The following is a 57,671-nucleotide window of genomic DNA, read 5'->3' as shown; positions in this document are numbered from 1 at the left end:
TAAGCAGGAAAAAGTTGGCGTATTTTCTCGAATAAAAAACTCTATCGGTAATGGGGCAAAGGCGGTTGTAGGATGGGTGCGAACACGTTATAGCTCAGCCAAGGAATATATGAATGAAAATTATCCTAAAACTGCTAAAGTTATAGGAGGTATAGCAAGAGGAATTGACTATACAATAAGTATTTTAGGAGGAAAAACTGCATGTAGGGCATTTTTGATTGCAAGTGCAGGGTTATTATTCGCTAGTGGAGTTGGTACTATACCAGCTGCAATTATGTTAGGTGTTGCAACAGCTGCAGTTGGAGTAAGCGTAGCTATAGAAACTGGTAGGCTACGTAAAATTAATAATCTTAAAGATGAAGTTGCATTAACAGAAGAGTATATAGATACTAATGAACAATTAAAAAAGATTACAAAAAGTAACTATAATGTAGAAAAATTTTTCCAAGAAAAAGATGCTAAAATTCAAGAAACGCTTGATGCTAAAAATGCAGCAGAAAAACCAAAACCTAGCTTATTCACAAGAATGCAAAATGCCGTTCCTAAACCACTCCGAGTTGCTGCTAAGACAGTAAGAGATAATTTAGGAGAGGCTGGCACTTATGTAGGAATTAGTGCTCTTACGGGCAACGTATTTGGTATTATTACTTCAACTGTTTATTTTGTTTTTGGTAATAGTACAACACTACCAGATAGATTGGCATATGAAAAATTAAAAGGTAAAATACGTGATGATATAGACCAAGATTCAAAGGAAATACCTCTATATAAAAATAAATATGAATTACAGAGTTTATTAAAACAGCAATATGTAGAACGTGATACTAGGGAAGTCTTGGTTAATAGTAAGGAATTTAATCAAGCTGCACAAGAAGGTAATCAAAAAGCTATGGATGCTATATACGAAAAAACCTACAGTGATATAGATAAAAATTATCAGTTAGAACCAAAACCTGGCATATTTAAAAGTATAGTAAATTATTTCAAAGATATTATAAACGTTAACGTAAAAGGGGCTCAACCAGACGAGTCATTAGATCATTATACAGATAGAAAATATGACCATGCTCCAAAAATCCACCCTATAAATAGACATTCTATGGATTCAAATAAAAATCTTGATAAAGCAAAGCAACAGCAATCATCACAAGACATTTCTAAAGAATTAATAGATGAAGCAAAAAAACTTTCTCCTTCAAAAATTTCTGATCCATCTAGTCATTCTATAACTCCTAAAAAAGATGAACATCGAGCACTTTAGATTGTGTGGAAATATATGTAAAAACAGTTTAAGTTTGATACAAGGAATGAGAAGTAAAGCCTACTAATTGCCTTTTAGAAGGAAGTTACCTTAAATGGCTACTACCCAACTATGAAATTGATTTATATTAACAATTGCTCAAATCCTTAGCTAATTTTTAAATTTACCGTAATATATGATTTCTTTGCTTTTCTTGATTCAGGATAGTATGTAAATTTGTTTTAGAACCTTCTTTAATAATATCTTTGATTATACCTACAGTATTGTTAGCCTCTTGACGATTATCATATAAAAGTAATACTGCATCAGCTATACCCTCACTAGCACTCTTGCTTACTTCCTTACTTGTCACATAATTTGCTATTTTGTACAGCATGTTCTTTCTAAGAAATTTATCTTGCCAATTAATAGCTGGAATATAGGCTAGTAAATTATTAAAGGTGTCATAAACACTTTTTTTGGCTTTTTGATAGTGGCTAGCTAACGTTTCAAGTTTTTTATACATGTCCTCAGAAACATCTTCTTTAATCTTATGAGTCAATTTTGCTCCATTTCCTACTAATATCTTCATTATATTATTTCTTTTGTAAGAAACAGAAATATCCAAAGGCGTTTCTCCATATTTATTTAGAGCATTTACATCAGCACCTTTAGTTAGTAGCGAGGGTATTGCTCCTACTTTATTTCTAATAACAGCAAAATGTAAAGGTGTGTAGTTATATATATCTACAGCATTTACATTACCATTCCTAGTTACTAGTAATTCTACCATCTCCTTATTTTCGGCAAGATGTAAAGAAGTTCTGCGATATTCTTCCAGAGCATTTACATTACTATTGTTATTTAACAATAGTTCTGCAGCTTTTATAAAACCTTTCTCAGCAGCAAGATGTAAAGAGGTCTTTTTATTATTATCCTTAATATTTACGTCAACACCATTATCTAACAAAATTTCTATTACATTTATCTTGTTATTTAAAGCAGCATAATGTAAAGCAGTTCTTCCGTAGTAATCTACCAAGTTTAAATTAATACCTTTCTTTAATAACAATTCCATCAACTCTATATAACCTTTAATAGCAGCAAGATGTAAAACTGTCTTAGATTCATCATCTAAAACATTTATATTAACCCCATTATCGATTATCTTTTTTATCTCTTCTATTTTATTATCCTTTGCAGCTTTATGTAATAGTGGTTCATTTTTATATGGAAATATTGAATTAGAGAGCATAATTTTATTTATATAAGTATAATTATTAATTTTTTATAGAAAATATGATAATACATAAGTTGCACCTATCTATTCACTTTTAAAGTTCTTGATTCTTGCAAGTACTGCTCTAAATAGGTTTTCTGCTTTTCTTTACCTAAAATTGTGCTTAAATTTTCTTTTTGAAGAATAGCTTGAATTGTTGTGGAATGATTATCAGAGGCTTGACGAACCCTATATATATTTTGGGCTGTATTAGCAATATCTTGGCTAGCACTTTCACTAACGTAAGGACTAGTAAGATAATCTGCTATTTTACCTAGAACGTTCATTCCTAAAAAATAGCCCTGCTTAGTAATAGCAGCTGGTACTAATATCAGTAATTTATTAAAAGCATCATAAGCACTTTTAAAAGCTTGGTCTTTTTTATATTCTATAGCTGATTCTTCAAGTTCTTTACTAAAATCCTTGCTCATACCTTCAAAAATCATTTGCTTAATTTCAGGAGTTAATTCTGCGCCATTTTGAACTAATATTTTCATGATATTTTCTTTTTTATATGAAGCCGCGATATATAAAGGCGTTCTGCCATAGCTATCTATACAATTCACATGGGCATCTTTATTTAGCAATAATTTTATTAGCTTTATAAAATTCTTCTTAGCAGCAATATGTAGAGGAGTTTTTTGATCTTTATTTAAAACATTTGCATTAGCATTACTATTTAATAATAATTCTACTGCTTTTATATTATTTTTACTAACAGCAATATGCAATGGAGATTCTTTATATATATTTATAATGTTTACATCAGCCCCTTTACTTACCAGTAATTTCATGGCTTCTGGATCATTATTTCCAGCTACAATATGTAAAATTGTCTCTTTATCTATATTTATGGCATTTACATTAGCACCGTGATCTAACAGGAATTCCATAGCTTTTACATTTTGATTTATAGCAGCATAATGTAAAGGCACTCTTCCGTTTTTATCTTGGGCATTTATATCAGCCCCTTTACTTACCAAGAATTTTACTGCACCTATCTGATTATTAATAAGAGCATAATGTAAAAGTGTCTTGCCATCTTTGGCTTTAGCATTTACATCACCACCTCTACTTAGAAATAATTTTATTTTTTTTATACCAGCTTTTTTAGCAGCTATATCTAAAGATGCTTCTTTATATATACGTATTGAAGGATGAGGCATAATTTTCCTTTTAGTTAACTATCTATTAATTTCTCTCATATCTGATTCTTCGATATATTTTTGAAGATACGTCATGTGGGCACCCTTAGTTAGGATAGTGCGTAAATTTGCTTTAGCCCCTGGTTGAATGATATCTTTTATAGTACATACAGCCTTATTAGATGCTTGACGATTATCGTATACAGCTAATATTGCCTCAGCAAGATCTTTACTTACACTTTGGCTTATTTCTTCACTTGTCATATAATTTGCTATTTTATCAATAACATTCTTTCTCCAAAGTGTATTTCTCCAAGTATTAGCGGGAATAAAGGCTAGTAAACTATTAAAGACATTATATGCTTCTTTTCCTGTTGTATATTCTAGATCCACTTCTTGAAGCTCTTTATATAAATCTTCAGAAACTTTTTGCTTAACTTTAGTAATTAATTCTTCTCCCTTTGCAACTAACATATTTATTATCTCCTTTCGGTTGTGTGAATAATATTGAAAAGCAAATTTTAAAGATAAATTTATATACTTAGCTCTAGCATTTAAATTCACCTCTTTATCTATTAATAATCTTAAACCTTCCCTATGGTTTTCTCTAATTGCTATATGTAAAGGCGTATCATTAATATCTCTAGCATCTATTTTAGCGCCTTTATCTAATAATAATTCAACATTTTCTATATCACCTCTCGAAGTAGAATAATGCAAAGCTGTCTTGCCTTCTTTATCTATAGCATTTACATTAGCTCCATTATCTATTAACAGTTCAATATTTTTTACATCACCATTCCAAGCAGCATAATGCAAAGCTGTCTTACCATCTTTATCTATGGCATGTATGTTAGCACCTTCACTCAATAAAAACTGTACTGCTTTTTTGTTGTTAGAGCGAATAGCATAATGTAAGGGAACCATTCCATTTTCACCTGCAACAGTTAGGTCAAATTCTTTTTTAAATAAAAGCCTCATCCCTTCTATATTTTTATACAGAATACAATAATGAAAAGGCGTTCTACCGCTATCATCTCTAATATCTATACTTGCACCTTTATTTAACAGCAATTTTATTACTTCTATATTATTTGTTCTCTTATCTCTTCTAACAGCTTGAATAGCCCAGTGTACAGCAGTTTTCCCATCTTGACATTTAGCATCGATACTAGCACTATTATCTAATAGTAATTCTATCATTGGTAGGTGTCCCAAATAGGATGCTATATGTAAAACTGGCATCCCATTCCCTATTCCTTCATTGACACTCGCACCTTTATTTATAAATTCTTTTACCTCTTCTATATTATTATTTCTTACTGCTTGCCTGAAAGAATCACTTTGAGTTACGTATACTTCACTATTTTGCATAATTATCCCTTTAATGAATTATCTACTCATTTCTCTTACACTTGATTCTTTTATATATTTTTCAAGATGCGTCATTTGAGTATCATAACTCATGATTGTAGGTAAATTTGCTTTTACACCCTCTTTCAGAATTTTTTGTATGGCAGTTGAAGAATGAGGAGCTATTTGACGATTATTATATATAAGTAATGCTGCTTGGCTGAGGTCATGACTAGTGCTTGCGCTTACTTCCTCACTAGTTATATAATTTACTACCTTGGAAATAATTTTTTCTAAAAATATAGCAGATGACCTTCTATTAAGAGTTTTTTCTAAAATTATATCTTGCAACTTATCAAAGGCTGGCATAAAGGCTAGTAATTTACTAAATGTATTATAATCACTTTCTGTACTTTTTTTATCTTTGGTTGTTAAACCTTCAAGTTCTTTACAGAAATCTTTACCCATATTATCAGACACATATTTTTTAATTTCTTCCGTAAATTCTGCCCCTTTTGTAATTAACACCTTTATTAAATCCTTTCTTTTCAGGGCAATAGCATAATATAAAGGCTCCATTTCATATCTATCTAAACTATCTAGAGTAGCGCCTTTATCTGCCAGATATTTTACAGCTTCTAAACTATAGTCAATTAAGTTGAGAATGGCATAGAGAAGCCATAATCAATAGCATCGCTAAGGTTATTAAAATTAGTAATGATAGGTTTGATTTTAGCTTTTAAATGAGCCCAATATTTTTCAATTGGGTTGAGATCAGGAGAGTAAGGTGGTAAGAATAAAAGTTTACAGCCTATATCTTCTATTAAATTCCTAGTTCTAGCTGACTTATGGAACGTTGCATTATCAAGTATTACAACTTGACCAAATCTTAGTTCGGGCACCAAACACTGACTAACCCACTCGTTAAAAACTTCTGTATTACATGTGCCCTTGAAACACATTGGCGCAATAATTTTCTTCCCAACCTTACCTGCAATAAAGCTTTCTCAATCATGTTTTTTACCTGAGATATCACCATAAACTTTACTTCCTCTGAGACTGTATCCCCAAGAATAGTACAAATAGCTATCAATTCCACTCTCATCAATATAAACTATATCTTCCGCTTTATAGTTTGCGATAGCTGCCAAAAATAATTGCCGTTTTGCTTCATCCCGTTCACGATAGAGTGTGGTCTTTTTTTTCGTGTGATCCCCAAAGTCTTGAATGCCAAACAGATAGCAGCTGTAGACACATTAAAAACCTTTGCAAAATCAGATAATAGCCAATTGCTGTTTTTAGACACCTCGTTTAATAATTTGATTGGATCAAGCTTCTTCCATGGCTTAGCTGCTCGTGTGGCTGCTAAATTCCCGGATTTCGATCTCGATAACCATCTATAAATTGTTCTTTCACCTATGCCAAAAATTCTTGCAGCTTCTTCTCTGGTATAACCTTTATTAACATAGTGAATTACTTTTTTACGTAAATCTAAGGAATATGCCATTGCTTCTACTGTTTTGGGTTTATGAGCTTTTTAATATATCATATATCATGTCTTTATCAACTTAATTTACTATATTATCTTTATTACTGGTTGATGATCATACTAGAAAACTACTTTTTCAAACTATTAAAAATACTATATTACTTGAAGATGATTTTAATAAGTTTCAGATTTTATCTGCGAAGGTAAATAATATTTTAGAAATAATAGACCAGGAAAATAAAGATTTTAAATTGATATATAATATTATAAAACAGCAATGTATGTATGCCATAGATGCGTTAGATTATTTACACGAAGAACTACAAGAAATAAATGAGAAGTATGAGCAATTAAAGAAAAATATTTCTGATGAAAGACCTAAGCTATATATAGATAATGAATTACCTTATAATAAAAATGGTCATAATAAAATACAATCTATAATTGCTTCACGGGAAACATCAAAAGAAAAATTTAGACAGAGTATGTAAATAATTACTAGGGTTCTTAGCACCCTAGTATTTTGCTTTTTTAGTTAGTACAAACAATTTACTATCAATTTTAGTGCCAAAGTTAGTGTTAGATAGTGACACGGAGGTAGTATTGCCTTCAGCATCAGTAATGTCTAATTTTTTTAATGTAAAAGGATAGTCATTAAAAATAAGAGTTAGTTCTCCATCCTTAGATTTATTAGCTTTCGTGAGTTTAATACGTATAAGCCCTTTCGATTTATCTACCATTTTGACTTTAATATCTGAAGAGAAAAATGAAATATTTTTACGGGTTAAAAAACTAGCTAGATTATCATGAGCAGTACTATGACTTAATTGATCTAACTCATAATCATAATAAGATATTAAAGAGCCATTAATGGTCATTACAATAGGTACAGGAGGATTATACTGAATTCTTAATTTACCTGGTCGAGATAGAAAAAATTTACCATTTGAAATTTCTCCATTTGGTGATACCTGATGAAAATCAGCAACAAGCGTAGTTAAAGAATTTAGATATAATGCTGCTCTTTTTAGAATGTCATTATTTTGAGTAAAGGTAATACCATTAGTTTGATTTGCTGCTAAAGATACTGGTATATAGAATATATAAGACGATATAATATAAGTAAAAATTAATATAAATCTATTCATAGTTTGGTTCTGCATTAATATGTTTTATAAATAAGAAAGTTAAATATAACGTCGCTAAAATAATATGTATATCTTGGTTATATTTATTTGAATCATGATCAAAAATTGATTGTGTTAATAACAATTCTTTATTTGATGGTATCATTATAAATAATTTTTGTTCATAAATAGCACATTGTATTAATTTATCTATATTTTCTAGTAAAGAGATAGATTTTTTTCTTTTTAGGAATGATACAATTTTATCATCTAAATAAAAAGCTTTTTTATTTCTGTTATTGCTTGCAACAATTTTAGCTATTTCATCTATGGTATTTAGTAAGCCGTTAGGGTCAATTTTTTTAATTTCTTCTATATCGCTAGAGTATAATTCTGAGGTTCCACTATAACCATATTTAGAAAGTTTTTGTTCTTTTGCAAGCAATTGAGTTAGCCAGTTAGGTACACTGCTCGTAAATAGATGGTGCCCTTTTATAGAAATTCCTTTAGGAAAGTTAACTGCAATGAGTAAACCTATAAATGTTGGAGTACTAGGTTTAAATCTTGAATCAGGGTCTTGTATTAAAAGAGAGGTTTCTACAATTTCTATTCTAGCATCAGGATAATTAGCAATAATACTACCATTTGAAAATGAAATTTGATCATGAGATGGAAGTATCAGAGCATTATAGAATATTTCATTTTGTATAGAGTTTTGAGTACTGTAAAAAAAATCTCCCATATATTCATAAATAGGTAGGAGAATTTTTTCTTTAATAGAAACTCTGGTTCTAAGCAAAGATACAAATAAATAAAGACTGATAAAAAATAATATTAATAATTCTAACGTTAAAGGATGAGGAAAGGACCAAATTACTAATTTAGAAGGAAAAATTATTTGTATCCATTTTGGTAATCCATACCACCAAATAGTATAAGAAGCCATGGTGTGGTCAAACCACGAAGCTATTATATTGTAGTAATTACGCAATGGAGTAAATATAATTATTAAAGTAATAATAAACGATATTACTGCTATATTTAAAGCATTATATAACAGTCTATTATAAAGTTTTAAATTTTTGGGAAAAATATTCCTTAAAGTAGGGTTCCAAATGTTCTTTATAATAGTTTGGAAAATCCTTTTCATAATCTGCTTCTACTGAAAATGCTTGCATTTGTTCTGATTTAAGTGGATCCAAATTTTGTTTTAGTAATTTCTTTATAAAACCGATCATACTATACTCTTACAATTATATAATAAATCTACTAAATAAACTAATATATTGCAAATATGAGAGGATATTTAGTAAAAATATCACTGTATTTTACATTTGCAAGTAGTTATTTAGACACTACTAAGCTATTTACCTATATTTATATATTATTATTTAAAAACTCATAAATTCTTTAAGTACTTGTGCTACTTTTTCTAATTCTTCTTTTTTACCAATACTTAAGCGTATGCAGTGATTTAAGGCATATCTTTCAAGGCTTCTTACCATAATACCATTACTTTTTAGATAATTATCTGCTTGTTCTGCATTTTTTTTAGGATCAAGTGGAAATTCAACTAAGACAAAATTAGCTACGCTAGGATGTACCTTTAAACCAATGGATTGTAATTGTTCTGTGATCCATGATAAATAAGTGGCGTTATGGTTAAAACTTGCTTCTATATGCGCTAAATCTTTGAGGGCGGCAATCCCAGATTCAGCAGCGCTGTTAGAAATACTATAAGGATTTTTCATGGTATTTAGAGTTTCTATAATAGAATTATCGCAATAGGCCCATCCTAAACGTAGTCCTGCTAATCCATAAATTTTTGAAAAACTACGTAACATTATAGTGTTAGTAGGATTTTGTTTTACTAATTCAATAGCATCACTAAAATCCTCTTTTTCAACATATTCACTATAGGCATTATCTATTATTAGTAAAACATTCTCGGGTAGATTTTTACGCAAATAGAGCATTTCTTCAGTGGTTAAATAACTGCCTGTTGGATTATTAGGATTAGCAATTATGACTATTTTGGTATTTTGAGTAGTGTAAGACAAGATAGAGTTAACATCTGTTTTAAGATTTATTTCAGGAGCTGTAATGGGTATAGCACCAACTTTTAATGCTACAATTGGATATAATAAAAAACCATATTGACTATACAATACCTCATCTCCAGGACCGGCAAAACATTTTACTATTAATTCTAATAATTCGGTAATTCCGGCTCCGCATATTACATATTCTGCTACTAAGCCATGAGCTTTTGCTATGGCATTGCGTAGTGTAGAAGAGAGATTATCAGGATATAGATGTATTTGAGCGCTACTTTTTGTATATGCTTCTATAGCTTGAACACTTGGACCAAGAGGGGATTCATTAGAGTATAATCTAATGATTTCAGGATCATATAACTTCAGTTCTGTAATTCCAAGTAAATAATGAGAAATAACAGGAGTTAGTTCTTTGTATAATTTGATTCCCATGAATTAGTTTTCTCCTAAACTATTGATATATAATATATGTTATTAACCAAGGGTTAATTAATAGTGAAAATAAAAATATATTATGGAGATATATTTAGCTAATAATTTAACATAAATTTTATTCTATATGAATTAAAGATAATTTTGGAAAAAAATAATAAAAGAATATATAGTTGTTTTACCAGATTTTTAGTATGGTGTGGTATATATCACTATAAGTAGTTAGCTTTAGAGATGTAAAATATAGTATTATGAAAAATACTAGCAAATTATTAACTTGGTAAGTTTCGACTCTTCGCTTGAACTAAAAAGTTATTTTGCTAGTTTTCATTTATCAAAGGTATATAGCAGATGGATCAATATTCTATGGAAAGTGAAGTCCAAGATTTATACTTAAAATGGTGTAACTATTTACGTGATGAAAGAGTATATTCTCGTCATACCTTAAAAGCTTATAGTAATGATCTTGTGTGTTTTTTAGTTTTTTTGAATACACATTTTAATAGTGTTATCACGATAGAAAATTTACAAGCTATTACTGTATCAGATGTAAGGTCATTTTTAGCTATGCGTAGAAAAGACAATCATTCAACTAGCTCATTAGCCAGAAATTTGGCTTCAATACGTAGTTTTTTTAAGTATTTATATAAGAACAAGTTATTAGACAATGAAATTATGTTTAATATGCGTACTCCTAAAAGGTCTGCTCCCTTACCAAGAGCATTGACTCAAGATCAAATGAAAAATATTTTAAATTTTGTGGGAGAGGATGATGGTACCTGGATTATTAAGCGAGATTTAGCATTGTTAATATTAATTTATGGGTGCGGACTGCGCATTGCAGAGGCTTTATCTGTTACTAAAAAACAATTATATAACGATAATTTGATTATTAAAGGAAAACGTGAGCGTGAAAGAATTATACCAATGCTCAGTATTGTAAAAGAATCCATAGAGGAGTATTTAAAATTTTGTCCCTATCAAATTGAGGAGGAAGATAAAATTTTTAGAGGATTACAGGGAAAAACTTTAAATCCTGGAGTATTTCAAAGATATATAAGGCAAGTTAGGAATCAAATGAATTTACCAGAAAATATGACACCTCATAGTTTCAGGCATAGTTTTGCTTCTCATCTTTTGGCTAAAGGTGCAGACCTAAAATCAATTCAAGAACTACTTGGGCACAGCAGCCTTTCGACAACGCAGCGTTATACCAGTGTTGATTCAGAGCGTCTTATGACACTTTATAATAAGTTTCATCCCCGAGCATTAAAAAATTGAGTAAGTACTCGTATTATCAATAATAAACAAAAAAGTAGGGGACACTTTTGCTACTATTATTCTGGAAAACATTATTAGAAATCCTAGGTGTACGGTTTCAGTAGTTGATGGTTAGGATTAATTCTAAAATTATTAGCATTTTGTGTGTAACAAGTCAAGATCATTTCAAAAGGCGTTTTTCTAGCAATAGAAGAAAGCCTTTTAGCATAATTATAAGCCATAACAAAAGCTTGTAGATGACTATCTAACTCTTCTCTACTAGTATAATGATACTTCTTAGTAGTAGCTTCTTTTATAGTCCTATTCATTCTTTCTACTTGACCATTGGTACTTGGACTATAAGGCCTTGTTGTGCGATGCCTGATACCGTAATCTTTACATTTTAGATCAAATCTATGTCTTGCTTTAGGAGCTCTGTACCTGGCTAAACCATTGTAAGCAAATTGAACACCATTATCAGTTAATATGGTATGTATCTTAAAGGGACAGCTACTTACCAAGTTATCAAGAAAATTAACTGTAGTATCGCCATTGCTATTATTATGCAGCTCAACATAAGCAAATTTACTCACTCTACATATTGCCACAAATATGTAAAATTTTCCCTCACCAATTCTTACTTCTGTGATATCAAGATGCATAAATCCTATTTCATAAGCCTTAAATTTCTTCTTCTCTTTGATATTATCTTCTTTGGGTAAACAAGATAAACCGTACCGTTTAAGGCATCGGTAAAGATTTGAACGAGTTAAATAAGGTATTTCTTTAATAAGTGCATCAAAGCAATCATCCAAAGGTAATTGCGTAGACTTACGAAAAGCAATAATCAAAGCTTCATCTTCGGGCTTCAAAATAGTAGTTGCTTTTTTAGGAGCATTAGAGCGATCTTCTACTCCTTCTTCTTTTCTTTGACGCCATTTTATCACAGTTTTAGGGTTAATATTATATTGTTCACTTAATTCTTTGATCGTAGCTTGCGATCGCTGTAATTCTTTTCTAATTGCGTGCGTAGTCGTGGCGCAGCCATGTAATATTTGTCCCACAATTCCTCCAAATTAATTATATCCCTAGCTCTTATTATATACTCTTTTTTTCTTCCATCAACCCTTGAAATTGTACATCTAGGGAGAGGTCTTGGAAAGCTTTGCTTTCCAAGGGTGAGGGTTTAATAGATCTAATTATTTAATATACCCCCTCATCCGCTTAAAAACTGAAGTTTTTCACGACTTCTTCAAATAGGGAGAAGTTAAATATATTATATTCTTGGCTATTATGCACACATACTTACTTAAACATGAACTGATCCAAAATTAGGTGCTAAGAACCCTAGTAACATAAATTTTATTATGACTTAGCTTTTTTCTTTTTGGTAGTAGTAGTTTTTTTAGAAGATATTTTCTTTTCAGGATGTTTTTCTTGATATGTATCCACGATATCAACTGTTTCTTGCAAAGTTAATTCATCCAAATTTATATTTTTAGGTAATGATATGTTCACTTTACCTAATTTTATATATAACCCATATCTTCCCTCATATACTGCTAACTCTTGATTTAGTACAGGATGCATTCCTAAAACTTTTACAGGTTCAATCTTTTTTGAACCTTTTTCTGCAATTAAAGATACTGCTCGATTAATACCTATTGTTAATATATCATCACTAGCAGGTATGCTAGTATACGATTTATTATAAAAAAGATAAGGTCCAAATCTACCTATACCAGCTTTAACAACCTGTCCAGTTTCTGGATGTATTCCCACTTCTCTTGGCAAATTTAATAAGGCTTTTGCCTGTTCTAAACTCAATTCTTGCGGATCAATAGACTTAGGTAAAGAAATACGTTTAGGTTTTTTATTTTCCTCGTCAGCTTCCCCTAGTTGTATATAATACCCATATGGCCCTTGACGTAAAGTTATATCTAAACCGGTATCTTCATCTATTCCTAATTTATTAATATCAGCAACTATAGGCGTATCCTGTTCATCACTATCACCTATTTTTCGAGTATATTTACACTCAGGATAATTTGAACAGGCAATAAATGCTCCAAATTTACCTAGTTTTAAAGCAAGAGTACCATTTGTACATGAAGGACATTCTTTATTCTTATCACTATTTGGAAATAAATACGGTTCTAACAAAATAGAAATTTTCTCTAATATTTGCCCAATGTCATATTGCTTTACTTCTGTAACATTCGCTTCAAAGTCATACCAGAAATTTTTCAAAAATAATTTCCACTCTAAGTCACCTGCTGATATATGATCTAGTTCATTTTCTAATTTAGCAGTAAAATCATACTCCACATATCTCTGAAAGAAACTTATTAAAAATGTAGTAACTAGTCTTCCTCGTTCATCAGGTATAAATCTCTTTTTATCTAAGTGTATATAATTACGATCTTGTAACAAGGAAATTGTAGGAGCATAAGTGGAAGGACGACCTATACCCAATTCTTCTAATTTTTTTATCAAACTTGCTTCACTAAAGCGCGGTGGAGGTTCAGTAAAATGTTGCCTCGGTAATACTTCCGATAATTTTAATTTATCACCTATATCTAATTTAGGTAATATTTTATTTTCCTCTTCTTCATTATTATTCGAATCACTATCCAATATTTCACGATATAGACGATAAAATCCATCAAATTTTAACGTAGATCCTGTAGCTTTTAAAATTGTCTCATTGTCATCAGTTTTAATAATTACAGATAACACATTTAAAATAGCACTTTCCATCTGACAAGCTACTGTACGTTTCCAAATCAGTTCATAAAGTTCAAACGAATTTTTATCTAAATATTTTTTAGCTTGCAGCGGATCTAAATTAACATTGGTCGGCCTAATGGCTTCATGTGCTTCTTGAGCATTTTTTACTTTGCTCTTATAAATACGAGGTGATGAAGGAAGATACTCTTTCCCAAAACTCTTATTAATCAACTGTCTAATACTATTCGTTGCTTCTTGAGCAAGCTGTACCCCATCTGTTCTCATATAGGTAATGAGTCCAACAGTTTCTCCTTCAATACTTACTCCTTCGTAAAGCTTTTGAGCAAGACGCATCGTGTAATCAGGGCTAAACCCTAGCTTTCTTGATGCCTCTTGTTGCAAAGATGATGTAATAAATGGAGGAAGAGGATTTCTCTTAACTTGCTTTTCTTCAATATTATCAACATGATATAATTTCTTCTGTAAGAATTGTACTATTTTTTGTGCCTCCTTCTCACTTGAGAGTGCAAATTTATCTAGCTTTTCTCCATTCAAATGAGTAAGTGTTGACGTAAAGAGCTCATCTTGTTTGTTTAATAAATTAACTTTTATATCCCAATATTCTCTGGTAATAAAAGTTTCTATTTCTACTTCGCGATCACAAATTAATCGAAGTGCTACGGATTGCACTCTCCCTGCTGAACGACTACCCGGTAATTTTCTCCATAATACTGGAGATAACGTAAATCCAACAAGGTAATCCAGGGCCCTTCTAGCTTGTTGAGCATTAACCAAATCCATATCGATATCACGCGGATGTTGCATTGCCTCTAATACTGCTTTTTTAGTAATCTCATTAAATACTACTCTTTTTACTGGAATATTTTTTTTAATAGCTTTGAGATCTTTTAAAGCTTCAACGATATGCCATGATATAGATTCTCCTTCACGATCAGGATCTGTTGCTAAAAAAATTTGTTCTGCTTTCTTAGAAGCATCTATTATAGGCTTTATATGTTTTCTAGATTTATCATTAACTTCATAAATCATAGTAAAATTTTCTTCTGGTATCACAGAACCATTCTTTGAAGGTAAATCCCGAATATGACCATAAGAAGCTACCACTTGATAATCTTTACCTAAATATTTATTAATAGTTTTAGCCTTAGCAGGGGATTCTACTATTACCAATTTCATCTATTTTCTTCCTTTTTCAATATATACTGACTATATATAACAAATTAAATTTGTTAAATAATACTTAATTAACAATAAATACTTAGTTAATCATCTATTTATTATGTCTAATACTATAATTATTGATACGTCTTTTAGCATGTTGAACAAATATAGTAAATAAATTATTAAAACTTTAAAGAAATTTTGTTACCTTTAATGCGCTCTACTTTACCTGCTAATTCTAGAATAACTGTAAGTATAGTTTGGGGCGCAAAATTTAACATCTTTACTATATCATTTATATCTATTGGGCTAGCATTTAGCAAGCTTTTGACTTCTATACGCGCTTTAAGTAGTTCATTTTCATCAATATTGTAACATGCTGCATGAAAAGATGCAGGATTTGATTCTCTTATATAGCTCACATTAATATGATCTGTAAAATTTATTTCCTCTATAATATCTTTTGCAGATTCTACTAGCTTTGCTCCTTGTTTTATTAAATGATTGGTACCTTTACAGCGTGGGTCTAAGGGAAAACCTGGGACAGCAAACACTTCACGATTTTGTTCAAGAGCCATTCTAGCAGTAATTAGAGAGCCAGACCCAAAACTTGCTTCCACCACAACCACCCCATGCGACAAACCAGAAATAATTCTATTACGTTGTGGAAAGTTTTGTCCGCGTGGTACAGAGCCATATGGTAACTCTGCTACAATTGCTCCTTTTTGTGCTATTTGAGAATATAATTCTTTATTTTCCGGGGGATAAATATTATCTATTCCTCCTGCAATAACAGCTATTGTAGTATAGTTTTCTAAAGCACCATTATGAGCTGCTGTATCAATTCCTCTTGCTAAACCAGATACAGTAATAATCTTTTGTTCAGCTAAATCCTTGGCAAGAGTATAGGCAAAATTACGTCCATTAGCAGAAGCATTACGTGAGCCAACTACAGCTATTATTTTATTATTAAAAAGATTAATATCTCCGAGTATGGTTAACACAGGTGGAAAATCATCTATAGTAAGTAATTGACTAGGATATGATGTATTTTTATAACATATAATTTGTCCTCCAATTTTCCTAACATTTTCTAATTCTTCTTCAGCTTTAGAAATGCTACAGATCTTAATTGGAGTAGTTTTTCCCCCTCGTTTTGATAATTCTGGGATTGCTAAAATTGCATTTTTAACACTACCATATAATTCTACTAAAGATATAAAACTTTTTGGACCAATGTTTTCACTACGTATTAGCCTTAGATGATTAATAATCTCTTCCTCTATAGAAGCTTCTTTCTTAGATTGATCATTGAATATTAATTGCACTTATACACCTTACTATTTATTACCACTTTTATTATGGGACGATATTTTATAAAGATTGCGTATTTACATTTTACTAAGAGATTGGTCAAGACTTAAATTCTATTAAATTGAATTTATATGACATATAAATAACATATTAATGATATATATCTTTTTTCCCACAACGCTTATTTTTCTTTTTCAAATTATAGTGAAAATTGAAAACGTCTGTAAAAGATAAGCCTTTTATGCTATAATAAATCTCTAAACTTTAATATTTTGTGTACATAATTAATAAAATATAAATATTAATATTAATATTAATTTATTATTTATCAATGTATGTTTTTATAATAAAAAGGAGTCCTTTATGACTGATTCTACAGCCAATAATGACAATTTTAACAACACAGAAGCAAATATTTCAGCAGAAAAAAATAATGTTTTAAAAAGCAAGACTATACAAGCAATAAATAAGATTCTTCATCTAAAAATGGTTTTGGGTAATTTAAATACTTTGACAAATTCCATGACAAAATCTGAAAATATAGATTATAATATATTTAAAGATTTAAATGATTTTAGCTCCCATGAATTAAATAAGTTTAATTCAATATCCTTAACTATGACATCACTAGAATCAATAAAATTACTTGAAAATATTATAACTAATATTTTACCTATTTTTGCAACCCATGTAATACCACATGCTGAAGAGAATTTTCAGTCTATAATGCTTTCTGCAATAAGTATAAAAACAATATTCGCAGACTTTATCAATAATATTTTGGATAAAGCTCAACCAAATGAAATTGCTTCATTAGAAAATGATATAGAAAAAATTGAAGATGTTTTTAGCGATGTTAAAAACAAAATTTTAGAGCTAAAATCCCAGCCACTGGAAGAATCTACTCTTATGGTGGTAAAGACTTTCCTAACAGCAATCGAAGAAAATAATAAAGATACTACTGAAAATCCTTCACCAGAGCCTACTAGCACTGAGACACTGTCTGTTATAGATACAGCACCAGAAGCTGAACAAAGTGATACAATAACTCCTCAAGATCCTATGCAATTTACCGGCCATGTTGAAATAAAAATTACTCCGCCTCCTATGCCAACTGCTAAAATTGAGATAACTGCACCTCCTATGCCAGAACCTACTCCAGTTGAAATACAAGCTCCTGTAGAAGCTACTACAGCTGAAACACCAGCTCCTGTAGAGATTACGCCAGAGACCGCACAAGTTGAAGAGCATACTCTTCATGTAACGGAGCAGAATATCACTCCTTCAGTACCTATGACTGGTGAAAGTTCAAATCAACATATAGAATTTTAACACACTATATTTTATTGTTATGCAGAAGAAAATTTTCTGCATAACATTTGTAATTTTTTTTAAAATAAAAGAAAATTATTTTATGTTAATTGAAAATAATAATAACCAAAATAGCTTGCGCCACCTAGTATAACAGTACGTATAAAAGATATCCTCAATAACCCACACAAAGTAGTAATAATAGCACCACCTACTGGTACAAAACTAATACACAACAATAAGTAAGAAGCTATATTAAAGTATTTTTTAATTTTTTCATAAAGCTCACCACGGCTAATTACATATTCCGTCTGCTCACAATATCTTAATACATATCCAAATACCCAATTTAAACTTATAGCTACTATACTACCCAATACTGCAAATAATAGCATTAATTTATCTGAATAATTTCCAAACACCTTCATAACATAGAAAACAAAGCTATTATGCATGGTAATAAGCAATCCTCCCATAAGGCTATCAGTAAATAAATAACTATATGCTTCTATTTTATCCATACAAAAACCATAAAATTTCTATTATTATATAATTAATAAATTAAGCTATAGTAAATTAAGTTGTATTTGGGACGAGGAGCGATAAGCGAACCCTACAAATAGTAGGAGAGCTTTGAGTTAACCGCGTCCTGGATTCAAATCAATTTACTATAGTAACTTGTTACTATAACATTATAACAATATTTATCCAATATTAATCTGACTTATATGTACCTAACTTGCCTTATAGTTTATAGTAAAAACATTTGAATTTGCATATGGCGTCGATCAATGTTTACCTAGCAATTAGTCCTACTCTCGGACAAAAAAGTGAAATAATGAGCAAGAAATGATGTCATACCCGTGAAAACGGGTATCTCATGAGCCTGAAACACTACTAGTTAGCGCTTTTTCGGTAATGACATAAAAGATATATCTTATATTATAGCTTCTCTTACAATTTTTTGTCTGAGAGTAGAGCTAACTGTAGGTTTGTATCTTCGCTCTATTTGAGCTAAGTAATCAATATTCAACTATCTTTTACTATATGTGTTTATACTCGTTGCAAAAAGCTTGGTTAAGTAATATTATTACGATTATTTTGAGTACCCAAACTGTGTGTGTTGAATATAAATTTTTTTGAATTATTTGCAAGGTTTCGTTTAGATATATACATCAGTTTAGTAGATTCCATTAATAATAATCCTCCAAACGGTAGTAAAGATTTTTGTCCTGTATTTTCAATTATAGAATGAAATGGTAATAATGTGGAGTAAAAATTAGGTACACCAAATAGGGCTGAACTAGTATGGGTAGGGACAAACATATGGTCGTATAGTAAATTATATAATTGTCCTATACTAAATGATTTACAAGTTTTAAAGAAATCTTTTTCTACATATGATAATATGCTAAATTTGTTAGGTACTATAATAAGTAATTTTCCACCTGGAGAAAGAATTCGCCATACTTCTTTCATAAGAAGATGAATATTGGTGGAATATTCCAAATAATGTACAAGTATAATTCTATTAATAGAATTATTAGCCAAAGGTAGAACATCTTCTTCGATAGCACAGTCTATAAAATTAGCATTAGGATCAATTATATATTCTTTTAAAGTATTAGAATATGTATCAGGATAAAAGGGACTGGCTGAAATAATATCATTGTTAAGAAAATTTTTAAGATAAATTGCAGTATATCCTATACCTAAAATTTTTTCGTTTTTAATATTATGCCAGAAAGTAGAAATTGCATTACTAATACAGTTATAGTTTTTTTGTCCTGTATCGCCAGAATAAAAATCCTTAAGACGTAAAATAATATTTTTATTATGATTCAAAATATAACCTATTGATGGTTAAAATATTATTATATAGTAAATTGATTTGAACTTGCGGACGCGGTTAACTCAAAGTTCTCCTACTATCTCTAGGCTTCGCTCTATCTGCCTTAGTCTCAAATACAACTTAACTTACTATATCCCTAAGTCCGTGTATAAACACAACTTAACGTTTCTTAGGGGAATTAGATAAAGATTTTTCTTTTCTTTCCTCTAAAATTTTTCTAGCTTGTTTACCAAGTTGATTATCCATATCATGGTCTGAAAAAACGTTTGCAATCGTAAATTTAAGTTTATGCATTATTTTTTGTACCACTAAACTCTTTTTTAGTTTTTCAGCCTTTTGTTTTAAAATGATTAATGCAAATTTTATATAATCTGCATTATCTAGGCGGATTGTTGTAAAATTTTCTGTTTCGCTTATTTGTTCTGGGGTAATATTACTGCCTTTGAAATTTGCCATGTCAACGTTTGCTTCATGAAAACTGGCGTTTTTTACGTTACTTCCACTAAAATTACTATTTACTAAGATACAATTATTAAATTCCATACCTTCTAGCTGAGATCTAGAAAAATTGGCATTAGTCAAATTAGTACCACTAGCTTTTACAGGAACATAAGCAGATAACCCTAAATTTATCCTATCAACATGCTTTTTTGATAAGTCAGTGTTTGATACGTTAATACCTTCAATGTTAACCTTTCCACTGCGAGCTAAATTTATTAAATATTCAAAACTTTTTCTATTAACTTTTGTGCCATTAAACGAACATTGGTCAAACATAATATAGTTTGTACTTAGATCTATAGAGGTTAAATCTAAATTATGGAAGTGATAATTTGCCAATATTTTATTTTCATCCTCAGAATTTATCATATTCTGTATGAGTTTTATAGCTTCATCTTGGGATAATAGGTTAAGATTCTCTGTTTTATCTTCAGACTCTTTAGCGATACCAGATAAATCTTCTATAGGGTTATTGGATAACTTTGTAAAGTTATCATCTGGAGTAGACATGTTAACTACCTTATTTATTTTTTAACAATCCTAATGGATTCCTTTATTATATATATAAATTGTATAAAAGTAAAATAGTCCATCTATATATTTATGTATTGATATTACATGGTAAACATAATATAGATTTGAATTTTATTAATTTTTAGAGTTACTTTGAAAAAATTAATAAATTGATAGAAAGTTATATATAAATATATAGGATAATTTCTAGATAAAATCTAAAGGCTTAAAAACGTTATGAAAAAAAAATTATCTGACATATTAATTAATAGAGGGTTAGCTCAAGATGAGAAGTCAGCTTTAGCATTAGTAATGGCTGGATATGTTTATACAGATGAAGGTAAATGCTTAAATAAAATTGGTGGTATATATTATGATGACATTAATTTGACGTTAAAACTGCCAAAAAATCATAAGTGGGTTTCACGTGCTGCAATCAAATTGGATCATGCATTAAAAATTTTTAATCTTGAGATCAAAAATATGATAGCTATAGATATTGGTTGTTCTACAGGGGGATTTACCCAAGTATTATTAGAATATGGAGCAAATAAAGTATATGCTGTGGATGTTGCTTATGGAGAAATTGATTGGCGGCTAAGAAATAATTCTAAAATACATTTATTAGAAAGAACAAACGCGCGTTATTTAACTTCATCTCATATTCCTGAGCTAGTGGACTTAATAGTATGTGATGCAAGTTTTATTGGATTAACAACAGTAATTTACGCCGCAATGAAATTAACAAAGGAACAAGCTACATTAGTTGCATTAATTAAACCGCAGTTTGAAGTAGCTAAAGATGAAGTTGGTAAAGGAGGAATTGTACGTGATGCTCATTTACATCAAATTGTTATTAATCGTATTAAATCTTGGTTTAATGAACAAAATGGATGGTGTGTACAAGAAGTTATAGAAAGCCCTATTACTGGTATGGAAGGAAATAAGGAATTTTTAATTATGGTTACCAAAAACTAATATATAGTAAAAACAGTTCAAGTTTGATATAAGGAATGAGGAGTAAAACCTATGAATTGTACTACTCTCAGACAAAAAATTGTAAGAGATGCTATAGTTTCTTGATTTGAATCAACTATGTTATAGAAAAAAATTTAAGCAAAATCATCTAGATAAAATGCTTTGATTTTAGCATTAGCAACCACTATTCTCTTTTTTATATCAGAGGTTAAGGCTTCTGCTTGGGTAATATCATTCTTTTGGCCAGGCGTTACAATAAATTTTAGAGGATTTCCAAGCCCATCAACTAAGGTATGTATTTTGGTGGTAAAACCACCTTTATTTCTTCCCAAAGCTTCTTTTTCTCTACTATCTTTACTTAGACCAGCACTATAAGCATGCGATTTTACTATCGTTGAATCTATCATCACAACTTCTAAATCAGGACATTTTTGAAAAGATTTGAATAAATCTTCCCAAATCCTTTGCTTTGACTATGACTTGAATCTTAAATGTACAGCACGCCATGATCCATAATACTTCGGTAATAATCTCCATTGGCAGCCACTTCTAGCCATATACCATATGGCCTCTATAAATTTTCTTAGTTTCCTTTGATTATTTGACCTTATATCTTTTCTTTTGATTCATTGATAATAAATTTGTTTCCAATCACTGGTTTTTAGATAATACTTCATCTCGGTAGTTTGTTTGAGTTTTTCCTAGGTTCTGTGAAGTTTTCTAAAAAATATGGTTTTTAGCAAATTTTTGAGCGAAAAAATAGCTTTTATTCGAAGGAATATTAATATATTTCAAGCAATAAAAGCTTTTTTTGCAGCCAAAAAGTGCTAAGAAAACAGTTGTTGAGAAACCTTCACAGAACCTAACATCACACTACAACTCATCTATTTATTTTCAACCCCTTCAACCTATTTCTACTTTAGAAAACTTCACACAACCTAAGAAACTGGCAAAAATATTTAGACGATTATTGATACTTTAAGTTTAAATATAAAAGATAAAATAAACAAATAAAGAGAGGATAAAATGACAGATGTAAAATCACGAAATGCAATATAGTTTCAAATAAAATTAAATTTTATGCTTTTTTAAGAATAACATTCTAACTAAAGTGTTATCCTTGAAGATATAATGGTGAATTAGCGCAGCAAGTGCATGAGTGCCAACAAGCCAATATCCTAATACTGAAATGGTTTTATGCCATCCAATCAGTAATTTAGATAAATCTTGATTAGGGATTTTTGTAATGGGCATGGAGATACCCAAAATATACCACTCCATTCCTTTTATATATTTTGCAATTAATGCAATGGTTGGTAAAGCAATAAAGAGCATATAGAGCAATATATGTACAGTTCTTCCAAGATATAGTTGTAATTTTGGAGGAGCTGGTATGATTTCAGGAACAGGATTTTTAATGAAGAGAAAAAGCCTTACTATCATGAAGATACATACTAAAAAGCCAAAACTAAAATGAGATATTACCATATAAGTTCGGAATGGAAGACCTTTTTCAAAAAACACTCTTAGTTCTATACTAACTATAAGCTAGAACAATCAGAAGAAATCCTATCCAATGTAAATAAATTTGCGGAGTTGAATATCTATTGTCCATATTTTTTATATAATATAGTAAATTGATTTGAACTTGAGGACGCAGTTAGCTCAAAGCCCTCCTACTATTTGTAGACTGCGCTTTATTCTTAGCCTAGTTCTAAATATAACTTAATTTACTATATAGCTTATTGTTACAAAACACAAGTTATAAAAAACAATGTTATACATTTTTTACAATAAAACAAACATTGTTTAAAAAGAGCACTAATGTATTTTTTTCATTAACCCTTTAATGCCCTTTCCTATTAAATCATCAACAGGATTACTCTGGTTTCCCCCTTCTTCTGGTTCTGATTCTTGATTTTTACCAAGGTTTTTAATTATATCTAAAGGATTTTGGCCTTTTATAATGCCTTTTAAGACATTATTTATTAAATATTGTTGTAGATCTTTTAACATCACTTTATGTTGAACATTATTTAAATTACCATAAAAATGTACAGTAAAAGGAGGATAAGATTTTTTACTATCTAAATTGATTATACTGTTTATATCACATGTATAGCTTGGCAGATTAACATTTCCAGATGTTGCTGCTTCTATTCTACCTGCATTTAACTTACTGCTACTGATGTGAGCAATACCGTTCTTTATCTCAGCTGATATGGTTAGGTCATTAAACTGAGTATCTCCACCTGAAAATGACTTGTCAAAAATTTGTAATATTTCAGTAGGGTTTTTGATACTTTGGATAAGATTCAGAATTTTTTGTAAATCAAAACCAGAAATTGTGCCTGAGTTTGCAGTTAAATTAACATTTCCACTCAAGTTATTCACATACTGCCTTTGGGTATGTCCAGTAGTTTTAAGGTCTGCTGTTAAATTAACTATCCCATTAAGAATTTTAAACGTACCTTTTTGACCTGTAATATTTTTTAAACTAGCTTGCTGTAGATTAACCTTTAAATTAGCAGGTCCATCAGCCGAAATTTGCCCATTTCCTTCTAGAGACCCGCCAAATAATTTACCACGTAAAGATTTAATACCTAGATTACCATTTGATAACGAGAGGGTAGTTTGTATGGTATCAAATATTAAATTATCTTTTATGATTTGTTTAATATTTAAATTTATATCAGCATCAAATTTTTTCAAAGATGCTAAATCTATTTTCTCATTAGACCATGGTGATATACTGCTACTACTAGAGCTTGCAGCGCTTTGAGTGTAGGTAGATCTTGGTGCAGAACTAGAAGTATTACTAAGATTTATAGAACCAATCTGGATATCTGATGAGATTTTTGGTTTATTATTTGCTAAATCTATATTTACAATGCCCTTCAAATTCATTGGGCTATTTTTTAAATTAACATCAAACTTATTGATATCAATTTTTATTGAGTGAGCTACATCTCCATCAATTTTTGCTAATAACGAATATTTTCCTAAGTCACTATTAGATGATGATTTCGTCAATTGAGCAATAAGATTACCTAAGCTATTACCTATACTTTCAATAGTTAAATTAGGAATAATAGATTTTTTAAAACCTACATTTCCTTGTATATTACTTGAAGATCCAGCAAGTAGTAAGGTAGTATTTGTATTAATAAAGTCCTGTTCTTTGGTAGAAGATCCTTTTATTGATACACCGCCCAGATTAATTGGTAAATTAACTGCAAAAAGATTAGCAAAAATTTCGGGGTTATCAATTTGTAAATTATAGTTAGCCGACATATTTTTGTTCCAATCTTTTATTCCTAAATCACCTTTTAAATTGGCTTTATCAATGTTTAGGCTAATATTATTCAAGGATAAATTTTGCTCTGAGTATCCTAAATCTGTAATTAAAATAAATGCTTTATTTAATAAGGAAGCTGGAACCTCTTTAATATCGATAGCAAGTTCATCAAGTAGAGGTTTTAGTGCATTAGCCTTCACAGATAATTTTTCACTAATCACATTATTAGAGGTAGGAGTACCAGAAGTGAGGGTTAGGTTTATATTACCTGGATTTAACTCAACTTGTAGATTAATCTTACCATTTTCTGTAGAAAAGCTACCACCACCATTTGCCACTATATTACCTGATTTTAAGCTAATCTCATTCAAGGAAAGTAATTTTTGACTTGCATTAATATTACTGGTAATCGTGTAATCTCTAGCACCTATAATTTTAATATTAGGTAAAATATCTTCTAAATTCTTAGCATTACCCTGTAAATTAAATTGGCCTATAAAATTCATATTATCACGTTTTAAATCTCCTATAATAGTAGCTTTTTCTTTAAAAGCCTCTAAATTCATTTTGATAGCGATAATACCTTCTTTTTCGTGTATATTGCCAGATATACTATAGTTTTTACCAGTAGAATGTAATTCTGCACGTATATTATCTGGTCCATGTAAATTTTTAATCGCTAAATTATCAATATAAATTGTTATTGGAGCATTATTTGCGCTAGTAGAGTCAAGATAGTTTAACTGACCGTTAGCAATCTCGATTAAACCAATAGATAAATTGGTGGAAGTACTACCTTCATTAGACTGCGTACTAGGTACATTGCTATTAGCATTAGCTTCCGTTTTAATAAATTCCCAGGAGGATGCGCCATTTTTTGTGCGCTCTAGATTAAGGATTGGATCGTTAATAATAATTGAGGAAATATCTAAATTACCTTTTAATAAGGATAATATTGAAACAGATGCAGATATTTTGCTTACTTTGAGCAAAGAGTCGTTTTCTGCGCCAGCGATTGATGCAAGAGATACATCTTTGATTTTAATAGTTGGAACGGGCAATAATGAAAGTGCAATAGGCCCATTAATCTGTAATTCTCTACCTGTAGCCTCTTTAACCTTATTAACAGCAAGTTGCTTATAAGAATCTAAGGGAATAAAAAATGGTATTATTAGTAGTATAATTATAATGCAAGCAAAAAATATCACCGAATATTTTATAAATCTAGGTAATTGCACGTTACCTCCTATATATTAAAATTTTATATATAGCAAATTAAGTTGTATTTGCGACTAGGAGCGATAAGCGAAGCCTACAAATATAGTAGGAGAGCTTTGAGTTAACCGCGTCCCAGATTCAAATCAATTTACTATATGTGAAGATTTATTAAATTCTTAGTTAATTTATGCTCATTTTTTCATATGGGTTATCTAAAGAAAAGGCAGGTATGATAACCTCAAAAGATTCTTGAGTACTAGGAATAATCATATTATAACAACCTAGCATGATACCTGAAGAAGTTTTGAGCGTAGCATGGCTTGTATATTCAAAATATTCATTAGGATGAATCAAAGGTTGTTGTCCAATTACTCCATCCCCAGAAACTTCCTGAATATTACCATCTGAGTCAATAATACGCCAATACCTACTTAATAATTGTACTGTCTCTATTCCATAGTTTTCAATAAAAATATTATAAGACCACACATAGTAGTTATCTAAGGGTGAAGATAACTCATCCTGATACTGAGGAGAAACAGTAATTTTTAACGACCTAGTAGTATAATTATACATACATGCTAAACTTATTATTATTTAAAATTATTTATACCATAATAAATTAAAAAGCTTATCATAGAAAGTTTTTTAACAAATTATTATAGTTTATAGTAATATATTTTTCGATATGTGCATTAAATATTAAGCAATTCCTTAGATTTAGCTTCAATTCTTTCCTTCAAAATATGTATAAATTCTTCCTTACTTAGACCTGGCAGAATCGGAGGTAAAAATTCAATTACACAGGTACCAGATTTTTTTAAAAAACTATTTTTAGGCCAAAAAACCCCTGTATTGAGAGCTGCTGGAACCACAACCACATTATTTTTTTCATATAACAAGCTTATGCCAGAATGATAATTAGTTATTGTACCTACACTTGTCCTGGTACCTTCAGGAAAAATAATAATAGGACGATTTTCAGATAATCTTTGTTTTGCCTGCGCCATAAGCTGCTTAAGAGCTTCCATACGACGTAAGCGGTTGATTACAATCATACCAGTACGTAATAAGTATAACCCATACAAAGGTATCCTAGTCAATTCTCTTTTTAGTACATACACAGGATATTCTTTTATGATAGCATGAAAAATAATAACTTCATATGTAGATTGATGCTTTGAAGCAATAATATAAGGTTGATTTTTAGGTAAGTATTCTAATCCACGTACCTCAAAATTTAAATTATATATTAGCCTTAAACCAAATAAAGAACCAATCGCCCATAAACGATTTATACGAGCTACAATAATAGGCTTATACATTAATAAAGGTAGACCTATAATTGCAACAAATAAAGTCCACAATACCCAATAAGTATCAAAAACAATAGAACGTAAAATAGTAATACACTTTTTCATATATTTTTACTTCATCTATAATATTTCCTGGGGCCACAATAAACAATTCATAATTCAAATCAAAAAACTTTAGATGTACTTCATAACAAATATATAGTCAAAGAAATTTAATAATTACAGTATGAATTTTATACTTGTGCTAAAACGTTAATATTGGTTTTAGGATATATTTCACTCTGAGATAATACTACTACAGACGGCTTAATTCTTTCAACTACCGACCTTACATAAGGACGTATAGGACTACTTACAAGTAGTATAGGTATAGAACCTTTAATAATTTGTTCTTCATATGTTTTCCGTACAGTACTAACAAATTCTTGTAATCTACTCGGAGCCATTGCCAATTGCTTTTCTGAATTTGCATTACTTACCAAACTCTCCATAAAAGCTTGTTCCCACATTGGAGAAAGGGTAATAGCTGGTATATATCCCTCATTATTAGTATGAGCATAACTTAATTGCCTAGCAAGACGAGTACGTACATGCTCAGTAATTTGAATTATATTATTATTAGCAACTTTAGCTATTTCTGCTATAGCCTCTAAAATTGTAGGTAAATCTCTAATAGAGACCATTTCTGAGAGTAGAGACTGTAACACTCTTTGTAAACTACTTACACTAATTTGTACAGGTACTGTATCACTAATAAGCTTTTTATGAGAATCAGCTATACTATCAATTAATTTTTGTGTTTCGCTAAATGATAGCAGCTCAGTTATATTTTCCTTTATAATTTCTGTAAAATGAGTTGTAATAACCGTAGGTGGATCTACAACAGTATATCCTTTAAAGATAGCTTCCTCTTGTTTTGACTCATCTATCCATTTTGCAGGCAAACCAAATGCTGGTTCACGTGTATTTTCACCATCTATTGAAATTTCTTCTCCCTTAGGATCCATAATTAGAAGCATATTAGGCTTAATTTCACCACCTGCACATTCAATCTCTTTGATTTTGATACTGTAACGATTGTTATCTAACTGTAAATTATCCTGTATACGTACAGATGGTATAACAAAACCTAAATCTTTAGCCATTTGCTTGCGCAACGCTTTTATTTGGTCAGTAAGACGATTATTTTTATAGGAAGTAAGTGGCAATAAAGCATATCCGAGTTCTATACTTACGATATCCAATTGTAACATTGCAGAAATAGGCTCATCTTGAGTAGCGGTTTGATCATTATCATTGCTCTCTACTCCTGCAGAATCCTTATTAGAACTTTTCTCTGCAACAGTTTTAGCTTCTTTCTTTATTTCTTTTAACATCCATGCCGTAGTACCACTTAAAATTGAAATTAGTAAAAAAGGAGCATAAGGCAACCCAGGCATTATAGCCATAAAAAACGTTAAAACGCTACATAATGCAAGTGGTCTAATTTTAGCAAGCTGCGTATATATAATTTTTTCAGTAGAACCTACATTACCAGATTTTGATACCAATAGACCCGCAGAAAGAGAAATTATTAAAGCAGGAATTTGTGCAACTAAGCCATCACCAATAGTCAAAGTTGTATAGGTATCTAAAGCTTGTTGAAAAGACATATTATTTTGTACAATACCAATAACAATGCCAGCAATAAAATTAATAAAGGTAATAAGTAATCCAGCAATAGCATCACCACGAACAAATTTATTGGCACCGTCCATAGCCCCAAAAAAGGTACTTTCATCTTCAAGTTCCTTACGGCGTGTTTTAGCTGTTGACTCATTTATTAATCCAGCTGCTAAATCTGCATCTATAGCCATTTGCTTACCAGGCATAGCGTCCAAACTAAAACGTGCAGCTACTTCTGCAATACGCCCCGATCCTTTAGTAATCACCACAAAATTAATAATAGTTAGTATTATAAAAACAATGACACCTATTATTACATTACCTTCCATAACAAAATTACCAAAAGCTTCTATAACATGCCCTGCAGCAGCTTTACCATTATTACCATTTGAAAGTATTAACCTAGTGGAAGCAATGTTAAGTGATAGCCTAATTAGCGCAGTAACAAGCAGTATTGTAGGAAAAACACTAAATTCAAGAGGTCTGTGGATAAACATACTTGTTAAAAGTACTAATACCGATATAGCAATCGAAAAAGCTAGCAATATATCTAAAATAGATGGTATTACTGGAAATAATAAAACAAATAATATGCCAAAAATAGCAATAGCAAATACTACATCGCCATTCTTAGATATTTTATTTAGTACCGGTCTAATATTGCTTTCTAAATTAGTAGTTTTATATAAAGATAGTAAGTTAATCACACTGTTAATTCTACAATATTAATATATACTTCTATAGCTAGCCTTATTCATATTATGTAATACAAAATAGTTAACATATTACGAGGCAAAAATAAGTTAATTAGCTATAAGTGCTCTTCATTATATATAATCACAACGTATATGCAATGTATATTATATATTTAGCTTTAATGGTATATAGTTTTTTAATTTATGTTCACTTTCTACATATAATAAAGTCTTTATTAGCAATATTTTGTTAACAGTCCCATAGTGAACTTTTTTATCTGAGTATAGTATAATCAGCTTGATTTTATATACAGAACACATGTATTTTTAGAAATATTATAATAGTTATTAACTCAATTATTTACATTTTAGTTTAAAATACGCAAAAACTTTATATTTAATTAATATTATACTTGACTCCTTACACATATAGATGAATTATAATAATATATGCTTTATCAATATGCGATAGCTAATGTGTAGGGGGCCAACTAAAAAATTCTATTAACTTAATTCTTAATTATACAAACTCTAAAACAAAAACTTTATAACTTAAAAATTCAACTATTTATTATAAGGAGTAGGGTATGTATCAATATTCAATTTTACAAAAAGGTATTATTTATTTTATTTATCGCCCTAAAGTTGAAACACACCCCAAGAGTAGTGGGGACGATATACAACATTTTTTCATAGTTTTAAAACCAGAAACAGAAAAGCAATTGATAGTATTAGTGGTTGGTAAAAAAAAATTACCTAATAATAAAGAGCATCATTTTGCTTTTGTTAACAAAATTGAATCTAGCTTAGAAGCTTTTATGGAAGATTTTGAAGAAAAAACTTATTTTACACATACAAAAGGAAAGCGTACCTTGCCCGCAGCAAAATTAATTTCAGAAGGATCCTACATCATATCTGATCATCACAATCATACCCATTTATTTTATACACTTACAAGCTCTTCTGAGAGAAAAGATATAAAAAAATTTGGTATTATGCAATACGGTGATTTTATTATACATGTCAAAAACCCTAATAGTTATTCACCAAGCAAACAAGGACTTTCTGCAAATCAAAAGGCCCTTTATCCTAATAAATTACAAAATATATTTAAAGATTATAAGTTTATACCAGTAAAGCCCGTTGACTTTTTAAATTATGAGGGAGCAGAAATCTTACTAACTGGCACCAATATAGAGAATATTAAACGTGAAGAACAAGCTTTATCTAAATGTATACATGAAATTGAGCACGAAAATATATTAAGGCTTTAGCAATTTAAATAATAATTATATACAAATTGCCAAAACCAAAATACATAATTATTTTATATAGGTTACATTATGATTAATATTTTACTTTTACCTGCAATTATTTTGTTAAATATAGCTAGCTTCATAGCTTATGCTAACGATAAAAGCTTAAACGAAGAACTTACAGTCCAATCATTAAAAGAATTACATCAACCAAATCTTTTATATCATTCTAATTTGCTTAAAGTTCAGTTATCAACTAATGATAAAATATCGAGCTTCAAAAATAAGGAAATCACTTTTAAACTTTTACAAAGCACTAACAATCTACCCATATCAATGGATTCTATTGAACCAATACATGGTCCCAAATTACACGCATATGTAATTAATAGTAGCTTTACCGATTATCATCATTTATACCCCGTCCCATTAAAATCCCAAGACCAACTATATTTTTCATTTATACCTAAAACAAATGAATTATATCATTTATGGATTACCATGAAAATCATTTCTACTGCACGCGAAGAATATGTATATACACAATTAAATACCAACTCTACATATAATAATTATTTATCCCCTATTGAAAACTTATCAGCTAATATAGGAAATTATTATTTTAAATTAACATTTTCTGAACCTTTAAAATTATACTCACCTATAAATGCTAAAATTATTATAAGTAAGCAACCTACATTAAAACAAACAGAGAATTTGGAAAAAATAAATTATGAATTAGTAAATATTATAGGCTTCTATTATAAAAATAATGCTATATTCCATTTACATCCCACCAATTCTTTCAGCTCATCTACAGATCAAGCGTGGGACTTTCATTGGATCCCTGAATATCATGATATTGCCAAAATATTTTTTGAATTTAAAATTCATGGCCAAATATTCAAATTATAGTCAATTAAGTTGAGAATGGCATAGAGAAGCCATAATCAATAGCATCGCTAAGGTTATTAAAATTAGTAATGATAGGTTTGATTTTAGCTTTTAAATGAGCCCAATATTTTTCAATTGGGTTGAGATCAGGAGAGTAAGGTGGTAAGAATAAAAGTTTACAGCCTATATCTTCTATTAAATTCCTAGTTCTAGCTGACTTATGGAACGTTGCATTATCAAGTATTACAACTTGACCAAATCTTAGTTCGGGCACCAAACACTGACTAACCCACTCGTTAAAAACTTCTGTATTACATGTGCCCTTGAAACACATTGGCGCAATAATTTTCTTCCCAACCTTACCTGCAATAAAGCTTTCTCAATCATGTTTTTTACCTGAGATATCACCATAAACTTTACTTCCTCTGAGACTGTATCCCCAAGAATAGTACAAATAGCTATCAATTCCACTCTCATCAATATAAACTATATCTTCCGCTTTATAGTTTGCGATAGCTGCCAAAAATAATTGCCGTTTTGCTTCATCCCGTTCACGATAGAGTGTGGTCTTTTTTTTCGTGTGATCCCCAAAGTCTTGAATGCCAAACAGATAGCAGCTGTAGACACATTAAAAACCTTTGCAAAATCAGATAATAGCCAATTGCTGTTTTTAGACACCTCGTTTAATAATTTGATTGGATCAAGCTTCTTCCATGGCTTAGCTGCTCGTGTGGCTGCTAAATTCCCGGATTTCGATCTCGATAACCATCTATAAATTGTTCTTTCACCTATGCCAAAAATTCTTGCAGCTTCTTCTCTGGTATAACCTTTATTAACATAGTGAATTACTTTTTTACGTAAATCTAAGGAATATGCCATTGCTTCTACTGTTTTGGGTTTATGAGCTTTTTAATATATCATATATCATGTCTTTATCAACTTAATTTACTATATTTCTAATTTTTGTAAATCAAGTAATATTTTGCCAGCATTAATTTTAGCAAGATCAAGTAAACTTCCTACCAACGAAGTTAGTCTCTTAGAGTTTTTAAATATTTGTCTGGCCAATTCAAATTTCTTTTTCTCATCAAATTTTTGCCAATATTTTACCAAAGCCTCAGAAATAGTAGTTAACCCTTGTATTGGCGTACGTATCTCATGACTCATATTATTGAGAAATTCAGTCTTCACTGCTAAGGCTTTTTCTAATTCTATAGTTCTATGTTCAACCTTAGCTTCTAGCCGCTTGTTTAGTTCACTTAAAGTTTTTTCTTTAAAATGATTAAAAATTTCCTTATTTTTAGAAAATATAGTACCAAGTATTACTGTACATATAAACATGTATAAAAATAATGCTGTATTATAATCAGTGGGCCAGCTATCTATTTTATTTCCCAAACTATAAAAAAACACAAAACCCAAAATAATTCCTATAGCTTCTATCACTACAAAGGTAAGAGAATCTAACAATAATATCACAATCATTACACCAATATTAAAATTAATTAACCACCCTAGGGAAAAATTATCTTTTAATAATAGATAGGTGGTTAAGAAAGGAACTGTAAATATAATAACCATATACCAATATAAAGGCAAAAAAGCTTTGAGTTTCTTGGGCCAATACTTATTTAACAATAAAATGAAGCATAAGAGTGTTGAAACTAATCTTAGTATTAATCCTTCAGTATTTTTAATAAAATATGCTTCATATAAATAAGTTAAAGGATAATTAATGACACCAAAAAGCGCAAATGTATGATAAGACGCCCCATATTTTTTAACAATACTTTGAGAAAGTGTAATTAAATTAATATTACCAAAAATTATTTTTGAGGTTTTTGACATATTATTAACTGTAGATTACTATTATCATTTAATATATCTAATATATTAAACCCTATCTTCGATAATAATTCCTTAATAATCTTCAAAGGTGTTTTTCTTGATACAATCCCCCTACATTCTTGCCCTTTACTTATAAAAATTTTACCATAATTTGTCATTTCAAAGCTCATATCTTGAGTAGCTTGAAAATATATATCTATTAAGTTTAAATTTTTATTCCATACACAACATACCTTAAAAAAATCAATATAGTTTTCAAACTCAGGATTAATTTGGGTAAAATATTTTAAGACTCCTTTTACTAATTCGTATAAATAGACATTATCATATGATTTTAGTAAAGTTTTTTCATCTTGATTAGTATCAACTACTAGAATAAATTTATCTTCAATATTCATTAATTGAAAAATCTGTCTTAAGGCCTGTACTTGTAATGTAAAAGAAAAATTCCCTATTGTTCCTCCTAGAAATAATATACATTTCCTACAATCATCCTGGTGTAAGGATTTTAAATTAGCCAGTGACATTAAATCAGCTTCAATACCTATTATATCTACATTAGATGTATTTTTTTTTAGAAAAGTACATGCATTATCTAAATAAAGTTTTGAATGATCTACAGCATAATAACGTTTCAACGACTTCGCATAATTTAATAAAGGAATAGTTTTATGAATTATTGTATGATCTGATCCTGGCCCAATTTCAACTATTTCTTCAATATCATATAAATACTCTCTAAGCTTTGTACCATGATTTTTTATTATCCTGTTGCAATGTATATATCATAATTAGGCTCAATTCTATTATTTATATCATAAGATATATAATTCTTAATTATATTACATCATAATCAATAAACTTTTAAGATAATTCTATGATTATTCTTTATTTCTCTACTTTACATATAATTTTTTGCTTCAATCTAGCTTTGCTAAAGGTACTCTCTCCTGTTAACATGATGCTCTTAAAATATTATTTTCAACATAAAATATATGTAACATATTGTAACTAAGCTTATTTTCTGTATCAAAAATAACAAATATTAAAGTTCATTTACATTTATAAATACTTAATACCATTTTTATAATTTATTAAATCATTTTTCTTTCTTACTAAAAGTCGTATCAATTTCATTGATTTTGCTCACAATCTCATAGTAAAACCATACCGTAATTAGATGCAAAGAGCAAGAAGTGAAGCCTATAGTAAATTGACTTGAACTTGCGAACTCAGTTAGCGCAAAGCTCTACTACTATTTTGAGGCTTTGCTTTATCGCTCCTCGTCTCAAATACAACTTAATTTACTATATAAAAAATTAGAAAATTAATAAATAGTAAACATTTTTATGTTATAATTTTCATAAAATATTAATATAATTGTAAAAAATCTAATAAAGATATTAATTTTTAATTAAGTGTAAAAGGAAAATCATGAAAAATAATTCGCTCGATATAGAGCAAAATGTTAATTTAAAACTTTTAAAGAAATGGGGAATGACTCCTTTGCATTATGCAGTTGCAGCTAAGGATAGAGCAAGGGTAGAATTGCTCCTTACAAGAGAGAATAATATAGGTGTTGAAGAGAATAGTATGATAAATTTTTTACCTATTGCTCTAAAGAATTTTTACATGAAAATTAAGAAGAAACTAGGGATAAATAATCAGATAGAGGTTAGAGATAAACTGGGTAGGACAGCTTTACACATTGCAACTGAACATGGTTATCTAGAAATTGCAGAATTATTAATTAATAAGGGGGCAAATATAAACGCCAGGGATCCTTACGGTAAAACACCTTTATGTATTGCTGTTGAGAAAAATGAGAGAGAAGTAATGAAACTTCTTATAGACAAAGGTGCTAATATTGATGCTGAAGTTAATAATATCACCAACTCTTTATATGCTGAGATTAAGAAATTCTATATCAAAACTAAGAAGAGAGTGATAAATAGAGGTAATTATGTAGAATTTATACATAGTAGGCGCTCACCTTTGCATTATGCTATAGCGCATACAGAAGAAGCAGCAATGAAATTGCTATTAGAGAATGGAGCTGAGATAGACATTCTAGACAAGAATGGCGAAACTCCTTTATATTATGCTTCTAAGAGTTACCGTTACGCTGGTGATAAAATGAAGATACTAGTTGCAACTGGAGCCAAATTAACTAATGAAATTAAGGAAGAAATTTCTGATGATTTATATAAGGAACTTAAAAGACTAGCTGCAAAATACCAAAAAGGAAACAAGAGTATGCATGAGACTTTTAGTGGTTTACTGGCTTTAATGCCTGCTGCTACTTGTCATGGTATATTTCTAGGAAAGGATGTAATGAGTAAAATAGCGCATTATATGACTAGCGAGGAAGTCAGTAATACAGTAACTCAAGATACTGTTGAAGCAGCTACACTTGTGTATAATAATCGTCAAGCATCCGAGCATTCGGTGGCTACCATAGAAAATATTATTAAATCAGGTAAAGCAAATTTATATACCATTATGAATCAAGGTAAGCAAAGATCCCATATGATACAATATAGTAAATTAAGTTGATAAAGACATGATATATGATATATTAAAAAGCTCATAAACCCAAAACAGTAGAAGCAATGGCATATTCCTTAGATTTACGTAAAAAAGTAATTCACTATGTTAATAAAGGTTATACCAGAGAAGAAGCTGCAAGAATTTTTGGCATAGGTGAAAGAACAATTTATAGATGGTTATCGAGATCGAAATCCGGGAATTTAGCAGCCACACGAGCAGCTAAGCCATGGAAGAAGCTTGATCCAATCAAATTATTAAACGAGGTGTCTAAAAACAGCAATTGGCTATTATCTGATTTTGCAAAGGTTTTTAATGTGTCTACAGCTGCTATCTGTTTGGCATTCAAGACTTTGGGGATCACACGAAAAAAAAGACCACACTCTATCGTGAACGGGATGAAGCAAAACGGCAATTATTTTTGGCAGCTATCGCAAACTATAAAGCGGAAGATATAGTTTATATTGATGAGAGTGGAATTGATAGCTATTTGTACTATTCTTGGGGATACAGTCTCAGAGGAAGTAAAGTTTATGGTGATATCTCAGGTAAAAAACATGATTGAGAAAGCTTTATTGCAGGTAAGGTTGGGAAGAAAATTATTGCGCCAATGTGTTTCAAGGGCACATGTAATACAGAAGTTTTTAACGAGTGGGTTAGTCAGTGTTTGGTGCCCGAACTAAGATTTGGTCAAGTTGTAATACTTGATAATGCAACGTTCCATAAGTCAGCTAGAACTAGGAATTTAATAGAAGATATAGGCTGTAAACTTTTATTCTTACCACCTTACTCTCCTGATCTCAACCCAATTGAAAAATATTGGGCTCATTTAAAAGCTAAAATCAAACCTATCATTACTAATTTTAATAACCTTAGCGATGCTATTGATTATGGCTTCTCTATGCCATTCTCAACTTAATTGACTATAGATATGCAAGGAACGGTATATTTTAATGCATCTATTTTCAATATTTTGCCAAATAGTGATATAAAATATTTTGCTAAAAGTAATTATATGGAAATAGTATTAAATGAAAAATTTTATAAGCATAAAATTCTTTTCCATAATTATTTAACAAATGGTACTCAAAATTATCAGTTAAAGATGGAAAATATTACCCTATCTCCGTCTATCCCTGGGCACATTGATAAACAACAATGGTATATTAAGGGCGAATTGTTGGCACAAGATAATAATATTATATCATCACTTAACTTTATAAGAAATAAATTAAATTCTTTGGTAGAGAGTAAACATTATTATTTAAATACATTAATTACCATAAATACACAAAATATAGATAAATCTCTTAATTTTTATTATGGTTCCAATATCAGTGATACATTCTTAATAAAGAATAATACATATATTGAAGGACAAGAAGGGTCAGATTATTATATAATTTATGGGAAAAATCATTTGCATGATGGTATAGTAATTGATAATACATCATATGATCAAGCTCTAGATTTTTTAATAATACAAGAGGAAGATGCACAATTTTATCTTAAAGAAGATAATGTGGATAAGGGAGCGGCTTTTCACTTTATTATTCCAGTATCGCAAGCTAAACCAATGGAGGAATATAAAATCATTGTGGAAAATGATGCAGAAATATCCGCTAAACCTGCTACTCAAACTGCTAACATTTTAATGATAGATGATGAAGATACTTGTTTAATGAGTATGGAATTATTGCTCTTTGGCAGTAACTATAATTTATATAAAGCCGCTGGAGGATACGCTGGTCTAGAATATTTGAAAGAACATTTTAAGGAAATAGATATAATTTTACTCGATTTAATGATGCCAGATATTTATGGCTTAAATGTACTTGCTGAAATCAAAAAAGATCCGGAGCTCGCTAAAATTCCAGTAATACTCCAGACTGGCTCTTCAGATAATGCAGAAATCGAGAGAGCTTTTGAACTTGGCATTTTCACCTATATCAAAAAACCCTACCAAAAACAGGATATAATGGCTGAAATTGAAAGTGTGTTGGAAAAAAGTTAACTTTTTGAATGCGTAGCTTTTCATTCGGTATTTCAAATATTATAGAAAATTACTTTTCTATATATTGTTCAGCAAAAGCTTATATTTTTTATTATAAAAATATTGCAGTATATTATAGTATTAAATTTCTATTGATTTTTATTCACTGATATATTAGTAAATATTTATAAAGTAATTTAATAAAATATAGTAATAAATATGTTAAACCACGATGGCTATTTTTCTGAAAAAATGCTTACCTATAGAATTGAAGTCAATGGTATAGCAAGTGTTTATATTGCGTGTTGGGCAGGATCACAACTTATACAAAACTTATCTTTTTTGGATAGTGATAATGATTATATTTCTTCAGAGCATTTACCTTTTTCACTTAGAAAAGATTTTGCTTATGGAGGAACGAGGCTAGGAAAATATTTGGGCAATAAAATAGAAAGTTCAAAAAGGGCAATCAAATCTGTCAATTTTCTGGCTTTAGCTGAAAGTCATATAAAACATACTATTATTAACAGAGCTATAAGAGAAGGTTGTTTAAACAAATTAATTGATCCTTTAACATTTAAAGTACTAAGAGAATTAAAAGCTCATAATGAATTACAAAATGACATTGAAATAGGTTATAAAGTTCCTGAGGAATATCTAGAATTAAACATTAAAGGTGCTAGATGTATTATTTTACCTCATAGTGAACAAATAGAATCTATATTAAAAGATATAAATAATCCACAATTTAATGAGATCAGTGAAAAAATATTTAAAGAAATAGGTAAATTTTTAAATGGTTTAGAAACATATGACCAAATTGATCTTGAAGGAAATATTTTACAAAAAGTAGCGCTTATCAAAGGAAATATAAATCTTACGCCAGATTTTGGAAGATTTGCTCAAATAGCTGATTTACTTAATAAATTTACCCCTCAAGTCTTATGTATTAATGCTAAGGCAGGAGGATGTAGTGGTAAAGTGGCTTATACAGTTACAGGAATTTTAGCAGGATTAGAAGCATGTATAGATAATGGACTTTCTAATTTAGATCCAGAAACAAAAGTCACTTTTATAGGTTCTGCAGGTGCTCTAGGTGCAGTTATCCTACAGCATTTTAAAGAAATTAATCTTTTGAATGTTAGAGTAGCAGACCTTCAATATAAATTAGAAAAAATATTTAGAATTAATACAGCTTCTGATTTAGAACAACTTAAAATTAAAACTTATAGTATTCAGGATCAAGATACGTTTAAAGTTATTACCCTTACTAATGATATTTTAGAAGTTAAAATAAATGATCAAATAATAGAATTAGTTGGTGGAGGATATCAAGTTATACCAGCAACTTGGGAAGTTATATCTTCAGTAGAAGGTAAATATACGGATGAAGCACTTAATCAAAAAGGTATTATAATTGCAACTACTATAGGGAGAGAAATAGAAAATTCAAATTATGATCTGATTCCATCGGGTACTTTATTTATAGCTGCTCATAATATAGCTTTACCTCTGGGTAGAGAAGGATTGAATATAGTAAATTACTTGCATGGCAAAGGAGTATTTTTTGTTCCCGGACAACCACTTACCCTAGGAGGAGCATTAACTTCTCGACTGGAGGCTTGTCACCGTGCTTTCTACAAAATTACTAAGAATGACGAAGGAAAAAATAATGTTCTTTTCCCAAAAAGATTAGCACATGAAATAGTAAGGGAAATAGTTTATTACCTTATTGATGCTATAATACAGAATAAAAACAATAGCCCCTGGGAGAATTTATTAGAATATTCTCAATTACCCGAATTATTAGAACTTGAAGATCAAACATCAGGTTTAAATCATAAATTTATCCCTTATGATATGAGATTTTAGTTATATAATAGTTTAAAAAATATTAATAGTTTAAATTATTTGAATTCATTTTTACCTATGTTATAATATTAGTAATATTATGTTTATAATAGAGTTTATGAGTTGAAAATATATAGAAGGTTATCTTTACCAAGAGAATATCTTTTCTTTGCTATTGTTATTGTAATAGTAATAGGTATTACCTTAATATGGTTTATGTGGGCAACTTATAATGATTTAGAAAAGGCTAGAAATCGTAAATATTCTATAGAAGCTACTAAGATAAATGAATCTTTAGAAGAAACTTTTACATATACTGCTAATTTTGTTAGGCTAATTGGAATTAGAATTGCTGCCGGAGAAAAGACTGATGCAAAATCAGTAGTATCAGTTTTACTTACTACTATCGACACTGACAAAATAAAAGAAGATATCCTCCCTTGGACTTTATTTGAATTTGTAAATTCTGAAAACTATGCTATCGCAAGCACTGCTGGCGTAATTCCTAAACCGCTTTCAGTTAGTTATATTAGGCGGCCTTGGATAAAAGAAGCCCGAATTCACCCGTGGCAATTACATATAGCTAATCCGGATATTGGCATTGTGAGTGGAGAGCATATTTTACCAGGAGGTTATGGTATAACTGATAGAAATAAAAAGTTTTTAGGTATTATTGCTGTTGGTTTTAACATTGAAAAATTGAAGAATAAAATTAAACGGTCTTTGGCATTTAAGGAGAGTAAATTTGTTATTTTAACTTCAAATTTACAGCTCATTACTAGCTCTTTTAACCAAGTGGTGGTTCATGATTTAATTCAAGAATTTCAGAAATGCAAACCTTTAATTCATGATTTTGGAGAGTTGGGCTGTGAAGTCAAATATGGAAGTGTCATCTATAGATATTATAAAAAATTCTATCCCTATAATTACTTGATATTAGTAGGAGAAGATAGTGAAGATATGCAGCAAGAATTCAATAAATTAATTATTCCTCAATTTATTAAAACACTTTCTTTAGGGGTACTATTTTTAGTTATATTATATATTTTTCGTAGACAAATAATTACCCCTATAACCCTATTATCAACACATACTAGATCTCTTTCTGAAGGTAACTTTAATATTGATATACCAAAACAAGGAAGCCATGAGATTGCTAATTTGGCAGAAGCTTTAGAAATGGTTAAAGATGCTTTTAAAAGAGAAAACTTGCTACATATGCAACTAGCAGAGGCTCATAATCAAGTAAAAAATATTAATGAATCTCTAGAACAAAAAGTTGAAGAGCGTACTGCAGAACTGCAGCAAGCACTAACCGCCAAGACAGAGTTCTTAAATAACATGAGTCATGAGATTAGAACGCCGATGCAAGGTTTCACTGTGATTTCAACCTCACTCGTTGAACACTGGCAAGAGTTTAATGATGAGCGAAAATATGAGTTAGCAATTCGAATTGCAAGCAATGCCACTCGTCTTTCTTCATTACTTAGCCATCTCCTTGATCTTTCCAAATTCGAAGCAGGTAAGATGCTTATGGATTTAAAGAAAATAGACTTAAATCTCATCATACTTGAGATGATTGACGAAGCTCAAACCCTATATATCAATGGTAAGCAGCTGCAAATTAATTTCACTCCTTTAAAAGATGCCTTTATCCTAGCGGACAAAGAAAGAATTGGGCAGGTGCTTCGTAATTTATTTGTTAATAGCATCAAATTCAGCCCAAATAATTCTACCATCACTGTTTCGCTAAAGCTTTCTGAAATTACCTATGATGATCAAAATAAATCTGAAGCCTATCATTTTGCCATTAAAGATGAAGGAATTGGCATTCCTGAAAATGAATTATATACTATCTTTGAGGTATTTGTCCAAAGCAGTAAGACCAAAACTAAAGCAGGAGGAACCGGTCTTGGCCTTGCTATCTGTAAAGAAATTATCGACGCGCATCATGGTGAAATTTGGGCAGAAAATAATGAAGGCTCGGGCACTACTTTTAACTTTATTATCCCAGTATCACAGGCCAAACAGATGGATGGCCATCATATTATTGCCGAAAATAATGTCAAAATACCAACTAAACCTGTTATGCAAACTACTAAATCAGCTAATATTTTGATTATAGATGATGAAGATGCCTGCTTAATGAGTATGGAATTACTGCTTTTTGGAAGTGGCTATAATCTCCATAAAGCAGAGGGCGGTTATGCTGGCCTTGAGTATTTAAAAGAACATTCTAAGGAAATAGATTTAATTTTACTCGATTTAATGATGCCCGATATTTATGGCTTAAATGTACTTGCTGAAATCAAGCAGGATCCAGAGCTCGCTAAAATTCCAGTGATCCTCCAGACTGGCTCTTCAGATAATGCCGAAATTGAAAGAGCATTCACACTTGGCATTGTCACCTACATCAAAAAGCCCTACCAAAGACAGAATATAATATATGAACTTGCAGAAATATTGGATAGAAGGACCTAAATTTAACTTCTTTTACTATAACGAGCAAGAATGATGTCATATCCGTGAAAACGGGTATCTCATGAATCTGGAACATTACTAGATTACCGCTTTTGCGTTAATGACAAAAAAGAGTATATCTTAATTATTTAATATATATACCCCTCATCCGCTCAAAACTGAAGTTTTTCACGACTTCTCCCCTAGGGGAGAAGTGAAATAAGTATGTGCCTTTTATAATTAATAATTCCAGCTTGAATATTTTTTAATTTTTTTTCTAAATAAGCGTTTTAACCTATATAAAGGATGAAAGCCTGGAGTAGTTAATTTAAGATTATAATCTTTACCCGTCATATTTTTATATGCAACCATACACCCTGGTATAACTTCTTTATAATAAATCGAATATAAATTAGGCCATATAATTTTTGTGAGGTTTGCTCCCCATTTTACTACTTGCTGAGGCACTCGTGCTAAGGCTTCTACACAAGCTATAGCCTCCTCCTCTACTTTATTTGCACGTGAATAAGCATCTGCTTTAGGTGTTAAATTAAATTCCATATCGTCAAGCATGGCAATAATCCTACTTGCAAGATATTTTTCTTTTTTCCAAAATAAAACAAATCCTAAAAACTTTTTAGAACGAGATTTACGCATCATACATCCGCGCCAAAAGCAAATTTTGCTTATCGTAAATAATACTGTTATACCTCTTCTCTTATTTTTTCTGAAAAACTTTAAATGACGTTCATGCTCAGCTAAACGTAATACGTTAAATTTTATCAACATGCTTCTGATCAATTGAAGATTCTTAATATCGTTTAATCTGCCAATACGCACATTTTCTTTTGCTTTAGTTGCATTTAAATTGGCCGAATATCTAGAAATTTGCCTGCCATGAGCATCTCGCATTATATCAGAATAATGGCCCATTTCTTGGGCTCCTATAATCATCATCCTAGCCATAGCAGGAAAACCATCACCATAAACTGCATCTTCAGTAGTTTCAGCAAAAGGATTTCCCCCAGCCGATATATAAATGGTTGCCATTCTACCATCTGTGCTTTGCATACCACTATTATCACCAGCATACTGCCAAGAAACCACATCTAAGACATCACCTATAGTATATGAATATGATATAAATATTTCTACTCTTTCCCATAATAGCATTAGCATTACTACTGGATGCACAGATTGAACTACTAGCCTGGCTAAAGACATTTCTAATTTTTCACTTACAGGCTGATATTTCTTAATTTCATTTCTTAACTTCAGAACCTCCTGTTGTACTTTATCCATTAAACCTTGATTTTTATGCCTTTTTTGTAACACCATTGTAATAATTTTTTTGGTATGACCAAGCAGTTTTATATCCGTTAGTTCTCTTAAACTAAACATCATACTAACACCATCGTATGGTAAATATAGACGGGCAAAATTAATTTTATCGTTAGCATCTATGCGTAATCTACCAGATAGCACTAATGATTTTGCTACCTCCTCCAGCTGAGGTGGCATCTCCTCACGATCTAAAGCTGGCATCGCATGCAATATATGATATAAATTAGACATTATTTAGCTTCACAATAAATTTACTATTTGTTATCTATAGTTAATGATGATACGATACATAAACATTTTATTATATTTTATATCTTATGACAAATAAGCTACTCAAATTAATTTTATTTATATTAATATTTTTACTATGCAATTTATTATATCATATATTTATCAAAGATTTCTTTAATAAATATTTAAATATGGATAAAAAAACAACTATAACAACTATACATAGTGTATATGGCGACTATCTTGCAGGATATTATGCATCCAAAACTACTCAAACAGCAATAGCCGCTAAGTTTTTTCAAGATAGTTTACAAAAATCTCAGAGCTCAGATAATAATGCTTTAAAAAATACTTTACTTGAATACAGCTATATTACCAATATCCTAGAAGGAAATACTCAAAATGCTATATTACTAATAAAGCAATTTTCAAACAATACTAATTCTGGTTACCTCGCTAATATTATTTTATCGTTTGAAGACTTACATGCTGGTAACTTTGAGAAAGCTAGGCAAAAGCTTGAACAAGCGCTCAGCACTAACAATTTATACAAAATAGATGAAATGCTATTACTAATATTAATCAGCTGGTGCCATCTTGGTGAAGGAGATTATCAAAAAGCAATAGCTAGTTTGCATAGAAGCCCACAACCAAATGATGAAATGATTATATTGCAAGAAGCTATGATGGCCGATTTAGAAGGATTAAACGACATAGCAAAGCAGAAATATAGCCAATTAACTCAATTATCATTATCATACGATATAATTAACCTTGTGGCAAATTTCTATGCTCGAGCGAACAATTTTCATAAGGCTAAAGCTTTATATAGTGCACTACTTGCTGTTAACCCTAATAATCCTATCTTTCAAAATTCCTTGGATAATGTTTCATCAGTGGATGCTTTTCACACGCGGCCCATTAATAATGCCATAGATGGAATAGTTTTTACATTTACCTTAATAAGTAGCTTACTGAATAAAGAAGTATTTTATATTAAAGCATTAATATGTAGTGAACTTGCGCTCTATCTTAATCCCAATTATAAACCAGCCCACTTACTAATTGCTTCCATATTATTAGATATGGATAATTATAATGCAGCACTGAAATATTATAAGCTAATACCCGCTAATTCAGAATTTTACTATTATGCACAATTAGAAATAGCTAAAATTCTGCATATAATAGGTGATATAAAAACATCACGATATATGCTACGTGCTTTATACCAGATTAACCCTACATATATAGAACCTTTAATGCTGCTTGCAAATAGCTATAGTTCGCAAGGAGAATATATTAAAGCAAATAATATTTACAGCAACATAATAGCTAGTATACCTAACATACAAAAAAAAGAATGGGTGTTATTTTATATACGTGGCACTAATTATAGTTTATTAAAAAATAATATAAAAGCTGAAAAAGACTTTCTAAAAGCTCTAAAGCTTAATCCGGAGCAATATACAGTTATGAATGACCTAGCATATACTTGGCTAGAGCATGGTAAAAATATTGATAAAGCAACAGAAATGATTAAAATTGCTTATGAAAATGATCCTCAAAATCCTCAAGTCTTAGATAGTATGGGATGGGCACTTTACCTACAAGGACATTATGAAAAAGCTCTTAACCTTTTAGAAAATGCTATAGAGCTTCTGCCAAATGATCCCACAGTTGGAGAACATCTTGGAGACGCTTATTATAAATTATCTTATAACCGACAAGCAAAATACGAATGGGAACGCGCTTTACAGAATAGTGATAATACCCAAATAAAAAGACGTTTAAGAAATAAAATAAATAAATTGTAAATATTATTATGCACAATCATAATCACATTATTCCTAAAAAAATTCTTTTATTACACCAAAAACTTATAGAAGCTAATTTAGATGGATTTATCATCCCATCACAAGATGAATTTTTAGGTGAATACATACCAGATTATGCAAAGCGATTAAAGTGGCTTACTGATTTCTCTGGCTCAAACGGTGTAGCAATAATACTCAGAACAAAATCTGCTTTCTTTACCGATGGTAGATATACACTACAAGCCAAAAATGAGCTAGGAAGTTATTATGAAATCCAGAATTTGTTGGAATATAATATTGGGAAGTGGATATTAAATAATAGCACACTCGGAACCAAGATAGGATTTGATCCTTGGTTACATACGTATAATCAAATTACTAATTTACAATCGATAGTAAAATCGCAAAATATTAAACTTGTTCCTTGCACTACTAACCTTATTGATGAACTTTGGCATGATCGCCCTCATAAACCTAATTCCTCTATTTTAATACATGAGATAAAATATAGTGGTATTAATTCTGAACTTAAGGTTGATTCAATAACTCAAGAATTACAAAAACATCAAACAGAGGCGGTAATTATTACAGCCCCTGATTCATTATGTTGGTTATTAAATATACGAGGTACAGACGTTCCATACACACCTTTAGTCTTAGCACGAGCTATTCTTTACAGTAATAACTCTATTGACTTATTTATTAACAATCGAGACTCAAAAACATCCTTTCCGCCAAATATAAAATTACATAATTCAGAAAATTTTGAAGATAAATTATCTAAACTCTCTGAAAAAACAGTACAAATAGATATAAAATCTGCTTCCTATTGGTTAATTAATAAATTAGAGCATTATAAAATCAATATATTAAACAAAGAAGATCCATGTAAACTCCCTAAAGCATGCAAAAATGATACTGAAATAAAAGGCGCATATGAAAGTCAATTTCAAGATGCAGTTGCTCTATGTTATTTTTTCTCATGGTTAGAACAATCCTTGGATCTTAATCTGACAGAACTGGATATTTCGGCTAAACTACTCGAATTTAGGAAACAGCAACCTGATTTTATATATCCAAGCTTTGCTACAATTGCAGCTTTTGCAGAACATGGAGCTATTATTCATTATCAACCTTCTATCAAGAGTAATAGGAAAATTACTGCTAATGGATTATTGCTTATCGATTCAGGTGGGCAATATAAGTGTGGAACTACCGATATAACACGCACTATTGCCATAGGTACCCCTTCTTTAATGGAACAAACCCATTTTACATTAGTATTAAAAGGCCATATTGCACTAGCTAAAGCAATTTTTCCTAAAAAGACTTGTGGATATCAGCTTGACATATTAGCACGCTCACCATTATGGCAAGAAGGACTCGATTATGCACACGGTACAGGACATGGGGTAGGCAGTTTTCTTGGCGTACATGAAGGGCCACAAAGCATTAGCACTAAAGCAACTAACGTAGCCTTATTACCAGGGATGATCTTATCTAATGAGCCTGGGATTTATCTCGAAAATCAATATGGTATTAGAATAGAAAATCTTATCTTAACTAAAAATTGTGAATCCCTACCAAACTTCTTATGTTTTGAAACCATTACATTTGTACCTTTAGATAAAAAATTAATAAAACTTGACTTGTTAACTTCTAGTGAGGTAAACTGGATAAATAGGTATCATCAACAGATATGGGACAAAATTTCACCTCTAATTAGCGATCAAATAGTATTAAAATGGTTAAGTTTTGCCGTAAAGCCTATTTAATTTATACAGTCTCTTGATTTTCTTAAAATAGACATTATAATACTAATTAGATAAGTGTTTGAGGTACTATTTAAAAGGTAAAAATTATGAAAGATTTCACAAAATATAATGTTTCTGGCGCTCATGCTAAAGCTGCCCAGTATGATGAAGGCTTAAGAGCTTTCATGCTACAAGTATATAACTATATGGCTGGTGCTTTAGTTTTAACTGGTGCTATATCGATGTTTGCTGCTTCCTCAGAAACCATCATGAATATGCTATATGTAATGCAAGCTGGACATATAGTTGGAATTTCTGGCTTAGGATGGTTGGTGACTTTTGCACCTTTAGTATTAGTATTTGCCTTTAATTTTGGCATTACCAGAATGTCTGTTCAAACTGTACAAACATTATTCTGGACTTATGCTGCTCTAATAGGTTTATCACTATCTTCAATATTTATGGTATATACTGGTGAATCTATAGCACGAGTATTTTTTATTACAGCTGGTGTATTTGGTGCTATGAGTATCTATGGGTATTCCACTAAAAAAGATTTAACCCAATTTGGTTCTTTTTTAATTATGGGATTAATAGGTATCTTAATAGCTTCACTAATTAATATATTTTTAAAGAGCACTGGTTTACAATTTGCAGTTTCTATCCTTAGTATATTAATATTTGTTGGGTTAACAGCTTATGATACTCAAAGAATAAAATCTATGTATTACCAATTTGGTATTAATAATGAAGTTTCTACAAAAGTAGCAGTAATGGGTGCACTTGCCTTATACATGGATTTTATTAATATCTTTATTCAATTACTCCAATTCTTTGGTAATAGAAGAGATTAATCTCTTATAAAACAATTACTACTTACAAAAAACCCTCTTAATTTTGAAGAGGGTTTTTTTGTATCTATTTTCTATATTTTAATTTATTTTAATGTATTAAGATTATTTAAAAAAATATAATTGAAAAAATATAGCAAATGTTATATAATTAATAGAAATTAATAATTTTATATGACACAAAAGGTAAAAAATAGGGATAAAATGAAATCATTAGATGAGATTAAAGGAAAAAATGCTACATATTGCACTATGGATAGGGAAGCATATAACATTTTACAGCGTGAGTTGAATAGTAAACTTAAGGACTTTAATATTTATAAAACTTCCATGCAAAATAACAATTCTTTTTCTGAGGCAGACGCAACTAAGCTTATTAATGAGAGAGAAAAGAGTATATATCTAGGCGTTATGGAGTTTTTACAGAATCACTCAAAACAAACGAAGGTTTTCCCTGAAATAGTTTCTGAAAATGAAGCTATCATAGCATCATTTATAGATAAGGTAGGGTTTCACTTATACCACATAACCTTTGATGATGAGGTAGAATTTTTATATGAAGTAGAATCAACCATAATTCTATAAAGAAAATCCTAGACCAACACCTGCTCAAACTTCTAGTTCATCTAGCAGTTCCTCTTCTTCTAGAAAATATGATACCGCTGATGAAGAGCCATCTACCTCACCTCAAAAGAAAAATAAAGGAAAAGCACCTTCACAACCAGCCCAGCAAACTTTTGTTGCTTTAAGTGAAGAAGCAATAAATAATCTGTTTTATTTGTTAAGGCAACCATTAAAAGCAGGAGAATCTCTCAACTCTCGTACCTCTGACTTCCATGATCAAGTCATAAAGGACTATCACTCTACAATATTTAATAATCTGGTAAAGTTAGAAGAGAATGGCAATATTGAGAGATGTAGAATACAAAATGCCAATAAGGAATTAGGTATGGTACTTGATTTTAAGCACTCAAAAAATCAGGTCTCTCAAATTAGCATTCCTCAAGATGAAAATAGTGCTTTCTCAGGAATGATGTTTGTTGCAAGACTAGATGAAAAAGGTAATGAAAAAAAAGCATACGACATTTTAAGAATCAAAGAAGGAAAAGTAATAGATGTATTCTGCGCTGATCCTAAGCCAACTCTTCAAAATAGTAGAATCGCAGAGATCTATGAACAACTAGGTAGGGAGCAAACTCCACCAAATAAACCTAGAAGTTTTGTGGATGGTATTAGAGTTAGCAGTAGCAATAGCAGAGGAGCATAACTATAGTTTTAAGCTTCTAATATGTAAAAGAAGTTTTTTTTGGTCATACCCGTGAAAACGTATCTTATTAGCTTCGCACTTTACTAGATTACTGTTTTCGCGGTAAGGCATTGTTGCGTGGATGTATAAAATTCTCAACCATGCTAATCTATAAAATTTTCTTATTTTCTTGCGGTTATGCGATGTTATAAACTGCTCTGCCAAATGACATCATTTTATTCAGTATATTAACTTTTGTAATTATTTCATTCATTCTACCCCTATTACTTTTTTGTTGCCAATAAAATCCAAAAATACGTTTCAATCTAAACATTAACTATTCTATTAATGATCTTCTATGATAGACATTTGCTACCTTCCAATCCCTTTAAGCCTTCCCTAAACTCTTTATGTTTCTTAATATGGGCTATAATTTCATTTCGTTTGTAATAAATATTTTTTCTTCTCTTTCGGTTTATACTTTAATTCATCTTGGCTCCTTGAAATAGTAGCTACAGGAATCAAAGCTTTCGCTCCTCATTTATATATAATCCTTTTAATTAAGTATTAGCTTAATAATTTTTATATTGTCTACTTTTCAAAATAGTTATCCTATGTGTATAATATATTAATTATAAATTAAATGTGTAATTTTTTTCAAGAAAATTTATTATGTATCATAAAAGCAATTCCTCTTCCCTACGGATTTCAGAAACAGTTTATAAATGCAATCAAACTTTAGATGAAATTTTATTCCCTGAAAAAAATCCTTACAATCAGGGTTGCTTCCAAATTTCAGAATTACATAATTTATTTTATGCAGAATATGGTAATCCACGTGATACCCCAGTCTTATTTATTCATGGTGGGCCAGGAGCAGGTTGCGATAATCATGACGCACGTTATTTTGATCCTAAACATTATCGTATTATTCTTTTTGATCAAAGAGGTTCAGGAGCCTCTAGCCCTTTTGGGGAAATGCGTGATAACACTCCACAAGATTCTATAGAAGACATTGAAAAATTGCGTAATTTATTAAAAATTGAGAAATGGTTTATTTTCGGTGGATCATGGGGAAGTGCTCTATCTATAGCCTATGGCGAAACTTATCTAGAAAAGTGCTTAGGGTTTATTTTACGAGGGATATTTTTAGGCAGGCAATCAGAAATTAATAATGTCTGGTATGGAATGCAAGATATATTTCCTGAGACTTGGGAAGAATTTAAAAATTTTTTGCCTAAAGAAGAGCAAACTAACTTAATTGCTGGAACTATCAACAACTTATGGATCCACATCCTGAAATACATATGGCTGCAGCTAAATCGTTTATAAAATATGATTTTACAGCTGCTTATCTTATTCATTCGAAAGAAAGAATTGATAATATATTAAAAGAAGATAAATTGGTTTTAGGCTGTGCCAGGACGTTTGCTCATTATTCTATAAATAATTTTTTTCTAAAAGAAAATAAATTATTAGATAATATTCAGAAAATTTCTCACTTGCCTTGTATTATAATTCATGGTCGTTATGATACTATCTGTAAACCTAAATCAGCTTATGAATTGTACAAATCTTGGGCAGGATCAGAATTAACTATAGTTTCAGATGCTAGTCATTCTGCCTCTGAACCTTCAATGTCAAAAGCTTTAGTAGAAGCTTGTAAAAGAATGTATGAAATTTATAAAATTAAAAGTGAAATATCCATCTAATAATACTCCGAATATTAAACCCAGTTTCATTTTTTTTCTTATATTATATTACTAAATATTATCCTTAATGCGACCTATTTGCGACCTAAATAAATAAACCTGCATTATGTTTTAGTTAAAAAACTAGAGAAAAACTGGTGGGACCGGCGCGATTCGAACGCACGACCCTCAGATTAGGAATCTGATGCTCTATCCTGCTGAGCTACGGCCCCTATATATTAAATTTTGACAGTGATTAAGGATTACACCTGTAATATATAAAATTCAAGAGAAAAATAGTACGTTATATTAATTATTATGGTTCTTAGCACCTAATTTTGTAAAAGGCTTATCTTTAGAAGCTTTTACACGAAAATTATAGAAGAAAGTAGTACCAGGTTAGTTAGATATATAGATTATCCCTATTACTGGAATGACTAAAAGAGCTGTTTGGAATTATACAACACGTCCTATATACCCAGAAACGGTTACCAGCGATATTGTCAAGTTACTAATTTATTATAATGTGGATGAAATAGTTTCTTCTCTTCTTAATTTTCCTAATGTTTTTCTTTATAATTTTTATCCATTTGTTAATATTATAATGTTAGTATAATTATTAACTATTATTAACTTTATTATTTAGAAGAAAGTAATGGATAACGATTTTTTAAGAAATAGCGATGGAACATGGAAGTATACCAATCGGCTGATTAACTCAAAAAGCCTTTATTTATTACAACATGCCCATGATCCTATTGATTGGTATGATTGGTGTGAGGAAGCTTTTGTAAGAGCCAAGGCTGAAAATAAACCTATTTTTGTAAGTATAGGATATTACAGTTGCTATTGGTGTAATGTAATGGGACGTGAAATATTGTCATCCCAAGAGATAGGTGATACCTTAAATAAGCATTTTATCAACATTAAAGTTGATAAGGAAGAACACCCAGATCTAGATAAAATATACATGAGTGCTAGACAAATTTTAACCGGAGAAAGTGGTTGGCCAAATAATATATTTTTGACTCATGATCTAAAACCATTTTTTGCAATAGGTACCCTGATTAGAGCACATAATAAGTTAAATTTTCAAACATTATTGCTTAAATTAGAAGAATGGTGGAGGTTAAGGCATGATGATTTAATAAATAATGCTAGTAATATTACTAATTTAATGCATGTTCAACTTGATAAAATATCATCTATTGCTGCAAATGATATTATTTTAGATGAACAAATTGTTGAAAAGCTTTCAGATCAGCTGGGAATATATTTTGATATTCAGCATGGTGGTTTTTTTGGTGCACCAAAATTCCCCAATGAAAGCTATACCCATTTTCTTCTATCATCATCTGAAAATCCACAAGCATTTTTTATGGCTTTTCATACCCTTAATAAAATAGCAAAAAGTGCTATGTATGATCATGTAGATGGTGGATTTCATCGCTATACTATTGGTGCTGCTTGGCGTATTCCTCATTTTGAGAAAATGTTATATAACCAATCTTTATTAAGCAATTGCTACTTAAATGCGTACAGTATTACTAAAAATCAATATTATAAAAATATCCTAGATTCTAATTTAAAATTTGTACAGACATCTTTACAAAATGAAAATGGAGGTTTCTATTCATCAATTGATGCAGAAACAAATCATGTGCCAGGTAAATATTATACTTGGGATAAAGCACAAATTAAATCTGCATTATCAGATGCAGAATATAAGGAATTTTTTTCCTATTTTGAACTAGAAATTATCCAAGAAAATTCAGATAATAATATTAGTAACATTAGCAATATTAGTAAGCAAGGAGTATTATTTTGTAATAATTATGATATCGAAGTTAATTATATCAAAATAAAACCTATATTAGAAAAGCTACGTTTAATTAGAGCGCAACGAAATCATCCTAATATTGATACTAAAATAATTACTTCTTGGCATTCGATGATGACCACCACTTATGCAAATGCAGGATTAATTTTAAATAATAGCTTATATACAAAAATTGCCAAGAAAGCAGCAAATTTCCTGGTAGAAAATTGTATAAATAAAAAAAACGAATTAATGCACATAGTAGGTAATGATTCAATTGAAGCATTTTCTGAAGATTATGCTTATGCTATCCAGGCACTATTAGCTCTTTATCGCCTTACTGCTGAGAAGTATTGGCTTCAAAAATCTTTAGATCTATTAAATAAGTGTAATACTATCTTCTTAGAATCTGATGGTAGTTATGTTTATACTAATAAAAAGAATGATTATATGCACCTAATATTAGTTAGAGAAGCCCATGATGTTACTATTCCTTCAGCAAACTCTATTATGTTAGATAATTTAGTTCAAATATGTGAACTTACTAATAATAAAATATGGCTTGAACAGGCTAATAAATTAATTAATAGTTTTACCCAAGAAATCATTTTACAACCTATGAGATTCCCATATTTTTTATCAGGTGTTTATTACAAATTAATGCTAGAAAAAGCATTTAAACATGTTAAACTTGTAAATATAGACGTGCCTATATTAATATATACAATGAAGACTATTACGATATATTTTTATTTTGAAATAGATAATAACTATTATATTTATGCACATGATAACTCTAATTTTTATCCAACCACATTTAATATTTCTGGATCATCAAACTTAACTTTACATGACATTACTTATCCAAACGTGACAGATAAAGTAAAATTATATAAAAAACATTTTCATATATCTGCTAATATATCTTTTAATAATCCTTCTAATTTAAATAATATTGAACGATTAGATGTTACCTTATATTATCAGTTATGTTCGGAAAATAATTGTTTGTATAAAGATAAATTGTATGAAAAAGTGTTTGTTGCAGTACAAAATTCCTCATTTAACAAGATTGATTAATTTAAAGTATTAGCATTTTATGAAATTTTGATATACAACATATTAATAGAGAAATTACGTTATATTGAATTTGCTATAATAAACTTAAAATATAAAGAAAATATTATACAAGGTAAAGATAGGTTTAGTTAATGTTAGAGTTTTTAGGTTGGATTACAGATTTTGTACATAAATTTGGTTATATAGGCATATTTATTATGACCTTTATAGAAAGTACCTTTATCCCACTACCTGCAGAAATTACATTAGTGCCAGCAGGTTATCTCATTAGTACGGGTGAGATGAATCTATATTTAGTACTTATATACAGTATTGCTGGAACTGTAGGAGGTTCTTGGCTTAGCTATTGGATAGCCTTACATTATGGGAGAAATTTGATAATAAAATATGGTAAATATTTTTTCATGAATGAGCAAAAATTAAAAAAAATTGAAAGTTTTTTTGCACGCCATGGAAATATCTCTACTTTTACAGGGAGATTTTTACCTGGAGTAAAACATTATATTTCTTTTCCAGCAGGTTTAGCGCAAATGCCTATTAAGCCTTTTCTGACATATACATTTCTTGGCAGTTCTATTTGGGTTGTGGTTTTACTTAGTGTAGGATATTTTATTGGTAGCAACCAAGATACTATTAAAAAATATTTAATGGTTATAAAACTGGCGATGATTTTGCTTATAGCTATTATAATCATTGTATATATTATTTTAAAATCATGGAATAAACGTAATCAAACTAAATTATAAATATTGAGGTGTGTGTGGAAATTAAATTTGCTGAAACCATAAATGATCATGATAATAATATTATTATACCTATTTCAGAAGAATTAGAATTATTAGAAAATGTACAGGCACAAAGCCAAAAATATAATAATATAATAGGTAATATATTAGCAAATGACTCCAGTTTTAAAGGGAAAAAAGGTGATCAGTTAATTATTACTCATGCAGAAAAAAATATAATTAAAACATTTTTTCTGATAGGAATAGGAAAAAAAACAGATCTAACACATTTAGATTTCATGAATTTTGGTGGTGAAATTACAGCAATATTGAATGCTAAAAAGATCCAAAATGCTACACTCATATTAGACCAAAATTTTATATCTTCTCAAGAAAATAGTATGGCAGTTGGTGAGGGTATTTATTTACGCCATTATCAATTCATAAAATATAAAACTCAAAAAGTAGATGAACAATTATTATCATTAAAGTCTATCACTTTAATCGTCAAAAATGCACAAGATGTAGAAGAGAACTTCAGTAGTTGTAGGCATGTTGCTGTGGGAGTACATTTTACTCGTGATTTAGTTTCTGAGCCGCCAAATGTTTTATACCCTGAAAGCTATGCAGATCGTTGTCAAGAATTAACAAAACTGGGAGTAAAAGTTGAAGTTCTTGGGTATAAAGAAATGGAAAAACTAGGCTTTGGCGCTTTACTTGGGGTGGCTCAAGGTAGTATTAGAGAGCCTAAATTAGTAATAATAGAGTGGAAAGGAGCAAATGATAATGATCCTCCAATAGCTTTTATAGGGAAAGGTGTTACTTTTGATAGCGGAGGTATATCTATAAAACCATCTGCTGGTATGGAAGATATGAAATATGATATGGCTGGTTCTGCTACTGTAGTTGGGTTGATTAGGACGCTAGCTGCTCGTAAAGCAAAAGTTAATGTTGTTGGTATCATAGGATTAGTTGAAAATATGCCTGATGGTAATGCTCAGCGCCCAAGTGATGTAGTAAAAACTATGTCTGGTCAAACTGTAGAAGTCTTAAATACTGATGCTGAAGGTAGGTTAGTTTTAGCCGATGCTTTATGGTATTGCCAAGATAGATTCAAGCCTAAATTTATGATTAATCTAGCTACCTTAACAGGTGCAATTGTGGTGACCTTAGGAGAAATATATGCAGGCTTATTTTCTAATAATGATGATTTATCAAAAAAATTATTAGACATTGCTGAAAAAGTTGGAGAAAAATTATGGAGATTACCTTTAGATCCTGCATATGATAAACAGATTGAGTCAGCAATAGCTGATATGCAAAATATCAGTAATGGAAGAGGAGCAGGTAGCATTACCGCAGCACAATTTTTACAGCGTTTTGTTAACGATGTACCTTGGGCACATCTTGATATAGCAGGTGTTGCATGGACTAAGAAGGATTTACCTTTAACACCAAAAGGTGCAACTGCCTTTGGGGTGAGGTTATTAAATAAATTTGTGAAAGCCTATTATGAATAAAAATACATTATTAAAATTATGACTGAAATTAGTTTTTATCATTTGACAGTTTTACAGCTTGAACGCGCTTTACCAAGGTTACTTGAGAAGGTAGTCGCTACTAGAAAAAAAGCTATATTGCTTTCTCCCACAGAGGAGCAGATGAATATTTTAAATGATTTACTTTGGACCTATAGTACTAAAGTTTTTCTTCCACATGGTACTAAAAAAGAGGGGTTCATTAATAAGCAACCTATTTATCTAACCTCTGAAGAAGAAAATCCAAATAATGCTGAAATACTAATTACTACCTATGGTATAAAACCAAAATTTTTATCAAGTTTTACAAGATGTATAGATATATTTAATGGTAATGATGAAGAAGAATTGGAAAATGCAAAGCTACGTATAGCTGAATATCAAAAACAAGGACATAATATTATTTACTGGCAACAAACTCAAAACGGTACCTGGGAACAAAATAATAATTATAACTTTGCTTAGGAATATCATTCGCGCACAAGTATCTGGGGAAAGAAAAAAGTAATGATTTGCGGTAATGACAAACAAATAATCCTACTTTCGGACAAAAAATTGTAAGTAATGAGCAAGAAATGATGTCATATTTTATAAAAAATAAATTTTTCTGTGAGGAGTACCTTGTTTTTACTCTCTAATTTGACCCGAGCCATACACAATCCATTTGTAGCTGGTCAATGAATCTAGCCCCATAGGGCCACGAGCATGCAATTTTTGTGTGCTAATACCAATTTCTGCCCCCATTCCAAATTGTTCTCCGTCTGTAAAAGC

General features: G+C 30.2%; 49 protein-coding genes, 1 tRNA gene and 3 pseudogenes (2 of these 53 running past the window's edge). 24 read left to right on the top strand and 29 right to left on the bottom strand.

Annotation, left to right across the window (positions count from 1 at the left end; genetic code table 11):
• Positions 1-1,261, top strand: the 3' portion of a protein-coding gene (locus tag NOVO_01145; GenBank protein AIL64634.1) for a hypothetical protein. Its footprint begins 305 nt before the window's first position; only the last 1,261 of its 1,566 coding nucleotides appear in the window; its start codon lies off the left edge, out of view; the stop codon is at positions 1,259-1,261.
• Between the two features lie 163 nt (positions 1,262-1,424).
• Here the strand turns inward: NOVO_01145 and NOVO_01140 are convergent, their stop codons facing one another.
• The 6 genes from NOVO_01140 to NOVO_01115 form a co-directional block, all read right to left on the bottom strand.
• Positions 1,425-2,495, bottom strand: coding sequence for an Ankyrin repeat protein (locus NOVO_01140; protein AIL64633.1), 1,071 nt, complete (start codon positions 2,493-2,495; stop codon positions 1,425-1,427).
• 65 nt (positions 2,496-2,560) lie between these two features.
• Positions 2,561-3,685: an Ankyrin repeat protein gene (locus tag NOVO_01135; protein AIL64632.1), complete on the bottom strand. Its 1,125-nt coding sequence runs from the start codon at positions 3,683-3,685 to the stop codon at positions 2,561-2,563.
• Positions 3,686-3,703: 18 nt separating this feature from the next.
• On the bottom strand, positions 3,704-5,038 hold the full coding sequence (locus NOVO_01130; protein AIL64631.1) for an Ankyrin repeat protein: 1,335 nt from the start codon (positions 5,036-5,038) through the stop codon (positions 3,704-3,706).
• A gap of 18 nt (positions 5,039-5,056) precedes the next feature.
• Entirely contained in the window at positions 5,057-5,596 is a 540-nt protein-coding gene (locus NOVO_01125) for a hypothetical protein (GenBank protein AIL64630.1), read from the bottom strand.
• Between the two features lie 74 nt (positions 5,597-5,670).
• Entirely contained in the window at positions 5,671-5,979 is a 309-nt protein-coding gene (locus NOVO_01120; GenBank protein ID AIL64629.1) for a hypothetical protein, read from the bottom strand.
• Between the two features lie 152 nt (positions 5,980-6,131).
• Positions 6,132-6,524, bottom strand: a complete 393-nt coding sequence (locus NOVO_01115; protein ID AIL64628.1) for a Transposase — start codon at positions 6,522-6,524, stop codon at positions 6,132-6,134.
• 263 nt (positions 6,525-6,787) lie between these two features.
• Here NOVO_01115 and NOVO_01110 point away from each other — a divergent pair, with 263 nt between their 5' ends.
• The gene (locus NOVO_01110) at positions 6,788-6,997 is read left to right on the top strand and encodes a hypothetical protein (GenBank protein AIL64627.1); all 210 of its coding nucleotides are present in this window, start codon (positions 6,788-6,790) and stop codon (positions 6,995-6,997) included.
• A gap of 24 nt (positions 6,998-7,021) precedes the next feature.
• On the opposite strand, the gene NOVO_01105 is transcribed toward NOVO_01110, so the two are convergent.
• From NOVO_01105 to hisC2, 4 genes are all read right to left on the bottom strand, one after another.
• The gene (locus tag NOVO_01105) at positions 7,022-7,654 is read right to left on the bottom strand and encodes a lipoprotein chaperone (GenBank protein ID AIL64626.1); all 633 of its coding nucleotides are present in this window, start codon (positions 7,652-7,654) and stop codon (positions 7,022-7,024) included.
• Positions 7,647-8,579 carry a hypothetical protein gene (locus NOVO_01100; GenBank protein AIL64625.1) on the bottom strand — a complete coding sequence of 311 codons (933 nt, stop codon included), beginning with the start codon at positions 8,577-8,579 and terminating at the stop codon, positions 7,647-7,649. Before NOVO_01100 ends, NOVO_01105 begins: the two co-directional genes overlap by 8 nt.
• Before the next feature lie 118 nt (positions 8,580-8,697).
• The gene (locus tag NOVO_01095; GenBank protein AIL64624.1) at positions 8,698-8,871 is read right to left on the bottom strand and encodes a hypothetical protein; all 174 of its coding nucleotides are present in this window, start codon (positions 8,869-8,871) and stop codon (positions 8,698-8,700) included.
• A gap of 153 nt (positions 8,872-9,024) precedes the next feature.
• The gene (gene hisC2, locus NOVO_01090) at positions 9,025-10,122 is read right to left on the bottom strand and encodes a Histidinol-phosphate aminotransferase 2 (protein ID AIL64623.1); all 1,098 of its coding nucleotides are present in this window, start codon (positions 10,120-10,122) and stop codon (positions 9,025-9,027) included.
• Between the two features lie 351 nt (positions 10,123-10,473).
• On the opposite strand from hisC2, the gene xerD_1 reads away from it, so the two are divergent.
• Complete coding sequence (gene xerD_1, locus NOVO_01085; GenBank protein AIL64622.1) at positions 10,474-11,403, top strand: Tyrosine recombinase XerD; 930 nt, start codon at positions 10,474-10,476, stop codon at positions 11,401-11,403.
• Between the two features lie 83 nt (positions 11,404-11,486).
• Here xerD_1 and NOVO_01080 read toward each other — a convergent pair whose 3' ends face one another.
• The 3 genes from NOVO_01080 to smf all read right to left on the bottom strand — a co-directional run bounded on the left by NOVO_01080 (position 11,487) and on the right by smf (position 16,622).
• Positions 11,487-12,446 carry an Integrase core domain protein gene (locus NOVO_01080; GenBank protein ID AIL64621.1) on the bottom strand — a complete coding sequence of 320 codons (960 nt, stop codon included), beginning with the start codon at positions 12,444-12,446 and terminating at the stop codon, positions 11,487-11,489.
• A 301-nt stretch (positions 12,447-12,747) separates the two neighbouring features.
• Positions 12,748-15,309: a DNA topoisomerase 1 gene (gene topA, locus NOVO_01075; protein ID AIL64620.1), complete on the bottom strand. Its 2,562-nt coding sequence runs from the start codon at positions 15,307-15,309 to the stop codon at positions 12,748-12,750.
• Between the two features lie 167 nt (positions 15,310-15,476).
• Positions 15,477-16,622, bottom strand: coding sequence for a DNA processing protein DprA (smf, locus tag NOVO_01070; protein ID AIL64619.1), 1,146 nt, complete (start codon positions 16,620-16,622; stop codon positions 15,477-15,479).
• Positions 16,623-16,971: 349 nt separating this feature from the next.
• On the opposite strand from smf, the gene NOVO_01065 reads away from it, so the two are divergent.
• On the top strand, positions 16,972-17,940 hold the full coding sequence (locus NOVO_01065; protein ID AIL64618.1) for a hypothetical protein: 969 nt from the start codon (positions 16,972-16,974) through the stop codon (positions 17,938-17,940).
• Between the two features lie 80 nt (positions 17,941-18,020).
• Here the strand turns inward: NOVO_01065 and NOVO_01060 are convergent, their stop codons facing one another.
• The 3 genes from NOVO_01060 to NOVO_01050 all read right to left on the bottom strand — a co-directional run bounded on the left by NOVO_01060 (position 18,021) and on the right by NOVO_01050 (position 20,782).
• Complete coding sequence (locus NOVO_01060) at positions 18,021-18,440, bottom strand: hypothetical protein (protein AIL64617.1); 420 nt, start codon at positions 18,438-18,440, stop codon at positions 18,021-18,023.
• 556 nt (positions 18,441-18,996) lie between these two features.
• Positions 18,997-19,764 carry an SAM-dependent methyltransferase gene (locus NOVO_01055; protein ID AIL64616.1) on the bottom strand — a complete coding sequence of 256 codons (768 nt, stop codon included), beginning with the start codon at positions 19,762-19,764 and terminating at the stop codon, positions 18,997-18,999.
• A 166-nt stretch (positions 19,765-19,930) separates the two neighbouring features.
• On the bottom strand, positions 19,931-20,782 hold the full coding sequence (locus NOVO_01050; protein AIL64615.1) for a hypothetical protein: 852 nt from the start codon (positions 20,780-20,782) through the stop codon (positions 19,931-19,933).
• 240 nt (positions 20,783-21,022) lie between these two features.
• Between NOVO_01050 and tlyA the strand changes: the two genes are divergently transcribed.
• Positions 21,023-21,763, top strand: a complete 741-nt coding sequence (gene tlyA / locus NOVO_01045; GenBank protein AIL64614.1) for a 16S/23S rRNA (cytidine-2'-O)-methyltransferase TlyA — start codon at positions 21,023-21,025, stop codon at positions 21,761-21,763.
• A gap of 209 nt (positions 21,764-21,972) precedes the next feature.
• Here the strand turns inward: tlyA and NOVO_01040 are convergent.
• The 6 genes and pseudogenes from NOVO_01040 to flhA all read right to left on the bottom strand — a co-directional run bounded on the left by NOVO_01040 (position 21,973) and on the right by flhA (position 29,967).
• Positions 21,973-22,377, bottom strand: a pseudogene (locus NOVO_01040) (transposase; disrupted).
• 457 nt (positions 22,378-22,834) lie between these two features.
• Positions 22,835-23,378 (bottom strand): annotated as a pseudogene (locus NOVO_01035) (Cytochrome b561 homolog 1; disrupted).
• A 206-nt stretch (positions 23,379-23,584) separates the two neighbouring features.
• Positions 23,585-26,299 (bottom strand): putative assembly protein, encoded by a 2,715-nt coding sequence (locus NOVO_01030; protein AIL64613.1) that lies wholly within the window; start codon positions 26,297-26,299, stop codon positions 23,585-23,587.
• 160 nt (positions 26,300-26,459) lie between these two features.
• Entirely contained in the window at positions 26,460-26,855 is a 396-nt protein-coding gene (gene apaG, locus NOVO_01025; GenBank protein ID AIL64612.1) for a CO2+/MG2+ efflux protein ApaG, read from the bottom strand.
• Positions 26,856-26,974: 119 nt separating this feature from the next.
• A complete protein-coding gene (locus tag NOVO_01020; protein ID AIL64611.1) occupies positions 26,975-27,700 on the bottom strand; it encodes a 1-acyl-sn-glycerol-3-phosphate acyltransferase in 726 nt (241 codons plus the stop codon).
• A 128-nt stretch (positions 27,701-27,828) separates the two neighbouring features.
• Positions 27,829-29,967, bottom strand: coding sequence for a Flagellar biosynthesis protein flhA (gene flhA, locus NOVO_01015; GenBank protein ID AIL64610.1), 2,139 nt, complete (start codon positions 29,965-29,967; stop codon positions 27,829-27,831).
• A gap of 575 nt (positions 29,968-30,542) precedes the next feature.
• On the opposite strand from flhA, the gene NOVO_01010 reads away from it, so the two are divergent.
• Positions 30,543-31,229, top strand: a complete 687-nt coding sequence (locus NOVO_01010) for a hypothetical protein (GenBank protein ID AIL64609.1) — start codon at positions 30,543-30,545, stop codon at positions 31,227-31,229.
• A gap of 69 nt (positions 31,230-31,298) precedes the next feature.
• Positions 31,299-32,126, top strand: a complete 828-nt coding sequence (locus NOVO_01005; GenBank protein ID AIL64608.1) for a hypothetical protein — start codon at positions 31,299-31,301, stop codon at positions 32,124-32,126.
• A 4-nt stretch (positions 32,127-32,130) separates the two neighbouring features.
• Here NOVO_01005 and NOVO_01000 read toward each other — a convergent pair whose 3' ends face one another.
• The 4 genes from NOVO_01000 to NOVO_00985 form a co-directional block, all read right to left on the bottom strand.
• Entirely contained in the window at positions 32,131-32,439 is a 309-nt protein-coding gene (locus NOVO_01000; protein AIL64607.1) for a hypothetical protein, read from the bottom strand.
• Between the two features lie 152 nt (positions 32,440-32,591).
• Positions 32,592-32,984: a Transposase gene (locus NOVO_00995; protein AIL64606.1), complete on the bottom strand. Its 393-nt coding sequence runs from the start codon at positions 32,982-32,984 to the stop codon at positions 32,592-32,594.
• A gap of 69 nt (positions 32,985-33,053) precedes the next feature.
• On the bottom strand, positions 33,054-33,953 hold the full coding sequence (gene cqsS / locus NOVO_00990) for a CAI-1 autoinducer sensor kinase/phosphatase CqsS (protein ID AIL64605.1): 900 nt from the start codon (positions 33,951-33,953) through the stop codon (positions 33,054-33,056).
• Positions 33,932-34,591 (bottom strand): hypothetical protein, encoded by a 660-nt coding sequence (locus NOVO_00985; protein ID AIL64604.1) that lies wholly within the window; start codon positions 34,589-34,591, stop codon positions 33,932-33,934. The genes cqsS and NOVO_00985 overlap by 22 nt, the downstream gene beginning before the upstream one ends.
• A 796-nt stretch (positions 34,592-35,387) precedes the next feature.
• Here NOVO_00985 and NOVO_00980 point away from each other — a divergent pair.
• The 6 genes from NOVO_00980 to NOVO_00955 all read left to right on the top strand — a co-directional run bounded on the left by NOVO_00980 (position 35,388) and on the right by NOVO_00955 (position 42,825).
• Positions 35,388-36,509: an Ankyrin repeat protein gene (locus NOVO_00980; protein AIL64603.1), complete on the top strand. Its 1,122-nt coding sequence runs from the start codon at positions 35,388-35,390 to the stop codon at positions 36,507-36,509.
• Positions 36,510-36,565: 56 nt separating this feature from the next.
• Complete coding sequence (locus NOVO_00975) at positions 36,566-36,958, top strand: Transposase (protein ID AIL64602.1); 393 nt, start codon at positions 36,566-36,568, stop codon at positions 36,956-36,958.
• A gap of 152 nt (positions 36,959-37,110) precedes the next feature.
• Positions 37,111-37,419, top strand: coding sequence for a hypothetical protein (locus tag NOVO_00970; GenBank protein AIL64601.1), 309 nt, complete (start codon positions 37,111-37,113; stop codon positions 37,417-37,419).
• Between the two features lie 12 nt (positions 37,420-37,431).
• Complete coding sequence (gene afsQ1_1 / locus NOVO_00965) at positions 37,432-38,514, top strand: Transcriptional regulatory protein AfsQ1 (protein ID AIL64600.1); 1,083 nt, start codon at positions 37,432-37,434, stop codon at positions 38,512-38,514.
• A gap of 198 nt (positions 38,515-38,712) precedes the next feature.
• Positions 38,713-40,365, top strand: coding sequence for a hypothetical protein (locus tag NOVO_00960; protein AIL64599.1), 1,653 nt, complete (start codon positions 38,713-38,715; stop codon positions 40,363-40,365).
• Positions 40,366-40,467: 102 nt separating this feature from the next.
• Positions 40,468-42,825 (top strand): Sensor histidine kinase, encoded by a 2,358-nt coding sequence (locus NOVO_00955; protein AIL64598.1) that lies wholly within the window; start codon positions 40,468-40,470, stop codon positions 42,823-42,825.
• A 219-nt stretch (positions 42,826-43,044) separates the two neighbouring features.
• Here the strand turns inward: NOVO_00955 and NOVO_00950 are convergent, their stop codons facing one another.
• Positions 43,045-44,379 (bottom strand): hypothetical protein, encoded by a 1,335-nt coding sequence (locus NOVO_00950; protein ID AIL64597.1) that lies wholly within the window; start codon positions 44,377-44,379, stop codon positions 43,045-43,047.
• A gap of 86 nt (positions 44,380-44,465) precedes the next feature.
• Here NOVO_00950 and NOVO_00945 point away from each other — a divergent pair, with 86 nt between their 5' ends.
• The 6 genes and pseudogenes from NOVO_00945 (at position 44,466) to NOVO_00920 (ending at position 51,759) form a co-directional block, all read left to right on the top strand.
• Complete coding sequence (locus NOVO_00945) at positions 44,466-46,196, top strand: tetratricopeptide repeat protein (GenBank protein AIL64596.1); 1,731 nt, start codon at positions 44,466-44,468, stop codon at positions 46,194-46,196.
• Positions 46,197-46,204: 8 nt separating this feature from the next.
• Positions 46,205-47,971, top strand: coding sequence for a putative peptidase (locus NOVO_00940; protein ID AIL64595.1), 1,767 nt, complete (start codon positions 46,205-46,207; stop codon positions 47,969-47,971).
• A gap of 86 nt (positions 47,972-48,057) precedes the next feature.
• A complete protein-coding gene (ybhL, locus tag NOVO_00935; GenBank protein AIL64594.1) occupies positions 48,058-48,804 on the top strand; it encodes an Inner membrane protein YbhL in 747 nt (248 codons plus the stop codon).
• Between the two features lie 171 nt (positions 48,805-48,975).
• Positions 48,976-49,386, top strand: coding sequence for a hypothetical protein (locus NOVO_00930; protein AIL64593.1), 411 nt, complete (start codon positions 48,976-48,978; stop codon positions 49,384-49,386).
• A gap of 193 nt (positions 49,387-49,579) precedes the next feature.
• Positions 49,580-50,068, top strand: a complete 489-nt coding sequence (locus NOVO_00925) for a hypothetical protein (GenBank protein ID AIL64592.1) — start codon at positions 49,580-49,582, stop codon at positions 50,066-50,068.
• 651 nt (positions 50,069-50,719) lie between these two features.
• A pseudogene (locus tag NOVO_00920) lies at positions 50,720-51,759 on the top strand (proline iminopeptidase; disrupted).
• 135 nt (positions 51,760-51,894) lie between these two features.
• Here NOVO_00920 and NOVO_00910 read toward each other — a convergent pair.
• Positions 51,895-51,971 (bottom strand) — tRNA-Arg (locus tag NOVO_00910).
• A gap of 200 nt (positions 51,972-52,171) precedes the next feature.
• Here NOVO_00910 and NOVO_00905 point away from each other — a divergent pair.
• The 5 genes from NOVO_00905 (at position 52,172) to NOVO_00885 (ending at position 57,365) form a co-directional block, all read left to right on the top strand.
• Positions 52,172-52,354 carry a hypothetical protein gene (locus tag NOVO_00905; protein ID AIL64591.1) on the top strand — a complete coding sequence of 61 codons (183 nt, stop codon included), beginning with the start codon at positions 52,172-52,174 and terminating at the stop codon, positions 52,352-52,354.
• Positions 52,355-52,393: 39 nt separating this feature from the next.
• A complete protein-coding gene (locus NOVO_00900) occupies positions 52,394-54,637 on the top strand; it encodes a Thioredoxin-related protein (protein ID AIL64590.1) in 2,244 nt (747 codons plus the stop codon).
• Positions 54,638-54,768: 131 nt separating this feature from the next.
• A complete protein-coding gene (dedA, locus tag NOVO_00895) occupies positions 54,769-55,383 on the top strand; it encodes a membrane protein (protein AIL64589.1) in 615 nt (204 codons plus the stop codon).
• 14 nt (positions 55,384-55,397) lie between these two features.
• Entirely contained in the window at positions 55,398-56,882 is a 1,485-nt protein-coding gene (pepA, locus tag NOVO_00890; protein ID AIL64588.1) for a Cytosol aminopeptidase, read from the top strand.
• 18 nt (positions 56,883-56,900) lie between these two features.
• Positions 56,901-57,365, top strand: a complete 465-nt coding sequence (locus NOVO_00885) for a DNA polymerase III subunit chi (protein ID AIL64587.1) — start codon at positions 56,901-56,903, stop codon at positions 57,363-57,365.
• 162 nt (positions 57,366-57,527) lie between these two features.
• Here NOVO_00885 and proA read toward each other — a convergent pair whose 3' ends face one another.
• On the bottom strand, positions 57,528-57,671 hold the 3' portion of the coding sequence (gene proA, locus NOVO_00880; GenBank protein AIL64586.1) for a Gamma-glutamyl phosphate reductase. 1,104 nt of this gene lie beyond the right edge of the window; only the last 144 of its 1,248 coding nucleotides appear in the window; the start codon falls outside the window, past its right edge; its stop codon occupies positions 57,528-57,530.

It is taken from the genome of Rickettsiales bacterium Ac37b (assembly GCA_000746585.2).
Classification (GTDB): Bacteria; Pseudomonadota; Alphaproteobacteria; order Rickettsiales; family Arcanibacteraceae; genus Ac37b.
Note: the sequence above shows the minus strand (reverse complement) of the source record. Positions and strands in the feature narration are given on the sequence as shown.

Bases quoted from the DNA above. Each gene is read 5' to 3' on its own strand.
- NOVO_01140 (AIL64633.1), bottom strand. From the start codon at position 2,495: ATGCTCTCTAATTCAATATTTCCATATAAAAATGAACCACTATTACAT.
- NOVO_01135 (AIL64632.1), bottom strand. From the start codon at position 3,685: ATGCCTCATCCTTCAATACGTATATATAAAGAAGCATCTTTAGATATA.
- NOVO_01130 (AIL64631.1), bottom strand. From the start codon at position 5,038: ATGCAAAATAGTGAAGTATACGTAACTCAAAGTGATTCTTTCAGGCAA.
- NOVO_01125 (AIL64630.1), bottom strand. From the start codon at position 5,596: ATGGAGCCTTTATATTATGCTATTGCCCTGAAAAGAAAGGATTTAATA.
- NOVO_01120 (AIL64629.1), bottom strand. From the start codon at position 5,979: ATGTGTTTCAAGGGCACATGTAATACAGAAGTTTTTAACGAGTGGGTT.
- NOVO_01115 (AIL64628.1), bottom strand. From the start codon at position 6,524: ATGGCATATTCCTTAGATTTACGTAAAAAAGTAATTCACTATGTTAAT.
- NOVO_01110 (AIL64627.1), top strand. From the start codon at position 6,788: ATGTATGCCATAGATGCGTTAGATTATTTACACGAAGAACTACAAGAA.
- NOVO_01105 (AIL64626.1), bottom strand. From the start codon at position 7,654: ATGAATAGATTTATATTAATTTTTACTTATATTATATCGTCTTATATA.
- NOVO_01100 (AIL64625.1), bottom strand. From the start codon at position 8,579: ATGGCTTCTTATACTATTTGGTGGTATGGATTACCAAAATGGATACAA.
- NOVO_01095 (AIL64624.1), bottom strand. From the start codon at position 8,871: ATGATCGGTTTTATAAAGAAATTACTAAAACAAAATTTGGATCCACTT.
- hisC2 (AIL64623.1), bottom strand. From the start codon at position 10,122: ATGGGAATCAAATTATACAAAGAACTAACTCCTGTTATTTCTCATTAT.
- xerD_1 (AIL64622.1), top strand. From the start codon at position 10,474: ATGGATCAATATTCTATGGAAAGTGAAGTCCAAGATTTATACTTAAAA.
- topA (AIL64620.1), bottom strand. From the start codon at position 15,309: ATGAAATTGGTAATAGTAGAATCCCCTGCTAAGGCTAAAACTATTAAT.
- NOVO_01065 (AIL64618.1), top strand. From the start codon at position 16,972: ATGACTGATTCTACAGCCAATAATGACAATTTTAACAACACAGAAGCA.
- NOVO_01060 (AIL64617.1), bottom strand. From the start codon at position 18,440: ATGGATAAAATAGAAGCATATAGTTATTTATTTACTGATAGCCTTATG.
- NOVO_01050 (AIL64615.1), bottom strand. From the start codon at position 20,782: ATGTCTACTCCAGATGATAACTTTACAAAGTTATCCAATAACCCTATA.
- tlyA (AIL64614.1), top strand. From the start codon at position 21,023: ATGAAAAAAAAATTATCTGACATATTAATTAATAGAGGGTTAGCTCAA.
- apaG (AIL64612.1), bottom strand. From the start codon at position 26,855: ATGTATAATTATACTACTAGGTCGTTAAAAATTACTGTTTCTCCTCAG.
- NOVO_01020 (AIL64611.1), bottom strand. From the start codon at position 27,700: ATGAAAAAGTGTATTACTATTTTACGTTCTATTGTTTTTGATACTTAT.
- NOVO_01010 (AIL64609.1), top strand. From the start codon at position 30,543: ATGTATCAATATTCAATTTTACAAAAAGGTATTATTTATTTTATTTAT.
- NOVO_01005 (AIL64608.1), top strand. From the start codon at position 31,299: ATGATTAATATTTTACTTTTACCTGCAATTATTTTGTTAAATATAGCT.
- NOVO_01000 (AIL64607.1), bottom strand. From the start codon at position 32,439: ATGTGTTTCAAGGGCACATGTAATACAGAAGTTTTTAACGAGTGGGTT.
- NOVO_00995 (AIL64606.1), bottom strand. From the start codon at position 32,984: ATGGCATATTCCTTAGATTTACGTAAAAAAGTAATTCACTATGTTAAT.
- cqsS (AIL64605.1), bottom strand. From the start codon at position 33,953: ATGTCAAAAACCTCAAAAATAATTTTTGGTAATATTAATTTAATTACA.
- NOVO_00980 (AIL64603.1), top strand. From the start codon at position 35,388: ATGAAAAATAATTCGCTCGATATAGAGCAAAATGTTAATTTAAAACTT.
- NOVO_00975 (AIL64602.1), top strand. From the start codon at position 36,566: ATGGCATATTCCTTAGATTTACGTAAAAAAGTAATTCACTATGTTAAT.
- NOVO_00970 (AIL64601.1), top strand. From the start codon at position 37,111: ATGTGTTTCAAGGGCACATGTAATACAGAAGTTTTTAACGAGTGGGTT.
- afsQ1_1 (AIL64600.1), top strand. From the start codon at position 37,432: ATGCAAGGAACGGTATATTTTAATGCATCTATTTTCAATATTTTGCCA.
- NOVO_00960 (AIL64599.1), top strand. From the start codon at position 38,713: ATGTTAAACCACGATGGCTATTTTTCTGAAAAAATGCTTACCTATAGA.
- NOVO_00950 (AIL64597.1), bottom strand. From the start codon at position 44,379: ATGTCTAATTTATATCATATATTGCATGCGATGCCAGCTTTAGATCGT.
- NOVO_00945 (AIL64596.1), top strand. From the start codon at position 44,466: ATGACAAATAAGCTACTCAAATTAATTTTATTTATATTAATATTTTTA.
- NOVO_00940 (AIL64595.1), top strand. From the start codon at position 46,205: ATGCACAATCATAATCACATTATTCCTAAAAAAATTCTTTTATTACAC.
- ybhL (AIL64594.1), top strand. From the start codon at position 48,058: ATGAAAGATTTCACAAAATATAATGTTTCTGGCGCTCATGCTAAAGCT.
- NOVO_00930 (AIL64593.1), top strand. From the start codon at position 48,976: ATGACACAAAAGGTAAAAAATAGGGATAAAATGAAATCATTAGATGAG.
- NOVO_00905 (AIL64591.1), top strand. From the start codon at position 52,172: ATGACTAAAAGAGCTGTTTGGAATTATACAACACGTCCTATATACCCA.
- NOVO_00900 (AIL64590.1), top strand. From the start codon at position 52,394: ATGGATAACGATTTTTTAAGAAATAGCGATGGAACATGGAAGTATACC.
- dedA (AIL64589.1), top strand. From the start codon at position 54,769: ATGTTAGAGTTTTTAGGTTGGATTACAGATTTTGTACATAAATTTGGT.
- NOVO_00885 (AIL64587.1), top strand. From the start codon at position 56,901: ATGACTGAAATTAGTTTTTATCATTTGACAGTTTTACAGCTTGAACGC.